Source organism: Mesoterricola sp. JemC181 (assembly GCF_055384585.1).
The window spans coordinates 166235-223240 of the sequence record NZ_AP045076.1 but is presented as its reverse complement, the minus strand read 5'-3'; the positions used below and the strand labels follow the sequence as shown (position 1 = coordinate 223240).

The following is a 57006-nucleotide window of genomic DNA, read 5'->3' as shown; positions in this document are numbered from 1 at the left end:
CAACCAGCTGACCCTCAGCTACTTCGGCAACCGCTCCACGGCCACCCAGGACCGCGGCGCCGGTTCCCCCAGCAACCTCTATGACGGCCGCGGCAACGCCGACACCAGTGGCGACACGGTCCACAACACCAGCAACTTCAACCTGATCTGGGATTCCACGCTGTCTCCCAACGTCACCATGTCCCTCAAGATGGGCCAGGCCAAGGCCGAGAACGACGTCACGCCCAACTCGACCCTGTCCCTCATCCGCGACCGGACCTACTACGCCTCTGGCGGCCCTGGCTACGGCTTGGCCGATCCCCTGACGTACTGGGCCACGGGCGGCGCCGGAAACATCGCCAAGGAGACCAACACCACCACCCAGTTCGCCGGCGACCTCACCTGGGTCATCGGTGCCGACCACTCCCTGAAGGTGGGCTACTCCTACCTGAAGTCCAACTACTCCGACATCACCCACCGCAATGGTGGCCAGACCTGGCAGTTGCAGAACTCCGGCGGGTTCCTCAGGGCCGTGCGGAACGTCTACGACAACGATTCCGAAGCCAACGCCTACTTCCAGGCGATCTACCTCCAGGACACCTGGCAGGTGAACAAGAAGCTGAACCTCTTCTATGGCATCCGCATGGAGGACCAGAAGCAGATCGGCGCCAATGGCTCCACGTTCATGCACTTCAAGTTCACGGATTACATCCAGCCCCGCATCGGCTTCACCTTCGATGCCACCGGCGATGGCAAGTCCAAGGTCTCCGGTAGCTTCGCTCAGTACTACATGCAGATCCCCCAGCGCATGGCCATCCGCACCTACGGCAAGGAGTACTACCACCTCCTCTACTACGGCGGGACCCATACTGGTACCGGCGTTGGTCAGAGCACCGCGACTTTCAACCGCGCTACGAACACCGTGACCGTAACCGGAACCAACTACGACGACATCGACTATTCCACCGGCTGGTCCAACGACCCTCTCGCCGATGGCCTCAAGCTGCCCAAGCGCACCGAGATCCTGCTCGGGTACGACTACCAGGCGACGGCCTCAAGCACCTTCGGCATCCACGCCCACTACCGCAAGCTGACGGATCCCATCGAGGATTCCGAGATCACCGATGTTGACGGCTACGCCATCGACCCGCACGATCCCGGTTCCCTTGCGATGGGCGCAACCAGTGGCGGCGGCGGACAGGCCATCATCTGGAACCCCGGGAAGTCGGTCTCCTGGACCTCCAATTTCAGCGGGCAGAAGGTCTCCACCACCAACAGCCTGTATCCCGAGGCCTACAACGAATACAAGGCCGTCGACGTCACTTATACCTACAAGACTTCAGACACCTTCCTTTTCGTGGGCTACACGTGGAGCAGGGACTACGGCAACTACGAGGGTCTCATCAGCGCCACCAACGGCCAACCGGACGGTGGCATCACCGCCTCCTATGACTTCTGGCCCTATGTCGGGACCGGCTACCTGCCCACCGACCACACCCACCAGTTCAAGGCGTACGGCTACAAGAAGATCAAGGTGGGCAAGGGCGACCTCGCCCTAGGCTTCAACTTCCTTGCCCAGAGCGGCCGCCCCTACAGCCAGCAGGATGATGGCAGCACCAGCAACCCCGTCCTGCCGGATCCCGGCGGTTATGCCAATGCCGACTTCCAGGACCTGAAGCTGGGCAACAAGGGTCGCCTTCCCTGGCTGACCCGCCTGGATCTGAACTTCCACTACGACATGCCCCTGGAAGGGAAGATGCGAATCGAGCCCTTCTTCGAGATCTACAACGTCATGAACCACCGTCCCGAGACGGCCGTGCTCGAGCAGTACACCGACCGCTACGGCAACCCCCAGCCTGTCGGGCGCTTCGGCTCCGCCACGGACTACCAGCCGGCCCGGTCCTTCCGCTTCGGCTGCAAGCTGAAGTTCTAGACCCGTTCCAGCCAAAAGGACCCCCGCTCCGGCGGGGGTCTTTTTTCATGGGTGGCTTTCCAGCGCCTTCGGCTGTATAAGAACCGCAGGTGAACCATGAACTCGCAGACTCGTGCTGAACTGCTCATGTCCTATGCCCAGGGTCCCCGGATGCTCCGGGAGGCGGTCGAGGCCCTTCCCCCGGAGGCCCTGGACTTCCGCCCGGCACCCGGGGCCTGGAGCCCGCGCGCCATTCTCTTCCACCTGGCGGAGAGCGAGCTGCACGGCTACCTGCGGGCCCGCACCATCATCGCCCAGCCGGGCACCACCATCGTCCCCTACGACCAGGACCGCTGGGCCGGCACCCTGGATGACGCCGCCCAGCCCCTGGGCGAGGCGCTGGACCTCTTCCGGCTCCTGCGGGAGATGCTGGCCCGGCAGCTGCGCGCCCTGCCGGAGGCGGCCTGGGAGCAGACCCTCGTGCATCCCGAGCGGGGCACCCTCACCCTGGAGCGGCTCCTGGAATTGTATGTGGGTCACCTGGACACCCACCTGAAGCAGATCGCCCGGACCCTGGCGGCCTGGCGGCAGCGCTGAGATGAGCTCTCAGCCAAATAGGCGTTGGCCGTGACTTGCGCGCAAAGTTACAATGAACGGTTTGCGTACGGGAGTTGAAATCATGATCGGCCTTTGCCTCATCCTGCTCGTGGGGGGAACCCCGGCGAGCGTCCCCCCCAGACCCGCGATGGAATCCGTGGAACTGCGCCGGGCCGTGGTGATCCCGGCGGAGGCCCTGGACCAGGACCTGCCCGAGGCCGAGGCCGACGAGGCCCCCGAACCCGCGACCCCCGGCGCCCTGGTGCCGCTGCGCAAGGCCGCGGTCGTGCGGGCCCCCGATCCCACCAAGGAGTACTGATGACCCTTCAGGACAAATTCGACACCCTCAGGTCCCGCTATTCGGAGGCCATGAAGGGCGGCGGCCCGGCCCGCGTGGACAAGCAGCACCAGGGCGGCAAGCTCACCGCCCGGGAGCGGGTGGCCGCGTTCCTGGACGAGGGCTCCTTCGAGGAAGTCGACGCCCTGGCCCTCAACCCCACCCCCGGCGAGGCCAAGATGCCCGGAGACGGCGTGGTCACCGGCTTCGGCCGCGTCGACGGGCGCCCCGTGGCGCTGTTCGCCCAGGACTTCACCGTCGTCGGCGGCAGCCTCTCCCTCACCCATGCCCGGAAGATCTGCAAGATCATGGATATGGCCATGAAGGTCGGGTGCCCGGTGATCGGATTCAACGACTCGGGCGGGGCCCGCATCCAGGAGGGCGTGAACTCCCTGGCCGGCTACGCGGAGATCTTCCTGCGCAACACCATGGCCTCGGGCGTGGTGCCCCAGATATCGCTCATCATGGGTCCCTGCGCGGGCGGCGCGGTGTACAGCCCGGCCATCACCGACTTCATCACCATGGTGCGCAACACCAGCTACATGTTCGTCACGGGCCCCGAGGTCATCAAGGCCGTCACGCACGAGGACGTGACCAAGGAGGAGCTGGGCGGGGCCTCGGCCCACGGCTACAAGTCCGGCGTGGCCCATTTCCTGGTGCCTTCGGACCTGGCCGCGCTCGCCCACACCCGGGAGCTGCTGAGCTTCCTGCCTTCCAACAACCTCCAGGAGACGCCCCGCAGGGCCCCGCTCATCGAGATGCCCCTGGAGAACCCGGCCCTGGACTCCATCATCCCCGAGGACCCCAGCAAGCCCTACGACGTGCGCCAGATCATCAAGGGCGTGGTGGACGACGAGCACTTCTTCGAGGTGATGGAGGCCTACGCCGGCAACATCGTCATCGGCTTCGGGCGGCTCGAGGGCCGCAGCGTGGGCATCGTGGCCAACCAGCCCGCGCACCTGGCCGGGGTCCTGGACATCGCCTCCAGCGAGAAGGGGGCGCGGTTCGTGCGTTTCTGCGACGCCTTCAACATCCCGCTCATCATCATCGAGGACGTCCCGGGCTTCCTGCCCGGCGTCAACCAGGAGCACGGCGGCCTCATCAAGAACGGCGCCAAGCTGCTCTACGCCTTCTGCGAAGCCACGGTGCCCAAGCTCACCATCATCACCCGCAAGGCCTACGGCGGCGCCTACATCGTCATGGCGTCCAAGCACATCCGGGCCGACTTCAACTTCGCCTACCCCACCGCCGAGATCGCCGTCATGGGCGCCGACGGGGCCGCGAACGTGCTCTACGCCAAGGAGATCGCCAAGGCCGACGACCCCGCCGCCAAGCGCGCCGAGATCGTGGCCGACTACAACGAGAAGTTCGCCAACCCCTACGTGGCCGCGGGCCTCGGCTACGTGGACGAGGTGATCATGCCCCGCGAGACCCGCAAGAAGCTGCTGCGGGCCCTCAACCTCCTGGAAGGCAAGCGCGAGTCCATGCCCCCCAAGAAGCACGGCAACATCCCGCTCTAGTGGGCGATCTGCTCCTGGGATCCGGCAACGCCCTCCGCCCCGGCTGGAGGGCGTTGCTCTTCTATGCGGCCGCGGCGCTCGGCTACCGCCTCCTCCTGGAGGCCGTCCCCGGCGTGCCCCGGGCCGCCGGCCTCTGCGCGGTGCTGCTCCTGGCCTCGACGCTCTTCCTGGCCCTGGAGGGCCGACCCCTGGCCACCCTGGGCCTGCGCCCCGGAACGGCGTGGGCCCGCGACTTCGCCCTGGGCGCCGCCCTGGGGTGCGGCATCATCCTCCTGTCGGCGCTGCTGGCCTACGGCGCGGGCGGATTCCACCTCGCGAAGGGCGCGGGGGCATCCGCCCTGGCCTCGGGCGCGGCCTTCTACCTGCTGCCGGCCTTCAGCGAGGAGCTCGCGTTCCGCGGCTACATCTTTCAGCGCGTGGAGTGGAGCCTGGGCTCCTGGGGCGGCCTCTTCCTCATGTCCGTCCTCTTCGCCGGCGCCCACGTCTCCAATCCCGGCATGACGGGCTCCACGCGGGTCCTGGCCTCCGTGAACATCTTCCTGGCCGGGGCCGCGCTGGGCCTGGCCTACCTGGGGACCCGGAGCCTGGCGCTGCCCCTGGGTCTCCACGTCGGCTGGAACTGGTGCCAGGGAGCGCTCCTGGGCTTCGGGGTCAGCGGCACCCAGGCGCTGGGCTGCTTTGTCCCCATTCCGCACGCCCGGCCCCTCTGGCTGACCGGGGGAGCCTTCGGGCTGGAAGGGAGCCTGCCATGCACGCTTGTTTGTTCATTGGCTTGCTATTTCCTGCTCCGTCGCTGGCCCGTCAGAGAGCTTAAGGGCCCCTTTTTCAAAAAATAAATAATAGGTAAAAAATTTTTTTTCCAGTGAAAATTTTTTATTGATCTGTGGGTCGTTTGTTCCCACAATGATCCTGTCAACGTGGTCCAAACTTGAAATCCCGAAATGCGGGAGCGGCTTCATGAAGCACATCCGGCTGTGATCCAGGCCCGGTGCAGCCGCCTCTATCCTTTCCCAACCAGGGTGGCCCGGCGCCGTCGCCGGCGCGCCGACCCCCTTCCCCACCCGGAGGACTCCATGTCCAGTTCAGGCGTCTTGACCAACCTCGATACCCGCATCTCCGAGCTCGCGGCCAAGTACCTGCCGCTCGCCTCGGAAATGCTGCGCGAAGCGATCCGCATCCCCGCGGATTACGTGGACAAGCCCCTGGACCAGGGCGGCGATCCCGCCTGCGGCACCTCCAACCACGAGTTCCCCCGCATCGACTACCTGCGCAGGAAGATCGTCGAGATCAAGGCCGTTCGCCGCGACGAGGACGCCTTCTTCGACGAGTTCGGCAACCTGGTCTGGTTCGTGGAGGACCCCAACGACGGCATCGACCCGGACAAGAAGAAGGTCATCTACATCGACGGCCACACCGACACCGTCAAGCCCCTGCGCGCGCAGTGGCTCGCCAACAGCGGCGTGGACTGCTTCGACGGGATCGTGGACCCCTCCAAGGTCAACAAGGCCTTCCTCAACAAGGAACTGGGCTACCTGCCTCCCGAAGGCGAGTGGAACCACCTCATCTTCGGCCGCGGCTCCGCGGACCAGCTGGGCGGCGTGATCAGCGCCGCCATCGCCACCAAGATCATGCTGGAACTCGAGGCCGAGGGCGCGCTCAAGGGCGTCATCGTGCGCTCCTACGCCACCGTCTGCGAGGAGGACAACGACGGCGCGGGCCCGATGTACCTGGTCCGCAAGGTCTTCCCCACCGCCAAGCCCCAGATCGTGCCCGACGTGGTGATCCTCACCGACAGCTCCGGCTGCTCGAAGAACGGCGCCCTGGGCATCTACCGCGGGCAGCGCGGCCGCATGCAGATCGAGGTCACCGTCACCGGCAAGTCCTGCCACGGCTCCATGCCCTGGGAAGGCAAGAACCCCCTGGAGTTCGGCGGAGCCATCCTGAAGGAGGCCGCCGACAAGTACGACCGCCGCGTCGGCTTCCTGGACCACCCGTTCCTGGGCCACGGCACCCGCACGGCCTCCTGGTCCAAACTTGACACCCCCAGCGACTGCGCCGTTCCGGAGAAGTTCACCTTCCGCTTCGACCGCCGCCTCACCATCGGCGAGACCCCCGACCAGTCCTGCGCGGACGTCGAGGCCCTGGACGCGGTGGCCGCCGCCCGCAAGGCCGGCCTCGGGGTGGACGTCTCCATCCCCACCTACACCGAAGCCAGCTGGAAGGGCTTCGTGCTGAACAACCCCCAGGTGTACGTGGGCTGGGTCACCCCCGAGGAGCATCCCGCGGTGCAGGCCGCCGTGGCGTCGTACAAGAAGGTCATCTCCCCCAACGTGGACGGCAAGGTCGGCACCGGCGGCGTGATCACCAAGGAGCCCCGTGTGGACCGCTGGGTGTTCTCCACCGACGGCGTGGGCTACCCGATGGCCATGGACTACAGCGTCCCCGGCAGCAAGGACAAGAAGTGGGTCGAGAACGGGATCTACAAGCACCCCGCCATGATCGGGTTCGGCACCGGCATCGAGCAGAACACCCACAAGATCGGCGAATGCCTGGACGAGCGCGAGCTGCAGCACGCCGCGGCCTTCCTGGCCCGGTTCCCCACCGTCTACGCGGCGATGTAGCCCTCAACCTCCCTGCCCCACAAGCCAGACAGGTACCCCGATGGAAAAAGCATTCCGCCCCGCCCCGCTCGAGCTGATGGCCAGCTGGATCTTCCGCGATCTCGACGCGCGGGAGACGGTCCTTGGCATCCCCAAGGCCAACATCCAGATCCCCCACGCCAAGCTGGCGACGGAAATGTTCGGACACACCGTGGCCGCCCCCCTCGGGGTGGCCGCGGGACCCCACACCCAGCTGAGCCAGAACATCGTGGCCAGCTGGCTGTGCGGGGCCCGGTTCATCGAGCTCAAGACCGTCCAGATCCTCGACGAGCTCGCCGTGAGCCGGCCCTGCATCGATTCCGCGGACGAGACCTACAACTGCGAGTGGAGCCAGGAGCTCAAGCTCGAGCAGTCCTTCGACGAGTACCTCAACGCCTGGGTGCTCATCCATGCCCTGGCCCACCGCCTGGGCCTCAAGGATCCCGGCACCCACTTCAACATGAGCGTGGGCTACAACCTCGAGGGCATCCGGACCGACCGCGTGCAGGGCTTCATCGCCCACATGCGCGACGCCTCCGACGCCCTGCCCGCGGCCATCGACAAGGTGGCCCGCGCCTACCCCGCCGTGCGGGACCTGGCCATCCCCTCCCGCCTCTCCAACCACATCACCCTCTCCACCATGCACGGGTGCCCCCCGGCCGAGATCGAGCGCATCGCCACCTACCTCATCCAGGACCTGGGCGTGGACACGTGGGTCAAGCTCAACCCGACCCTCCTGGGCCCCGAGCGCCTGCGCGGCATCCTCAACGACACCCTGGGCTTCGACATCGAGGTGCCCGACGAGGCCTTCGGCCACGATCCCAAGTTCGCCGACGCCATGGCGATGGTGAAGAACCTGGCCGCCGTGGCCAAGGGCCGCCCCAACCAGTTCGGCCTCAAGCTCTCCAACACCCTCGAGGTGGTGAACCACCGGCCCGTGTTCCCCGCCAGCGAGAAGATGATGTACATGTCGGGGCGCTCCCTGCACCCCCTGACCCTCACCCTGGCCGACCTCGTCACCGAGGAGCTGGACGGCGCCGTGCCCATCAGCTTCTGCGGCGGCGCCGACGCCAACAACTTCCCCGACCTCGTGGCCGACGGCATGTATCCCGTCACGGTGTGCACCGACCTGCTCAAGCCCGGCGGCTACGCCCGGCTCCAGCAGTACCTGGTGAACCTGGAGGACGCCATGACGTCCACGGGCGCCGCCGACCTGCCCGGCTTCGTCAAGGCCGTCTCGGGCGGACACGGAGCCCGGTTCAACCTCTCCCGCCACGCCATCCGCGCGGCGAGCGACGACACCTACACGCGCCGGGCCCGGCCCCTGGTCTTCAAGGGCGACCGCGCCCTGGGCTCCTTCGACTGCATCGCCGCGCCCTGCGCCGAGGCCTGCCCCACCCACCAGAACATCCCCGACTACATGTGGCTCGTGGCCCACGGCCGGCCCGGGGAGGCCATGGACGTCATCCTCCGCACCAACCCGCAGCCCGGCATCACCGGCAGCGTCTGCGACCACAAATGCACCGAGCGCTGCGTGCGCAACTTCTACGACTCCCCCCTGGCCATCCGCGAGATCAAGCGCTTCGCCTTCGAGAACGCCACGCCGGCCGCGCCCGTCGCGGGCCCCGCCAAGGGCGTGAAGGTGGCCATCGTCGGCGCCGGACCCGCGGGGCTGTCCGCGGGCTACTTCCTGGCCCGCATGGGGTTCGAGGCCGAGATCTTCGAGGCCCGCTCGGAAATGGGCGGCATGGTGAGCGGGGTCATCCCCGGCTACCGCCTCACGAAGGAGAGCCTGGATGCCGACCTCGACCGCCTGCGGGCGCTGGGCGTCAAGTTCCACTTCGGCAAGGCCCTGGGCCGCGACATCAGCCTCGAGGGACTGCGCAGGGACTTCCCCTTCGTCTTCCTGGGCGTGGGCGCCCAGAAGGGCAAGCGCCTGGGCATCCCGGGCGAGAACGCCCCGGGGGTCATGGACGCCCTGGAGTTCCTGGACAAGGTGCGCTCCGGCGCTCCCATGGACCTGGGCGGCCGGGTGCTGGTCATCGGCGGCGGCAACTCCGCCATGGACGCGGCGCGCAGCGCCAGGCGCCTGGTGAAGGACGGCGAAGTCACCCTCGTCTACCGGCGCACCCGGGCCCAGATGCCCGCGGATCCCGCCGAGGTGGAGGACTGCATCCTGGAGGGCATCGGCCTGCGTGACCTGGTGGCCCCGGATTCCGTGGAGATCACCGGCGGCAAGGTCACCGGGCTCGTGTGCGGCAAGATGAGGCTCGGGGAGCGCGACGCCTCGGGCCGGCCGCGTCCCGTGGCCATCGAGGGCGCCTTCGAGACCCTGCCCGCCACCACCATCATCCCCGCCATCAGCCAGGAGCCCGTGCTGGACTTCCTGGAGGGCCTGGCGGTCCGACGCAAGAAGGACGGCACCCTGGACGTGGACCCCATGACCCGCGAGACCAGCCTCGAAGGCCTGTTCGCCGGCGGCGACGCCGTGCACGGGCCCTCCTCGGTGATCCAGGCCATCGCCGACGGCCGGGCCGCGGCGGAAGCCATCGCCCGCAGGCACGGCGTCGCCATCCCCGCGGAGCCCCAGCTGGCCAAGGGCATTCCCGCGGCCGCCGCCATGGACAAGAAGGCCCGCACGCAACGGCCCCAGACCGTCCCGGTGCTGCCGCTGACCGAGCGCGAGGGCTTCGCCGAGGTCATCCACGCCTTCAGCGCCGAGGCCGCCGCGCTGGAAGCCAGCCGCTGCCTGGACTGCGACGACCTGTGCAGCCTGTGCGTCACCGTCTGCCCCAACCGTGCCAACCTGGCCTACGCCGTCGAGCCCTTCACGTTCCAGGTGCCCACCCTGGTCGTGCGCCAGGGCCGGCTCGTGGCGGAAGGCGCCCGGGACTTCCAGGTGGCCCAGAGCGTCCAGACCCTCAACGTCGGGGACTTCTGCAACGAGTGCGGCAACTGCGACACCTTCTGCCCCGCCAGCGGCGCGCCCTACAAGGACAAGCCCAAGTTCTGGATCGACGAGGACGGGTTCAACGAGGCCAAGGGCGACGCGTTCCGCTTCGAGGCGCTTGACGGCGGCGTGGGCCTCAAGGCCCGCCTGGGCGGCGAGGAGCACCGCCTGGACGTGCGCGACGGCATCGCCGTCTACCGGACCGGGCAGGTCCTGGCGAGGTTCCAGGCCCCGGGGTGGGATCTCCTGGGCTTCGAGGCCGTCGGCGTTCTGCCCGAGGGGTCCCAGGTCGACCTCGCACCGTGCGCCACCCTGCTTGGATTGCTGTTCGCCCAGGCGGAACTGCCGGCCTGATGAAATTTTTTCAAGGGACTGAAATTTTTTGTTGACGAGCGGGTCCTCTATTTTACACTTACAGGCAAATCAACAGATCTTGCCCCCGCGCCGCCGCCAGGAAGTCATGGAGTCCCTCCCTTTCCCATTCCGCCCGGAGGGGCGCATCCACGGAGTTTGAAATGAGCAACAAACCTGGGGTCCATCCCGTTGACGAGGTCCTGCCGCTGGGCAGGCTCTCGCTCCTGGGGATCCAGCACGTGCTCGTGATGTACGCGGGCGCCGTCGCTGTTCCCCTCATCGTCGGCGGCGCGCTCAAGCTCCCCAAGGAGCAGCTGGCGATGCTGATCAACGCCGACCTCTTCGCGTGCGGCGTCGCAACGCTCATCCAGGCGCTGGGATTCGGGCGCTTCGGCATCCGCATGCCCGTGATGATGGGCGTGACCTTCGCCGCGGTGAGCCCCATGGTCGTCATGGCCGCCAACCCCGCCATCGGCATCACGGGCATCTTCGGCGCGGTCATCGCCGCGGGCCTGTTCGGCGTCCTCATCGCGCCCGTGGTGAGCTGGCTTCTGCCGCTGTTCCCGCCCGTGGTGACGGGCAGCATCATCTCCGTCATCGGCATCTCCCTCATGAAGATCGGAATCAACTGGGCCGCCGGCGGTCCCCATCCCGGGATCCCGGGCTACGGCTCCCTGGGCAACCTGGCCATCGCCGCGACCGTCCTCGTCGCCATCCTCCTCATCATCCGGTTCGTGAAGGGATTTTTCGCCAACATCGCCGTCCTCACCGGGATCGTGCTGGGGATGGTCATCTGCATCGGGCTGGGCCGGGTGAGCTTCGCCAACATCGGCGCGCAGCCCTGGTTCGCGATCGTCAAGCCCTTCCAGTTCGGCTGGCCCACGTTCCAGTTCGGCGCGGTTCTCACCATGTGCCTGGTGATGATCGTGGTGATGATCGAGTCCCTGGGCATGTTCCTGGCGCTTTCCGAGATCACGGGCAAGCCCGTGGACCAGAAGCAGCTCTCCGACGGCCTTCGCGTGGACGGCCTGGGCACGCTCATCGGCGGAATCTTCAACACCTTCCCCTACACCTCCTTCTCGCAGAACGTGGGCCTGGTGGGCGTCACCGGCGTGCGAAGCCGCTACGTCTGCGTCATGGGCGGCGGGATCCTCCTGGCCCTGGGCCTCATTCCCAAGCTGGCCTTCGTGGTGGCCTCGGTGCCGGTGTACGTGCTGGGCGGCGCGGGCATCGTGATGTTCGGCATGGTCGCGGCCACGGGCATCCGCATCCTGGGCGGGGTCGACTTCCAGAAGAACCGCAACAACCTCTACATCGTGGCCATCAGCATCGGCTTCGGCATGATCCCCCTCGTGGCCGACAAGTTCTTCCGCGAAATGCCAAAACCCCTCGAACCCCTGCTCGGCAGCGGAATTCTCCTGGCGTCCCTCGTTGCTGTCGCACTCAACCTGTTCTTCAACCAGCTGAAGCGCCGCGAGGAAGCGAGCGAGGAATCCATCATGGCCACCAAGGCGAGCGAAGCCTGAGCACCCATAAGACGACATTTGAGTCATCATTTCTTCAAGTTTCCCCCCCCACCCATTTGGCCACGCTGTTTCAGCCCGGCCTAAACCAAGGAGAATACGCATGAAGAAGCTCACTCTCGCCGCCCTGGGCATCCTGGCCCTTGCCGCCGTCCCCGCCAGCGCCGCCAACTGGAGCGACACGTCCATCGCCGTCCGCAGGGGCAGCGAATACAAGGAGCCCGGCATCCCGGTCTCCATCGCGAAGACCTACGTCGCGCTGAACCACGTCTCCGGCTACGCCTACGGCGGAAACTTCTTCAACGTGGATCTCATCCAGTCCGACAGCAACGATCCCATCAATTCCGAGGGCCCCGGCACCTCCGGCGGCGCCCACGAGCTCTACGCCACCTACAAGCACACCCTGAACCTCAGCAAGGTCTTCAACACCAAGACCGGCTTCGGCCCCGTGCGCGACGTCGAGTTCACCTTCGGTTTCGACTACGCCTCCAAGAACACCCGCTTCGCCCCCGCCGTGTACAAGCTCATGGCCGGCCCCCAGCTGTCCTTCAACGTCCCCGGGTTCCTCAGCGTCGCCCTCCTGTACTACAAGGAGAAGAACCACAACTCCTTCGGCACCTTCAACCCCAAGGGCGCGATGGACGTGACCTTCGACCCCACCTACCAGATCGCCGCCGCCTGGGGCATCAACGTTCCCCTCGGCAAGGTGAACACCACGGTCAAGGGCTTCGCCACCTACACCGGCGCCAAGGGCCGTGACGGCTCCTACGTCGAGACCAAGCCCGAAACCCTCGCGAACATCCACTGGATGTTCGACGTGAGCCCCGTGTTCGGCGCCAAGAAGGGCACCTTCCAGATCGGCCCCGGCATGCAGTACTGGGACAACAAGTTCGGTGATCCCACCCATGCCACGCTCGCCGAGACCCCCGCCGGCCAGGTCGTGAATCCCCGCACCACCGCCTTCCAGTTCTCCGTGGAATACCACTTCTAGAACCCGATCCAACGCCGCGCGGGGGTTCGCCCCCGCGCGTTTTCCGCCAGGACTTCCGCCATGACTCCTTTCTGCTACCGGTGCACGGACTGCGGCCGCACGTATTCCCGCGACGAGGTCCGCTACCTGTGCCCTGAATGCGGGAAGTCCTACCGTCCCGGCATCCCCCTCGCGGGTGTGCTGGAGGCGGTCTTCGACTACGACGCCATCGCCGCGGCCTTCAGCCAGGACCGCCCCGACTGGAACCTCTTCTGCCCCGTGGAGACGGAGTTCCATCCGCCCCTGCCCGTGGGCAACACCCCCATGGCCCGCGTGGGGAGCCTCGGCGCCGAGCTGGGCCTGGGGGAACTCTGGGTCAAGAACGACGGCCTCAACCCCTCCGGCAGCCTCAAGGACCGCGCGTCCTTCCTGGTGGTCGCCGAGGCCCGGCGGCTGGGGATCGACCTCATCGTCGCCGCCTCGACCGGCAACGCCGCCTCGGCGCTGGCCGCGGTGTGCGCCTCCAGCGGCACCAGGGCCCTCATCTTCGTTCCCGAGAAGGCCCCCAAGGCCAAGCTGGTGCAGATGGTCCTCTACGGGGCGACCGTCATCCCCGTCAAGGGCACCTACGACGACGCCTTCCGCCTCTCCCTGGAATACACCGACAAGCGCGCCGGCCTGAACCGCAACACCGCCTACCACCCGCTGACCATCGAGGGCAAGAAGACCGCGGGCCTGGAGATCTGGGCCCAGGCCGGCTTCCTGGTCCCCGACGCGATCTTCGTGTCCGTGGGCGACGGGGTCATCATCGGCGGCGTGCACAAGGCCTTCGTGGACCTCAAGCGGGCCGGGCTCATCGACCGCCTCCCGCGCCTCATCGGCGTGCAGGCCGAGTCCTCCGACGCCATCCACCGGTACGTGGAGACCGGCGTCTATTCCGACGCCGCCAACCCCACCACCCGGGCCGATTCCATCTCGGTGACCTGCCCCAGCAACGCCCACGGGGCGCGCCGGGCCATCCTGGAGAGCGGCGGCCTCACCCTCACCGTCACCGACGACGAGATCCTCACCGCCCAGGCCGCCATGGCCGCCCGCACCGGGATCTTCACGGAGCCCGCCGGCGCCACGGCCTACGCCGGGCTGGTGAAGCTCCAGGCGAGCGCAAAGGCCCTGGCATCTGGCGCCCGGGCGGTTATCCTTGCCACGGGCAACGGCCTGAAGGACGTCGAGGCCCCCCTGTCCCGCATCTCCATCCCACCCGCCATCGAACCCCGGCTGGAGTCCGTACCCCGATGAAGCTCGCCATCCGCAACGGCCGCGTGGCCCAGGGCGACACCCTCGTGAAGGCCGACGTCCTCGTGGAGGACGGCCTTGTCAGGACCGTCGGCCAGGTGGGCCCCGCCGACCGGGACATCGACGCCTCGGGCTGCTACGTCCTGCCCGGCTTCATGGACTTCCACACCCACGTGGACGACCACATCGGCCGCTTCTACCTGGCCGACAGCTACGAGACCGCCACCCGGGAGGCGGTCCTGAACGGGATCACCACCCTCTGCACCTTCGTGACCCAGGCCGAGGGCCAGAGCCTGCGCCAGGCCATGGTGGCCGCCCGGGCCAAGGCCCTGGACCATTGCCACGGGGACGTGCTCTGGCACCTCACCCCCACCACCTTCGCGCACGGCGACATGCGTTTCCTGGCGGCCCTTCTGGAGGCCGGGTACCGCACCATCAAGCTCTACACCACGTACCGGCCCGCGGGGCTCTACGTGAGCTACCAGGGCCTCGGGGACCTCTTCGAGCGCCTGGCCCCGCTGGGCGCGACCTTCATGGTGCACTGCGAGGACGACGACATCATCGCCCACGTGGAACCCTCGGCCCTGGACCTCTCCAGGGCCCACAGCCACACGCGGCTGCGCTCCGAGGAGGCCGAGGTGGTGGCCATCCGCCGGGTGACGGAACTGGCCCTGGCCAAGGGCGCCTCCCTCCACGTCGTGCACGTCTCCACCCTGGAAGGCGCCCGGGAAATCGTCCGGGCCAAGGCCGAGGGCGACGTCTCCATGGAGACCTGCCCCCAGTACCTCTACCTGGACGACACCTTCCTGGACCGCCCCGACGGCCACCACTGGCTCTGCTCGCCGCCCCTGCGCGGCCACCGGGAGGAATTCCGCGCCCTGGCCCGGGAGGGCGCCTTCGACATGATCGCCACGGACCACTGCGCCTTCCGGCCCGAGGACAAGGACAGCTGGAACGGCAAGGACCTGCGGCAGGTCCCCAACGGCATGCCCGGCCTGGGCGCCCTGCCCCACGTCACCTGGAAGATCTGGGAGGATGATCCCGACCGCTCCGCCCTGGGCCTGGCCACGCACCTCGCCCTCAACCCCGCCCTCCGGGCGGGGGTCGCGGACCGCAAGGGGGCCATCCTGCCCGGCATGGACGCCGACATCGTGGTTCTCGATCCGGACGGTCCCGAGCGTCCCGTGCGCTCCACCGGCGTCCCCACCTTCGAACCGTTCCCCGGCTTCACCACGAAGCTCCATTTCCGCTCAGTGCTGCTCCGGGGCGTCCCCCGGGTCCAGGATGGGCGGCTCCTGGAACCGGACCGCCCCATGGGGGTCCCCCTCCAACCCGATCCCGAAACGCTTCCCTTCACCTGATCCCTCAAGGAGGATCCCCATGACCACGACCCCCACCATCACCGAGAACCTGCGCGCCTTCCAGGGCCTGAAGACGGATCTGTTCCACAAGGACTTCCTCCTCACCTGGGAGCATCCCGAGGAGGAGATCCGGGCCATCGTCACCCTGGCCGACACCCTCAAGCAGCTGCACAAGGCCGGCCACTCCTACAAGGCCTTCGACACGGGCCTGGCCATCTCCATCTTCCGCGACAACTCCACCCGCACCCGCTTCAGCTTCGCCAGCGCCGCCAACGCCATGGGCCTGGGCCTGTCGGACCTGGACGAGCAGAAGAGCCAGGTCGCCCACGGCGAGACCGTGCGCGAGACCGCCAACATGATCAGCTTCCTGACGGAAGTCATCGGCATCCGCGACGACATGTTCCTGGGCGAGGGCCACACCTACATGAAGGAGGTGGGCGACGCCCTCACGGACGGCACCGAGCGCGGCGTGCTCCACCGCCGCCCCAGCATCGTCAACCTCCAGTGCGACATCGACCACCCCACCCAGTCCCTGGCCGACCTGGCCTGGCTGCGCCAGCACTTCGGCAGCCTCGAAGCCCTCAAGGGCAAGAAGATCGCCATGACCTGGGCCTACTCCCCCAGCTACGGCAAGCCCCTGTCCGTGCCCCAGGGCATCATCGGCCTCATGTCCCGCTTCGGCATGGACGTGCGCCTGGCCCACCCCGAGGGCTACGGCCTCATTTCCGACGTGGTCGACCTCTCCGGCAGGCAGGCCGCGAAGTCCGGCGGCAAGTTCACCGTCACCAACAGCATGGAAGAGGCCTTCGACGGCGCCGACATCGTCTACCCCAAGAGCTGGGCCCCCTACCACGTCATGGAGCGCCGCACCGAGATGCTCAAGGTCTCCGACAAGGAAGGCCTGCGCGAGCTCGAGAAGGAGTGCCTGGCCAACAACGCCAAGTACACCAGCTGGGAGTGCACGCGCAAGATGATGGACCGCACCGCGGACAAGAAGGCCCTCTACATGCACTGCCTGCCTGCCGACATCACCGACGTGAGCTGCAAGGCCGGCGAAGTCTCCGCCGAGGTCTTCGAGCAGTACCGCATCCCCACCTACCAGGAAGCCGCCTACAAGCCCTTCATCATCAGCGCCCTCATGTTCCTCACGCGCCTGAAGGATCCCGGAGCCAAGCTCGAGCAGATCGTCAACCGGGCCCAGGCCCTCCACCTGTAGGCCCCAGAGGAAAATCCCATGTCAAGAATCGTCAAGACCTACAACGAAGAAGTCGTCAAGCGCACAGCCAAGCGCTGCAAGGACCGGGGCATCATCATCCCGACCTTCGCCCAGATGCGCCACCCCGAGACCGCCCCCGAGTCCGTCAAGGCCCGCCTCAAGAATGTGGGCCTGTGGGACGTGGATCCCGCCAACCTCTTCCGCATCACCTGGAAGAACGACCATGAGACCGGGCTCTTCGGCGGCCCCAACCACCTGGAGATCCCCCGGGAGATCACCGGCGTCAAGGCCCGCATCATCGGCCTGGTCGGCAAGTACTTCCCCACCGGCGCCCACAAGGTCGGCGCGGCCTTCGCCTGCCTCGTGCCCCGGCTCGTGAGCGGCGAGTTCGACCCCGACAAGCACAAGGCCGTGTGGCCCTCCACGGGCAACTACTGCCGCGGCGGCGCCTTCGACTCCGCCGTGCTGGGCTGCACCGCCATCGCCATCCTGCCCGAGAACATGAGCCAGGAGCGCTTCACCTGGCTGGCCGAGATCGGCTCCGAAGTCATCGCGACCCCCGGCTGCGAGAGCAACGTCAAGGAGATCTACGACAAGTGCTGGGAGCTGAAGAACGATCCCAAGCACGTGATCTTCAACCAGTTCGAGGAATTCGGCAATCCCGTGTGGCACTACAACGTCACGGGCCCGGCCATGGAAGACATCTTCAACGCCATCAAGACCCCCAGCACCCGCCTGGCCGGCTACGCCAGCGCCACCGGCAGCGCCGGCACCATCGCGGCGGGCGACTACCTCAAGTCCCTCCACCCCGGCGCCAAGGTCATCGCCACGGAAGCCTGGCAGTGCCCCACGCTGCTCATGAACGGCTTCGGCGACCACCGCATCGAGGGCATCGGCGACAAGCACGTGCCCTGGGTCCACAACGTCCGCAACACGGACGCCGTCGCGGCCATCGACGACGAGGACTGCATGCGCATCCTCCGGCTCTTCAACGAGCCCGAGGGCCAGAAGCACCTGGCCGGCCTGGGCATCAGCCAGGACGTCATCAAGAAGCTGGGTCTCCTGGGCATCAGCGGCGTCTGCAACATGCTGGCCGCGATCAAGGCCGCCAAGTACTGGGAGCTGGACGAGAACGACGTGATCTTCACGATCTTCACGGACAGCGTGGAGATGTACCGCTCCCGCCTGGAGGAGCAGACCACGGAGCACGGCGCCTTCACGGCCGTCGACGCCGCCACCACGATGATCGGCAGCCTCGAGCGCCAGGGCGTGGACCACTTCAAGGAGCTCACCTACCCCGAGAAGAAGGCCATCCACAACCTGAAGTACTACACCTGGGTCGAGCAGCAGGGCAAGACCTACGAGGAGATCTGCGCGCAGTGGGATCCCGAGTACTGGCGCCAGCTCTTCACGGAGGAGGCCGCGGCCTTCGACAAGCTCATCGAGAAGTTCAACCAGGAAGTGGCCCGGTCCTAGGCTTCTCCTGATATGGCCGGTGACGGGTGATATGATCACCACCCGTCACCGGCCTTTCCCTTGACCTGCGTACCTGGAAAGATCCCCATGCGAATCCTCATCCACGGCGGAACCGTCATCACCTTCGGGAGCCCCTGCCGGGTCCTGGAAGGCCAGGCGGTGCTCCTCGAAGACGGGCGCATCGCCCGCATCGCCCCCAAGGAAGACATCACCGGCCCCTTCGACCGCACCCTGGACGCCACCGGCAAGGTCGTCATGCCCGGCCTGGTGAACGCCCACATGCACTTCTACTCCACCCTCGTGCGCGGCCTGGGCAAGGCCGCCCCCAGCGCCAACTTCCAGGAGGTGCTGGACAACCTCTGGTGGCGCCTGGACCGAAAGCTCAGCCTCGACGACGTGGACGTCAGCGCCGAGGTGGTGCTCGCCGACGCCGTGCGCAAGGGCACCACCACCCTGGTGGACCACCACGCCAGCCCCTTCGCGGCGACCGGCTCCCTGGACCGCATCGCCGGGGCGGTGCGCCGAAGCGGCGTTCGCGCCTGCCTCTGCTACGAGGTTTCCGACCGGGACGGCCAGGCCGTCACCGACGCGGGCCTCGAGGAGAACGCGGCCTTCGCCAGGCGCTGCGCCGCCGAGAAGGATCCCCACCTGCGCGCCCTCTTCGGGCTCCACGCCGCCTTCACCCTCTCCGACGCCACCCTGGACCGCGCCGCCGCGCTGGGCCGCGAGGTGGGCGTGGGCTTCCACGTTCATGTGGCCGAGGCCGCCTCGGACGTGAAGTTCAACCTCGAGCACCACGGCCAGACCTCCGTGGCGCGCCTTGCCGCCCACGGCCTTCTCGGCAGGGGCAGCATCGCCGCCCACTGCGTCCACGCCAACGAGGCCGACCAGGAGCTCCTGGCCGCCACGGACACCTTCGTGGCCCACAACCCCCAGTCCAACCTCAACAACGCCGTCGGCATCGCCGACGTCCTGGGCCTGGTGCGCCGGGGCGTGCGCGTGGGCCTGGGCACGGACGCCATGACCGTCAACATGCTGGAGGAGATCCGCGTGGCCATGTGGGCCCAGCACCTGCGCCAGGACAACCCCACCTGCGCCTTCATGGAGGTCGCCGGCACGCTCTTCACCCGCAACCCCGAACTGGCGACGCAGCTGTGGGGCTTCCCCCTGGGCACCCTGGAGGAGGGGGCCGCCGCGGACGTCATCCTGGTGGACTACCACGCCCCCACGCCCCTGGACGGAAACACGGTCCTGGGCCACCTGATCTTCGGCATCTCCCAGGCGACGGTGGACACCACCATCTGCGCGGGCCGGATCCTCATGGAGGGCAAGGTCCTGACCAACGGCCTGGACGAGGCGGCCCTGGCCGCGCGCAGCCGGGAACTGGCCGTGAAGCTCTGGGAGCGGTTCTAGCCATGCGGGGGTTCGGGGAGATCGCCGCCGCGCTGCGAACCCTTCCGGAGCCCTCCGCCCTGGCCACCCTGGTGCGCACCAAGGGCAGCTCGTACCGAAAGCCCGGGGCCCGGATGGTCTTCCGCCCCGGGGGCCTCCAGGAAGGCGGCATCAGCGCCGGCTGCATGGAGACCGACGTGAAGGAGCGGGTGGCGGCGGTGCTGGAAGGCCGCCGCCCCCTGCTCGTCACTTTCGACCTGGGCAGCGAGATCGACCTGATCTGGGGCACCGGCATGGGCTGCGCGGGCCGGGCCGACGTGCTCCTGGAGCGGGTGGAGCCCGGGGCCGTGCCGCCCTGGCTGGAGCACTGCGAGCGGTTGTTCCGAAACCGGAAGTCCGGCCTTGTGGCCACGGTCTTCGGGGCCCGGGGCGAGGTCCCCGCCGCGCCCGGGGACCGGTTCGTCTTCGAGGACGGCCTTGCCCTCCAGCCGGTCCCCCCCGCCCTGGAGGCGGCCCTGCTCCGGCCCGCCGGCGCCGAGGCCCGCACCGTCCGGCTGGAAGGCGGCGAGGTGGACCTCCTCCTGGAACCCATCGCCCCCCCCGTGGCCCTGTGGGTCTTCGGCGCCGGGGAGCACGCCATGCCGCTGTTCCGCCTTGCGAAGGAACTGGGCTGGTTCCTGGGCCTGGCTGACCACCGCCCGGGCCTGGCCACCGCGGCCCGCTTCCCCGAAGCCGACCGCATCGCCGTGGGACACCCGCCGGAGTCCCTGGAAGGCATCCCCTTCGACGCCCGCACCGCGGCCCTCGTGGTGAGCCATGTGTACGAGGCCGACAAGGCCGCGCTGGCCGCGCTCCTGAAGGCCCCCCTGGGCTACCTGGGCCTCCAGGGCAACCGAAAGCGCAGCGAGAGGCTCATCCGGGAACTTCAGGAGGAGAACGGCCCCCTGCCTGCGCCGGCCCGGGCCCTCCTCCACTACCCCGCAGGCCTGGACATCGGTGCGGAATCCCCCGAACTCATCGCCCTGTCCATGCTCAGCGAAGTGCAGGCAGCCCTGTCAGGCAGGCCAGGCCTGTCCCTCCGCGACCGGCAGGGGCCGATCCACTAGCCTTTGCGCTCGACCCTGAGCCCGCCCGGCCGCATCGGCAGCCAGTGGTCCACGAACAGCGGCTGGGCCACCTTGTCCGCGGCCTTCAGGCGGTGCAGGGTGCCGGACTGGTCCTGGCTGGCGGCCACGATGGCGAAGGCGTGGGCAAGGGCCGAGAAGGTGGTGACGCTGCAGCTGAACAGGAGGTCCTCGCTGGGCACCGGGATCAGGATGTCGGCGTAGGGGGCCAGGGGGGAATCGGCGCGGTCGGAGAAGGCCAGGACGGGCACGCCCGAGGCCTTGGCGAAGATGGCGGAGTCCACGGTCTCCCGGCTGTAGGGCGCGAAGCTGAGGACCATCATGAGATCCCGTTCGTCCAGGTTGGCCACCTGGTTCGAGAAGTCCGAGGGAATGGCGGCGATGCAGGGCAGGCCGGCCTGGGTGAGGTAGAAGGCCATGATCAGGCTCATGACGTGGGAGACGCCCCGGCCCAGGATCACGCGGTGCCGGGCCTGGGTGATCATCGCCACGGCCGTCTCCAGCGTGGTGTGGTCGACCATCTGGATGAGACGGTTGAGGTTCTCACCATCCCGCCGGGCCACTTCGGCCAGGGCCCCGTAGATGTCGGTGGGGGCCTCCAGCAGCTCGATCTCCGCATCCCCGCTCCGCTCGTGGCAGGCCGCCCTGAGGGCGTCCCGGAATTCGCTGAAGCCCTTGTAGTCCAGGCGCTTGGCGAAGCGGACAACGGTGCCCACGCTCACGTTGGCGCGCTGGGCCATGGACTCGATGCCCCAGAGGGCCCCGAGGAGGTGGTCGGACATGAGGACGTCCGCGATCCGACGCATCGCCTCGGGGAGGTCCCGGTAGGCTTCTGCGAGGCGCGACTGGATTGGGGTATCGGGTGCGGGATTCGTCATTTGATGAAGAGAAGTGTAGCACCAAGGAGGGAAAACCCAGCAACCCCCGGCGCAGGTTATCCTGGGGCATGCGCTACGCCTCGCTCGCCTCGGGATCCAAGGGGAACTGCCACGCCTTTTCGCAGGGCCAGGCGACGCTCCTGGTGGACGCGGGGATCTCCCTCAAGCAGATCCGGCTGCGCCTGGCGGAGGTCGGCTTGGACCCGGCGCAGGTGCGCGGGGTCGCCATCAGCCACGAGCACTCGGACCACATCGCGGCCATCCCCGTCCTGCTGCGGAAAACGGACTGGGACATCCTCGCCACCCCCGACACCCTCGCGCGCGTCCAGGCCATCCAGGGCATCGAGATCCCCCGCTCCCGCTGGATCCCGCTCCGGGCGGGCGAGGCCTCGGACTGGAACGGCCTGACCATCCTGCCCTTCACCACCCCCCACGACGCCGCCGACTCCGTGGCCTACCGCATCGAGGCCGGGGGCCTCTGCGCCGCCGTGGTCACGGACCTGGGCCACCCCACGGCCCTGGTGGAGGACCACTGCAGGAGTCTCGACCTCCTGGTGCTGGAGGCCAACCACGACGTGCAGATGCTGCGGGAGGGCGGCTATCCCCCGGCCCTCAAGGCCCGGATCCTGAGCCGGGTCGGGCATCTCAGCAACGAGGCCATGGGCGAGCTCCTGGGCCGGGTGCTGTCCGGACGGCTGCGCACCGTGGTCCTGGCCCACCTCAGCGAGCAGAACAACGATCCCGAACTGGCCCGGTTCACCGCCGAGGGGATCCTGCGGGGCACCGCCACGGCCCTGCATGTCGCGAGCCAGGCGTCGCCTCTCCTTGTTGCGGACCCTGAAAATTGAGCGGAGGATGATTCCATGACAACCCCCCGAATTCTCGCCCGGACGGCGCTGGCCGTCACCGCCACCGTCCTGCCCCTCGCGGCCCAGACACCCCTCTTCAACGACGCGCCGGCCTTCGGCGGCTCCAAGGTCTTCTCCGAGGGCATCAACCCGCTGGGGAACCCGGCCCGCTTCGACCGCGCCCCCGCGGGCTGGTACCTCGCCTACGTGGACGGCGACCAGCGGGCCCAGGACAACCGGACCCTGTTCCAGGACACCACCTCCGGCGACGCCGCCGTCGTGACCGGCGCCCTGGGCAAGCTCAAGGACGCCCCCTGGGCCCAGCGCACCCGGGCCTACGGGCTCACGGGGACCCGGGACGCCACCAATTTCGGATTCACCCGCGAGGAGTTCCACACGGTCACGGCCCACCCCGACCTGGACCCCGCCCACCTGTCCAGCGGGTCCGCCCTGCAGAACAACGCCTCCTACGTGGACGGCCGCCGGGCCATCGTGAACCGGGTCCACTTCGGCGGCGGGGCCCTGGCCTCGGGCACCGCCGCCGGGTTCAACCTGCGCATCGAGCAGTGGTCCCTGGGCCTGACGCAGCCCTTCCTGAACCAGCTCCCCCCGGGCGTCTACACCTTCGCCCCGGGCGGCGCCTTCCCCTTCCGCTACGCCGCGGACGACCTCGCGCTGGGCTACGGCACCACCGACCGCAAGACCCTCATGGTCGCCATGGACGCGGGCTTCACCACCGAGCTGGCCCAGGGCCTGCGCGTGGGGGTCACCGCCGACCAGCTCAACGGCAAGCGTCTCTGGGACGTCACCATGAACCCCCAGTATCGCGGCGCCCTCCAGCTGGACCTCGGCACCAACACCCAGCTCACCCTCGAGAGCGACATCAACGGGGCCATGCGCATGCCCTTCCCCGTCAAGCAGCAGTCCAGCTCCGCCTCCCTGCGGTACCAGGTGAGCCAGTCCGTGATCTTCCTGGTGGGCGGCGAACGCCGGAAGATCGGCGACGCCAGCGTGACCCGCCTGGGCGCGACCCTGCAGCTGCGCACCGCCAGGATGTTCCTCGCGGTGGGCTTCCAGGCCGGCCAGGACAAGCCCCTCAAGGGCCTGAGCCTCATGGTGAACTGATGGGCGGGTTCCTCCGGAAGGCCGCCTTCGCAGCGCTGACCCTGATCCCCCTCGCGGCCCAGCCCACGGTCCAGGAGGTGGTGTCCCGGTTCGACGCCGCCCAGGCCAAGGTCGCCACGCTCCAGGCCCCCTTCAGCCTCACGATCCGCAGGGCCATGCTCAAGACCCCCACCGTCACCCGGGGCACCCTCTACCTCCAGGAATCGGACTTCGTCCACTTCAGCTTCTCCCCGCCCGAGGACCTGGTCCTGCACCTGACGCCCAAGGCCCTGATCTCGTACAGCCCGGCCGAAGGCGCCGCCGAACAGCTGAAGATCGGGATCATCAAGAACGCCAACCGCAAGTTCCTGGGACTGGGGCAGAGGCTCTCCTACCTTTCGGACTACTTCAAGATCTCCGTCGGGGACGGCAAGGGCGTGGCGGGCTCCATCCTGCTCACCCTCGAGCCCCGGAGCTACTCGGTCAAGAAGCGGATGCAGGTGCTGCTCATATGGGTCGACAAGGACACCTACCTGCCCCGCCAGCTGAACTGGGTGGAGCGGGGGGGGGATTCCTGGCTCCTGGAGCTGGGGCCCCTGACCACGAACCAGCCCCTTCCAGCCGGCGTCACGGGCTTCAAACTGCCCCCCGGGATCCCCATCAAGGATGAGTTCAGCTTTTTTGCCACAAGAAGGAAGTAGAATTGGCCTTGGCATACCTGGGGAATTCATGATCGTCATCTGTCCATCCTGTGCATCCCGGTTCCAGTACGGGGAAGAGCGCTTCCTGGGGGCGCCGTCCAAGCGCTTCCGGTGTCCGAAGTGCGGCGAGACGTTCGAGGTCATGAATCCGGCCCGGGTCCCCGAGCCCCCGCCGGCCCAGCCCACGCCCCGGCCCCTGCCGCCGGCCCAGCCCGAGCCCCCCCCGAAGGCCACCGAGACCAGCCGGCGCAGGGGCCGCGACGCCATGCTCGACCTCACGAGCCTCCGGAACGACGGCATGCCTTCCGGACTCCGGTTCACCCTGGCCTTCCTTACCGGCCCCTTCGCCTCCACCGTGCGGGTGCTGGAATCCCCCCTGACCATCATCGGCAGGGAGGAGGGGGACGTGGTGATCAACGATCCCGAGATCTCCAGGCGCCACGCGCGCATCGAGATCCACCCGGACGGCACCGTCTGGCTCAGCGACCTGGATTCCACCAACGGCACCTTCGTGGGCAGCGCGCCCATCGCAGGCCCCACCAAGCTTGCCGACCGCCAGGAGTTCTCCTGCGGAAGGAGCACCTTCATGCTGCTCATCCGGGACACCAACATCATCGGAATGGACTGACCGTGGCCACGCCCTTCGAACCTTACCTCCATCAGGCCAAGGCTCTGTTCGATGCCGGCGACATCGTGAAGGCCGGCCAGATCTGGCAGGCCATCCTGAAGCGGGACCCCGCCAGCGAGGAAGCCAGGGCCGGGCTCTACAAGGTCAAGGCCCACTTCGACGCGCGGGCCACCCAGGACGGCCTCCGGGCCGCCCCCGAGCCCGAGCCCAACCGCCAGACCCTCACGCCCCCCAGTCCCGAGGTGAACAGCCTGCTGGATGCCGGGTGCGCCCTCTACGACGCCGGGCTCGTCGCCAAGGCCGTCACCACCTGGGAACTGGCCCTCCGCCAGGACCCGGACAACGCCCTGGCCAAGGGCTACCTGGACGGGGCCCGGCGCAAGCTGGAGACCGAGGCCGCGCCCGCCGCCGCCCCGGAGGCCCCCCCTCCTCCCCCCCCTCCCGAGGACGAGACCGACAAGCTTCTTCGCGACGGATGCACCCTCTACGATATGGGCCAGGTTGAGGATGCCCTGAAGAAGTGGGAGCGCATCCTCGCCTCGGACCCCCACAACACCCTCGCCCTGGCCTATGCCAACGACGCCCGCAGGGACCTGGGCCTCGCGCCCGTGGCCGGGGGAGCCCGTCCCTCCCCGGCCCCCGCGGCCTCCCGGGAGGCCCGGGCCGAGGACGGGGAGACGTCCCGCGCGGACCAGCTGGTGCGCGATGGCGTCCAGATCTACGACATGGGAATGGCGGACGAGGCCATGGAGAAGTGGCGGCAGGCCCTGGCCCTCGAACCCGCGCACCGCGACGCCATCGGCTACCTGGAGATGGCCCGCCGCGACCTGGAGCAGGCCTCCCCGGCCAGCGCCCCGGCCAGGCCGGAGCCGCCTCCCAAGGCCGCCGCCGTCCCCGAGAACCTGGAACCCCGCATCCTCGCCGCGGAGAACCTGCTGCGCAACCAGAAGCACGAGGAGGCCGCCTTCGCCTTCCAGCGCCTCATGGAGGCCGGTTCGCGGGATGCGCGCGTCCTCCAGGGCTACCAGCAGGCCCGGGCCGTCCTCAGCGCCCGGGAGGAGACCCCCGCGGCTCCGGAGCCCGCCCCCCCGGCCTCCCCTGCCCCCGTGGACCCCCCCAGGTCCCTGACGGTCAAGGCTCCCCAGCGCAGCGGCCTGAAACTGCCCGCGTTCCTGGGCGACCACCCCCTGCCCAGGTGGCTGGACAGCCCCTCGCGGCTGGCCCTGGCCGGCGGCGGCGCCGTCCTGCTCGCCCTGGCCCTCCTGGGCTACCGCCATTTCCAGCGCAACGCCGCCCTCGCCCAGGCCGTCGCCGCCGCCAAGGCCAGCGCCATGGCGCCCATCGCCCGCCGCTCCCAGGTCGTCCACCTCGGGGAGACCCCGGATGAGATCCGGAGCGAGTGCATGCGCGCCCTCGGCGACGACCCCCTCACAGCCTTCTACCGGGCCCAGGAGCTGCTGCGGCTGGACCCGGGCGATCCGACCGCCGCGCAGCTCCTGGGGCGCGCCCGCGGGCGCCTGGCTTCGGTCCCGCCGGTGGGATCGGAGAAGGACCTGGAGCGCAGCATCAAGGACGGCGACCTGGAATCGGCCCGCAACGCCGTGGGCGACCAGCTCCGGAGGAACCCGGACGACCCCGACCTCAAGGCCCGGGCCCGCATGATCTACCTCGCCCTGGTCCAGGTGCAGGCAGCCGGGGAGCATTTCACGGAGGCCCGGGAGCTCCTCAAGCAGGGGCGGGCGATGTTCCCCCAGGACCGGACCTGGCCCGCCAGGCTCCGCCTCCTGGACGAGATCCAGTCCATGGGGAAGGCCACCCGGGCCGCGTGGATCCCCCTCCTGGGCTGACGCCGTGACCCGCCCCCAGTGCCCCAGCTGCCACACGCGAATCACGCCCTTGGCCCAGGAGTGCCCGGTGTGCGGGCTGGCCGTGCAGCGCCGGCCCCTGCCCCGCCCCCTCCTTTTCCAGGCCAGCGCCCTTTCCGGCGTGGCGTCCCAGCCCGGGGAGGAGCGCCAGAGCATTTCCGCGCCTGCCCTGGGCAGGGTGGAACCCCTCACCATCCTCGAGCCCATGGAGGCCCTCCCCGACGCGGCCCCGCCCATGCCGGAGCTCCCCGCCTCGCCCGCCCAGGACCTGGACCTCCTGGACTCCTTCTGGCCCGTGGTGAAGATGGAGGCCGGGGAGTTCGCGGCCCTGGCGGCTCTCAACGCCTTCCTGGCCCTGGTGGCGTGCCTGGCCTCGGGCGCCGGGCCCTCGCGCGTCTATGCGGAGTTCTGGGCCTACCTCCTGCCCCTGCACACCACCATCTCATGGGCCTTCCTCATGGTTCCCCTGGTCCTGGTGGGCCAGTCCCCCATGATGGGCGTCCTGCGCCTGGCGGTGGACACGGACCAGCCGGAACGCCGAATGGCCTTCTCCCTCCTGCACCTCGTCTCGGCCGGCGCCTTCCCGCTGTCCTTCCTGTGCATGGTGCTGACCCCTGACCACCGCACCCTGGCCGAGCTGCTCTCGGGCCGGGAGATCCTCCAGATGCCCTACGCGAGGATGCGGTAGCCGCTACTCAGGCAGGTGCATCCGAACCGACGTCACGATCACCCCGGGGATCAGCATCAGCGAGGCCTTGATCCGGAAGGCCATCTGGTTGTGAAGGAGCCGCTGCCACCACTTGGACGTGACGTACTCCGGCAGGATCATGGTCAGGCACACCTCGGGTTCGGCGAGCTTGAAGCGCTTGACCTCCTCCAGGATCGGCTCCACCACCTTGCGGTAGGGGCTGGGCACGCTGCGCAGAGGCACACCCATGCCGTAGTACGCCCAGTCCGCGCGCAGCTTCTGGATGGCGGGGCTCTCGTGGAACCCGTCGGAGCCCAGGTCCACGGTGAGGGCCTCCACGCGGTCGCCGGAGATGAGGCGGGCGTAGGAGAGCGCCTGCACCGTCCCCGCGTGCAGCCCGGACACCAGCACGATGGCGTGGTGCTTGGAGGGCAGGAAGGCGTCGGTGCGGCTCGCGGCCAGGGTCGACTTCACCCGGATGTAGTGGCGGTGGATGTTGAAGAAGGTCATGACCAGCAGCGGCACAAGGACGGTGACGATCCAGGCGCCGCCCGTGAACTTGGTGACCGCGATGTCGAGCATCACGATGCCCGCGGCGCAGGCGCCCACGCCGTTCACCGCGATCTTGGACTGCCAGTGGCGGCCGCGCTTGCGGTACCAGTGCACCACCATGCCGGTCTGGCTGATGGTGAAACCCAGGAAGACCCCCAGGGCGTACAGCGGCAGGAGCACGTCGGTGTTGGCGTGGAACAGCACCACCAGCCCCCCCGCCAGCACCGAGAGGATGAGGATGCCGTTGGAGAACACGAGCCTGTCGCCCATGCTGGTGAACTGGTTGGGCAGGAAGCCGTCCTTGGCCTGGAGCGCGGCCAGGCGCGGGAAGTCGGCGTAGGCGGTGTTGGCCGCCACCACGAGGATGGCGAAGGTGAAGCCCTGGACGACGTAGTAGTAGATCTTCGCAGGCAGCGACACCAGGACCCCGCCGGTGCCCAGCACCTGCCGCGAGAGGTTGGAGAGCAGCGTCTCCTGCACGAGCGTGGGGTCCGCGCTGTGGCGGTAGACCACGCCGTAGTGGTGGCTGAGGAGCGTGATGCCCATGAACATCGTTCCCAGCAGGAAGACCATCCAGATCATGGTCTTGGCGGCGTTCTGGCCGGGCGGGTCCCGGAACACCGGCACGCCGTTGGAGATGGCCTCGACGCCGGTGAGGGCGGTGCAGCCCGCGGAGTAGGCGCGCATGAAGACCCAAAGGAAGGCCAGCCCGGCCAGCCGCGGCGCCTGGTGTGCGGCGGCCTCCACATGCGCCGGAGCGAGTGCGGGGCCGAAGACCCAGCGCACGGTGCCGATGGCCAGCAGCCCCAGGATCGCGAGGAGGAACCCGTAGGTGGGGATGGAGAACAGCGTGCCGCTCTCCTTCACGCCCCGGAGGTTGGCCGTCGCGATGAACCCGATGGCCAGGAGTGTCAGGGAGACGTTGTACCCCTGGAGGGCCGGAATCGCGGCCGTGATGGCGGCGATGCCGGAGGAGACGGACACGGCCACCGTGAGGATGTAGTCCACCAGCAGGGATGCGCCCGCGGTCTGCGCGGCCATCTCGCCCAGGTTGTCCTTGGCTACGATGTACGCCCCGCCGCCGCCCGGATATTCGAGGATCGTCTGGCGGTAGCTGAAGGCCAGGATGATGAGCAGGGTCGTGATGCCCATGGCCACGGGCACCGACAGCCCGAACACGGCCGCCGCCGCGGCGCCGGCGATCACGGCGCCGCCGTGGCCCATGGCGGTGGAGAGGGAGGCCATGATCTCCTGCGTGGCGTACGCCACCGAGGACAGCGCGTCGGAGGAGAACACCGCGAGGGCGATCGGGTTGCTGATCCTGTTGTGGTGGGTCTCGTCGCTTGCCAGTCGGCGGCCGAGGAGGAGACGTCGAAAATCAGCCATAGTGCCCCGTGTGAGACTTCGCTTCCCTGGATTATGACTCAGGAACCCGCCCCGGAACCATCGGCGGATGGACGGAATCGCATGGCCTCCATCACGTGGACCTGGCCGTGCGCAACCGGCCAGAGCCAGCGCTGATGGAACTCCGCGGGCCTTCCGGGAAAGGCCCGGGCCACGTCCACCCCGCACAGGGGATCCTCCGCCTCCAGGGGGAGTTCCGACTCCAGCTGCGCGGTCCATGGCTCCGCGAGCGGGCCCAGCCGGAAGGGCGCCTCCCCGAAGAGCACGCCCCGGTCGTGCACCAGCCAGATATCCGCGCCGCTCCGCCCCAGGGCGGCCAGGAAGGAGCCCACGGCCCGGGCCGTCCAGGTCCGCAGCGCGGCCTCGAGGGGGTCCTCCTCCTCGTCCGTCCACGGGCTGGCGCCGCGGAAGGCCCGTTCCACGGTCCTCTGGGCCAGGACGCCGAACTGGCCCATCACGTTGGCGGCCAGGATCGTGCCGGGGCGGTGTTCCGCGATCCAGGCCCGCAGGGGCCCGGCGGCGGGGTCCAGGGTGCCCACCAGGCCCGCCAGGCGCCGCGAGGCGGCCCGGGTGGCCCGCACCCGCCCCGACCAGGGCTGGCGCGCGGTCCGCTGGGCGGTGGCCGCCAGTTCCTCCATTCCCCCCGTGAGGTCCTTGAACACCCACGGGGCCCAGCGCCTGTGCCGCACGAAGGTGAGCGCGCGGCTCCAGGGATCCGCGTCCCAGCCCACGGTCCCCGGCGGCGCCAGGAACCAGGGCACCTCCAGCCCCGAGCCCGCGCCCAGGATGAGCGCGGGCCCCCGCGCCTCCCGCAGGCCCTGGCCCAGGAAGGCCCGGGCGTGCTCCAGGTGCGGCGCCCACGCGCCCCGCTGCCGGGCCAGGAAGGCCCGCTGCTCCCGGGCCAGCGCCGACGCCAGCGTCCGGTCCATCACCGCTTCCATATGTCGAAGGGCTGGGTTCCGATGAGGGCGTTGAAGGAGCCCGAGGAGGCCCCCCACCCCGGCCCCGGCCGGTACTGGCGCATGAACCCGTAGCTCAGCTCGACGTAGAACCGCGCGAAGATGGTGCGCACCACCGCCCCGGTGCCCAGGAGGCGACGGTCCCGGAACAGGTCCTGCGCGCCGCCCGAGGCCACCGCGTAGTCCACCCTGGGCACCACCTGGAAGGAGAGCCCGAAGGGCCCCGCCATGCGAAGGGGCACTCCGAGCCGCGCCACGCCGAAGCCCGGCGCCTGGAGGCCGAGGGCCTGGGAGCCCACCAGGAAGGACGTCCCGCCCAGGTTCCAGAACCGGTCCAGGGGCAGGTTGCGGCCGTAGCCCCACTCCAGGTCCAGGTCCAGCCCCAGGTTGGCGCTGGCGCGGGCGGAGCCGAAGGTGGTGAGGCCGCGTGCGCGAATGTAGCCGAAGCGGAAGGTGCTCGCGGGCAGCTGGTCGGGGAGGCATTCCCCCAGGCCGTAGCGGCCCCGCAGCAGCAGTCCCTCCCGGGGGAAGGTGTGCCGGTCGAAATTGTCCCATTCCGTGGAGAGCTCCAGGGTGCGCTGGTGCCGCAGGACCCGGGACCCTGCCCAGTCGCGGGTCGCCTCCCGCCAGGTGGTGGCCAGTCCCACCTTGCCCGTGCCCATGTTGCCGTAGCGCACGGAGCCGCCCACGCCCAGGTCCTGGGTGGCGACCACGGCGCCCACGGCGCCCGGGGCCAGTTCGGCGGAAGGGTAGTCCGGGGCCCGCTCGAGGCGCTGGCGGAAGGTGGAGGCCCAGAACTCCATTGCGAACCCGGGGAACGACAGGAATACCGGGCCCTGCAGGGCGAGGGAGGCCATCTGCTGGAGCCGGTTGCGCGCGCCGGAAAGCTCCCCTTCCACGCCGAACCCCCCGAAGTTCTCCGTGCGGTAGGTGAGGCCCGCGGCCGCGCCCAGGCTGGTTTCGTAGCCCAGGCTCAGGTCCATCGCCATGGCCTTGTGGTGGACGGGGGTCAGCTCCAGGTCGGCGTCGGGCGTTCCCGCGGCGGGCCGGATCTGGGCGCGCAGCTCGGACAGGTGGAGCCTGCGCTCGGCCAGGTCGATGTCGTTGCGCAGCCGCGTGGTGTGGACGATGTCGCCCTTGGCGTGGGCCAGGAGGCGCTGGAGGTACCGGGACTCGAAGTCGGCCCGCGCCCCCCGGACCAGGACCTCCCGGATGGCGGGCTCGTGGACCACCACGAGCAGCTCCCCGCTCGTCTCGTCGAATCCGGAACCCCGCACGTCCACCAGCGGCGTGCCGGCGGTGACCAGGTGGTGCACGAAGCCGCTGAGGAAGGTGCCGAAGGCCTCGGGATTGAAGGGTTCGCCGACGGTGAACTGGGCCCGGGCCGGATGTTCCAGGACCCGCACGAGGCGGGGGCTGCCCTGGACCGAGATCGAGCGGATGCGGCTGAAGGGCGTCACGTCGATGCGCAGGACCTCGCCGTCCACCCGGGCCGTGGCGTCCCTGGCCCAGCCGTGGAGCAGCAGCTGCTGCAGGGCCACCAGCACATCCTGGCGGTGCACGGGCAGTCCGGGCGGCAGGACCCGGGCCAGCATGGCCGAGGCGGCGGGTTCCAGGGGGCGGATGGTGTTGACGGCCACCGCCGACACGGGCAACCGGTCCCGGTCCCCCTCGAGCCCCAGCATCGCCTGCTTCAGGGCCGGCAGGCCGGCGTCGAAGGCGGTCCGGCCGGCCTGGATCATGGCGGGCAGCTGGCTCCCGTACTCCAGGAAGTCCGTGGTCTTCAGCTCGGGCCGCACGAGCACCGTCGCGGCCGCGCGGCTCTCCCACTGCCGGCGTTCGACCACCAGGTCGAGGCTGCGCGCGGCCAGGGAGAAGAAGTTCGTCACCGAGGCCTTCTGGAAGGGCATGCTCACGTCCACCGCGAGCACGACGTCGGGGTGGAAGATCCCCCGGGCCGTGAAGACCGGCAGGTTCTCCACCAGGGCCCCGTCCACGTAAGGCTGCCCGTCGATCACCACGGGACGGAAGGCCCCGGGCACGGCCATGGAGGCCCGCAGGACCTCCACCAGGTCGCCCCGCTCGAACACCTTCCCCCGGCCCGTCTCCAGGTTCGTGGCCACGACGCGCAGGGGGTGCTTGAGGCGGTCGTAGTCCCCTCCGGAGAAGTAGTCCGCGCGGGTCATGAGCCCTTCCAGCGTCTTTCGGATCTCGACGCCCTCCCGCAGCGCCAGGGCGAAGGACGGCGCCCCCTCCTCCAGGCGGAACGACATGAGGGTGCCGTTCTCGGCCTCGTCCTCCTGGAGGGTCCGGCCCAGGGTCCGCCCCAGCGGGTCCAGGAAGGACCGGTTGAAGTCCACCCGGGTGAAGAGCTCCTCGATCTCCCGCCCCGAGAAGCCCCCCGCCATCAGCGCGCCCATGAGGGCCCCGGCGCTGGTGCCCGTGATGCTGTCCACGGGCATGCCCACTTCCTCCATGCGCTCGACCACGCCGATGTGGGCCACGCCCCGGGCGCCGCCCCCGCTCAGCACCAGGGCCACGCGCGGGCGCCCCGGGAGCTCCACCTTCGGCGAGAAGGTGAAGACCATGTCGGGCGGAACGACCTTGACCTCGAACGCCCCCTGGGCGAAGGCCAGGGCGGGCGCCAGGAACGCCGCTCCGAGCCTCATCCCAGGGCGACGGCCTTGCGTTGGGCCTCCATGAGCGCGGCGCATCCCGTCAGCCCCAGGTCCAGGAGGGACGTGGCCTCGAGCCTGCTGAAGCTGCGGCCCTCCCCGGTGGACTGGAACTCCACCACGGCGAGTTCGCTCCCGGCGCCCGTGGGGCGCGAGGCAACCAGGTTGCAATCCACCGCGGCACGGTGGTCCTCCTCGTATTCCAGGTCCAGGATGAGCCCCTGGCGCAGGCCGGGGCACCCTTCCAGGATACCAACGCTTACGGCCGCCACCTGATGGATCAGCGCCTTTTCCAGGCCCCGGGCCTTGAGGGCCAGGGCCAGGGCGACCCAGGCGCCGGTGATGGAGGCGCAGCGCGTCCCGCCGTCGGCGTTGACCACGTCGCAGTCCAGGGTCAGCTGCACCTCTCCCAGGGCCGTGAGATCCACCGCCTGGCGCAGGCTCCGGCCGATGAGGCGCTGGATCTCCACGGTCCGGCCCTGCTGCCTCCCCTTGGCCGCCTCCCGCGCCGAGCGCGTGTGGGTGGCCCGGGGCAGCATCCCGTACTCGGAGGTGATCCAGCCCTTGCCCCTGCCCCGCATCCAGTCCGGCACGCGGTCCTCGAGGCTGGCCGAGCAGAGCACGTGCGTGTTCCCCAGGCGGACCAGGCAGGAACCCTCCGCATGGAGCTGGACGCCCGTCTCGAGCGTCAAAGGCCTTGATTCTTCTGGCATTCTCATCGTTCTAGGCTCCCGGTTCGATCTTTTTCACCCTAAATTCGTGCCTGCCCCCTTCAAAGGGGGTTTCCAGGAAGGTTTTGAGGTAGTATTCAGCTTGAAGCGGATCCGTCAGCCGCTGGCCGAAAGCGATGGCGTTTGCGTCATTGTGCATCCTGGCCAGCCTGGCGTGCTCGGGTGAAGTCACCAGGGCGCAACGGAGGCCCCTGTGGCGATTGGCTGAAATGCTGATGCCGATGCCGGACCCGCAGACCAGCACAAGGCGTTCCCACGAGTCCATACCTTCCGCAGCCCGGTGCGCGAAATCCGGATAATCCACAGAGGCATGGCCATAGGTTCCAAAGTCCACCGCCTCGTGTCCCTGGGCCAAGGCCCACGCCTTCAGGCGCTCCTTGAGGTCATAACCTGCATGATCGCTAGCAAAGCCGATTTTCATGATGCTTCTCCCATTATTGAGGGTAACTGAATGACCCGGCCCATCCTCCAGTATCGTCCACTGGACCGGGGTTTTCTCCTCTGCATGCCCGGGGAGGGCAGCAGCCAGGACTGGCAGCGGACCCTGAGGACGCTGCCCGGCAACCTCCACGGCCGCGACCGGCTGACGCCCGCCCGGGCGCGCCTTTTCCTGCCGGATTCCAGCCTGGTGGAGACCCACACCGTGCCCCTGCGCTGGCAGCGGGCCCTGCCCTGGCTGGCCTCCATGGCCACCGATCCGGAGAAGGTGGGCGGCAGCCTCGCCTTCTGGGCCTCCGCCCTGCGCCTCCTGCAGTCCATGGTCATGCGCGGCGCCCTGCTCCCCCAGCTGGACACCCGGGGCAACCCCTGGCGGGCCACCTGGGGCATCAGCCTCACCAGTCCCGCCGACCGCCAAGCCCTCGATGAGCTCCTCAAATCCATGCCCCCGTCGGTGCTCGCCTTCCCCGAGGACGACGGGTGGATCTTCACCAAGGGCCTGGCCCTGGGCACCCTCGAGACCGAGGACGTGGACGACGACCTGGCCCAGCCCCCCGCGGCGGCCTTCATCCTGAAGGCCTTCCTGGAGGACGGCGCCGACTTCCTGGTGCGCTTCGTGGCCGGCTCCCTGCGCCAGGGGGAGGACCCGCGCCTCGGGCTCATCCACCGGCTCCGGGGGCACAAGCGCGATCGCCTGCCCTGGGACGAGCGCCTCATGGTGGCCCTCAGCCACCCCATGAACGAGTTCCCCACCATCGGCGTCACCGAGCGCACCCTGGGCGAGCAGCTCGAGCAGTGGAGCGAGGGCGCGCGGGTCCAGTGGATCCGTCCCAGCCTGAAGCTGGAGGCGCCCCCAGTGCCCGCCGAGGTGGATGCCATCCAGGAGGCCGACCGTCTCTCCGAGGGCGGCTGGATCCTCCGGGTGGGCCTGGAGACCCAGGAGGAGGACTTCATCCCCGTGGCCCGCCTCTGGGAGCCTTCCGTGGAGCCCGAGGTGCTGGAGGCCCGCAAGGTCCTGCTGCGCGGCCTGGCCCGCGCCATGCCCTTCTTCCCGCCCCTGCAGGGGGCCCTCTCGGGCAAGCAGCCCGAGGATCTTCCGCTGCTGCCCACCGAGGCCTGGCAGTTCCTCACCCGGGGCGCCGCGCAGCTCAAGGAAGCCGGCTTCCTCGTGCACATCCCCGAGCAGCTCGCGGAATTCGGCGGGGCGAGGCGCCTGCGCGCCAAGGTCAAGCTGGGCGCCCGGCGCATCGAGGCCGCGGGCGACGAAGGCGCGGTGCAGGAAGGGCTGGACGGTTCCGTGTCCGCGGACTGGTCCCTCATGCTGGGGGACGACACCCTCGACCTGCAGGACTTCGCCCAGATGGCCAGCCTCAAGCATCCGCTGGTGGCCTGGAAGGGCAAGTGGGTCGCGCTCGACCCCGAGACCCTCAAGCAGATCACCCAGGTCATCCAGGCCAGCCGCGGCGCCGGCTTCGAGAGCATGAGCCGGGGCGAGGCCCTGGCCGCCGCGCTCACCGGCAGCGCCCACATCCCGGGCGTGTCCGAGGCCATCGAGGTGGAGGTGGCCGGCGACTTCGGCGCGGCCCTGGAGGACCTGAAGGTCCTGCCCGACAAGCCCATCTCCCAGCCCGCGGGCTTCAAGGGCATGCTCCGCCCCTACCAGCTCCGGGGTCTGGCGTGGCTGGAAGGCCTGTCCCGGCTGGGCCTGGGCGGCATCCTCGCCGACGACATGGGCCTGGGCAAGACCATCGAGGTCCTCGCCCTGCTCCTGCACCGCCAGCAGCAGGACCCCCACGTGGGCAACCCCACCCTCCTCATCTGCCCCACCTCCCTGCTGGGCAACTGGGAGCGCGAGATCGCCAAGTTCGCGCCCACCATCCCCTTCTTTGTGCACCACGGCAACAACCGGGACCGGCTGCCCAAGGTCTTCAGGCCCCACACCATCGTCCTGACCACCTACGGGGTGATCCGGCGGGAGGAGGAGGTCTTCGGCGCCCGGGCCTGGTCCATGGTCGTCGTCGACGAGGCCCAGGCCATCAAGAACGCCGGCTCCTACCAGGCCAAGGCCGTGCGCAAGCTGCGCGCGCCCTTCAAGCTGGCCCTCACCGGCACGCCCATCGAGAACCGCCTCCTGGAGCTCTGGTCGATCCTCGCCTTCGCGCTTCCCGGCTACCTGGGCAGCGAGTCCCGGTTCAAGGACCAGTTCGCCTCGCCCATCGAGAAGTACCGCGACGCCGACGCCGCCACCGAGCTGCGCCAGCGCGTGGGTCCCTTCATCCTGCGCCGGCTCAAGACCGACCGCTCCATCATCCAGGACCTGCCCGACAAGAACGAGATGAAGGTCTACACCCAGCTCACCCGGGAACAGGCCGCCCTCTACCAGGCCCGCGTGGACCAGATGGAGAAGGACCTGGAGGCCGCCAACGGCATCGAGCGCCGGGGCCGGATCCTCGCCCTTCTCACCCACCTCAAGCAGATCTGCAACCACCCCTCCCAGTTCCTCAAGCAGACCGGCCCCTACAAGGGCCGCAGCGGCAAGCTCGAGCGGCTCACCGACATGCTCGAGGAGGTGCTGGAAAGCGGGGAGAAGGCCCTGGTCTTCACCCAGTTCAAGGAGATGGGGGACCGCCTGCAGATCCACCTCAACGACGTCCTGGGCTTCGAACCCCCCTTCCTCCACGGCGGCTCCAGCCGCGAGCAGCGCGACGAGATGGTGCGCAGCTTCCAGGAGGACGAGGACGGCGCCAAGGTGATGCTCCTGAGCCTCAAGGCCGGCGGCGTGGGCCTCAACCTCACCGCGGCCACCCACGTCTTCCACTTCGACCGCTGGTGGAACCCGGCCGTGGAGGACCAGGCCACGGACCGCACCTACCGCATCGGGCAGACGCGCAACGTTCAGGTGCACAAGTTCATCACCATGGGCACCCTGGAGGAGAAGATCGACGGCATGCTGGAATCCAAGCGCGACCTCGCGGACCGCGTGGTGGGCACGGGCGAGGGCTGGCTCACGGAGCTGGACGACGACGCCCTGAGGCGGCTGGTGCTCCTGGAGCCCGACGCCGACATCATGGGCGAGGAGGAGGCCAACGGCAACGGCCACGCCGCCGCCGTCCTGCCTGAAGAGGACCCGTCCGAGGATGACGTCAACGACGTCCTCCCCGCGAAGTCCCGCACCCCGGTGAAACGCAAGCCCAAGCCCGCCCTCCGGAAGGGGGTGCTCTCATGAGCCAGATGAGCGAACGTTTCGGCACCACCTGGTGGGGCCGCCTCTGGATCACGGCCCTGGAGCAATTGGGCGACGACTTCGAGAACCGCCTCCCCCGCGGCAAGAAGTACGCCGAGGAGGGCGCCGTCAGCCACTTCACCGTGACCCCGGGCGAGATCCAGGCCAAGGTGCACGGCCGCAAGACCTACAACGTGACGCTCGGGCTGCCCGCGCTCTCCTCCTCCCAGTGGGAGAAGGCCCTGGAGCGCATCTACGCCGAGAGCCGCTTCGTGGCCTCCCTCCTGGCCGGCGAGATGCCCCAGGGCCTGGACGAGACCTTCCGGGAATCCGGCGCAAGCCTCTACCCGCGGGTGCCCAAGGAGCTGCAGACCCACTGCGACTGCCCCGACTGGGCCAACCCCTGCAAGCACGTGGCGGCGGTGTGCTACATCATGGCCGAGGCCCTGGACCGCGATCCCTGGCTGCTCTTCGACCTGCGCGGGCGCACCCGCGAGGACGTGCTCGCGGCCCTCCAGGGGTACATGGACGCCGCCTCCGCCGAGCCCGCCCCCCGCAAGCGCGGCCGCCCCAAGAAGGTCGTCTCGGTGGTGGACCTGCTGCCCCGGCGCAACGAGATGGTCGAGCCCTGGCTGCGGATGTCCGACGAGGCCTTCGACACCCCGCCCGTGCCCATCCCCGAAGTGGCCCTGCCCCGGGCCATCCCCGCGGACCCCTCCGTGTTCATCCAGCTGGGCCCGCTGCCCCACGCCCGCATCGAGGCCAGCCTGTGCCTGGCGGCCCTCATGCACCGCACCGCCCAGGTGGTGCAGATCCAGATCGAGGAAGGGGTCGGGAACATGGAGGAGCCCGAGGCCCAGCCCGAGGCCGCCGCGGAACCCGCCGCATCCCCCTTCGAGTCCGCCATGCCCGCCCAGCCCAGTGCCAAACCTTGGCGCCACAGCAAGAAGCGTCGCTGGGGCAAGGGCTGAACCCCAAGGAGTCCGTCATGAAGACCGTCGCCACCCCCAACGCCCCCGGCGCCATCGGCCCCTACTCCCAGGCCTGCATCTCGGGAAACCTCCTGTTCACCGCCGGCCAGATCCCCCTGGTGCCCGGCAGCATGGAGCTGGTCACCGGCCCCATCGAGGCCCAGACCGAGCGCGTGGTGGCCAACCTCGCCGCCGTGCTCGAGGCCGCGGGCACCGACTGGTCCCATGTCCTCAAGACCACGGTCTTCCTCACGGACCTGGCCGAGTTCGGCGCCTTCAACGCCGTCTACGAGAAGCTTCTGGGCGGCGCCAAGCCCGCCCGCAGCACCGTGCAGGTCGCCGCCCTCCCCCGGGGCGCCAAGGTGGAGATCGAGCTGGTGGCGGAGATCCCCGCCGATGCGTGACAAGCGGGTCTACGACAGCCTCCTCGACGTCATCGGCAACACCCCCCTGGTGCGCCTGCGCCGCATCACGGCCGGGATGCCCTTCCCGGTGTGGGTCAAGCTCGAGTACCTGAACCCCATGGGCAGCAGCAAGGACCGCATCGCCAAGTACCTGGTGGAGCAGGCCGAGAAGGACGGGCGCCTCCAGCCGGGCGACGTGATCCTGGAGAACTCCTCGGGCAACACCGCCATGGGCCTGGCCCTGGCCGCCATCCAGAAGGGCTACACCCTCAAGGCCGTGGTGCGGGACCGCACCTCCAAGGAGAAGCTGGACCAGCTCACCGCCCTGGGCGTGGACGTGGTCCGGGTCGACACCAGCCTGCCCCCGGAGCATCCCGACAGCTACAACCTCATCACCCCCCGCCTGGCCCGGGAGACGCCGCACTGCTACTTCCCCGACCAGCACAACAACCGCGAGAACAACGAGGCCCACTACCTGGGCACCGGGCCCGAGGTGTGGGACCAGATGGACGGCAGGATCGACGTCTTCGTGGCCGGCATGGGCACCGGCGGCACCATCGGGGGCGTGGGCCGCTACCTGAAGGAGCGCAACCCCGCCGTCCGGATCGTGGCCGTGGACGTGGTGGGCTCGGTGTTCACGCCCTTCTTCAAGACAGGCGAACCCGGCAAGGCCGCCCCCTACCTCCTGGAAGGCCTGGGCGACGAGTTCCTCATCGGCTGCGCGGACTTCTCCGTGATCGACGAGATGGTCCAGGTGTCCGACCGGGATGCCTTCCTCGCCGCCCGGGAACTGGCCCGGACCGAGGGCCTCCTGGTGGGCGGCTCCAGCGGCGCCGTGATCCACGCCCTGCGCAGGATCGCGCCCACCCTGGCGCCCGATGCGCGGGTGGCCATCCTCTTCCCCGACAGCGCCTCGCGCTACCTGAGCACGATCTTCAACGACGACTGGATGCGCGAAAAGGGAATGCTGGACTGACGGAACCCGGGGAGGGAAGCCCCACCGGGGAACCTGCCCCGGCCTCCAGGACACTCCTTCCTGGACGGAATTCGGCCCGGCTTCAGCAAGCCGGCCGCTGATTCCGCCCTTCCCTGAAAGGAGACGCCATGAGAACCGTTTCACCCTCCTTGCCGCGCATTGACGATTCCGTGCTCGATGGGGTCACCGGAGGAATGATCTCCCGGTTTCCCTGGAATTCCCTTGTCCGGACCACGCATCTCAACAGGGATGATGACCCCTACCTTCGTCCCGGGGGCATCCGCGACCAGCAATTGGCCGCCGGGCAGGCCAGGTTCGATGCCCTGGTCAAGGCGAACCCCGGAATCCTGGGACCTCCCGACCCGAACCACAGCGTCCACATGCTCCAGCATCGGCTGGCCACCGGCTACGGGAAGCCGCACGTGGTCCGCAACTGATCACCGCTGCCGGCTGTCTGTGAACGCGAGGCGGCATCCCGGGCTGGCCCTGGCTGCGATCCTCTGCTGGCTTCTGGGCGGAAGCCTCTCCTGCCGCCCGGTGACGGGGGTGGTGGAGGGTCAGGTACTCGACCCTTCCGGCAAACCTGAACCGGGTGCCGCGGTCGCAGTCTTTCCGCTTGATCCGGTAGAGGGCTGGAGCGGCTTCGAAAGGGTGGCCTGGCAGCGGACGGATCGGCGGGGCCGCTTCCGCTTCTCGCTGCCGCCGGGTCCTCACGGCCTTTCGGTGAGCCATCCGGCCTTCATCGGTGCCAATGTGAGCCGGTTCTCCGTGGACCCGGGTTCCACCTACACCCTGCCTTTCCCGCTCCAGCTGCAGGGCGGCGGGTCCCCTTTGCGCGGCGAGATCCGGGACCTCGGGGGCCACCCCCTGGACGGTATCCTGGGGCTTGTGCCTCCCCTGGGGGGTCCCCTCCTGACGGCCGCTTCGGTCCGTCTGGTCCGGATCCGAGATGGCCGCTACGAGGTCGCGGTTGCCCCCGGGACGTATTTCTTCCTTCCGTGGGCGAAGGGGCTGATGCACCCGGGCGAGTGGCTTGAGGCTGGACGGGTGCCCCAGGACCGGAACGCAGTGCTCGTTCCGGAGCCGTCACCCGCCCCGCGGAAAACGGTGGGCTGGCTTCAGGCCCAGGCCGTCCCGCTGGAAACCGGGGACCCAGGCCGCCTGGACGGTTTGCTGAGGTCCGGCGCCGTGCTGGGCCTGGGGGAGGCCACGCACGGGTCCAGGGAATTCCGCCAGATCGTCCACGAGGTGATCCAGTGCCTTGGCGGTCGCGGAGAACCCCGGGCCATCGCGCTGGAGCTTTCCCCCAGCGATGGCTTCACGCTCGATGCCTTCATCCAGGGCGAAGAATCCGAATCCGTCCAGGCCCTTCCCCTTGCCTACCGTACCGGCGAGATCCGGGACCTGCTCCAGTGGCTGCGCCGTTTCAACGGCCCCAGGCCGCGGGATTCGAGATTCAGGATCTACGGGATCGATCCGGCCGATCCTGGACCCGCCTATCGCTGGGCCCTCACCTTCTTTCGCCGGCATGATCCCAGGACCGCGTCCCACTTCCAGAGGGTACTCGGGGACCTCGGTTCTGCCCAGGAGGCTGGCTTTCCGGGCGATCAGGCCCGGGCCGACCGGTGGCGGGCCGCCCTGGAGCTTCTTCAACGGCGGCTCGACGCGCTGACCACGGCCCTGGACTCCCGGTCCCTGGAAAGGCAGCGGCGGTCGCTGGTGGCGCTGGGCCAATTCATTCCACTGGCTGTGGATCTGACGGGCGGGTCCCGGGCCCGGGAGCTGGCCATGGCCGAAAATGTCCGGTGGGTCCTGCGGCAGGAAGGCGTTCGAGGCCGCGTGCTGGTTTTCGCCCACTGCGGCCACGTCGCCAGATCCCTCCGGAACTCGATGGGATGGCCCACCATGGGCTGGCATCTCGCGCAGGAACTCGGGGCCGACTACGTACCCGTCGCGATGACCTTCCGGCGCGGCGGGTTCATGGCCCTGGAGGCCGGCCGGGAAGATCCGGCCTGGGTCCCCTTCGAGGTGGGTCCGGACCCCCGGGCCACCCTGGACGAAGCCCTGGGATCCACCGGCCTGCCGCGGCTCCTCCTCGACCTGCGCCCTGGCCGGCCCCAGGGAGAGACTCGACGCTGGCTGGATTCGCCCCAAGGCGTCCGTTTCATACCCCTGTGCTTCGACCCTTCCCGCCCGCACGCCCTTGCCATCAACGCCCCCGAAGAACTGGACGCCCTGATCTTCCTGGAACGCATCCACCCCTCCCAGCCTTGGGCCGCTAGCTCTCCTCGCCCCGGTTCTCCCGGTGCTTTCCCCGTGCCGGGGGCCTGGTGATCAGCTTCTGGCTGTCCGGCGGCGACGGCAGGTCCGGCAGGGACAGCGGCGACAGCAGGTTGTCCCCCACAACCTTCCAGGCCCGGGCCTGCTTGGGGAGCCGCTCGGGCTGCATCACTTCCCAGCCCTGGGCGTAGGACACGAAGCTCGGCATCACCAGCGCGAAGCCGGTGTAGAGGAAGGCGGGGTAGCGCAGCCACTCCTCCTGCTGGTCGGGCCCGGCCATGGGCACGGCGAAAAGGGGGTGGAGGCCGCCGTTGATCCAGAAGCCCGTGGGGGGATCGTGGCGGGGATACACGAAGATGCGCCGGCGGTGCATGAGGGTGTTGATGCCCACCCGGTAGGTGTCCATGGGCTGGATCCCGGTGCCCTCCAGGGAGGGGCCCCAGCTGCGCTCGGGGTGGCCCACCACCTGGATGACCTCCCGCCCGTGGTTGCCCAGCTTGCGGAAGAGGAGGCGCAGCTCCTCGGCCTCGTCCTCCTCCAGATGGCCCTGGTTGGGCTTGATGTCGCCCAGGATGGCCACCCGCTTGGGCTTGAAGTCCTCCAGCAGGCCCAGGAGACGTTCCCAGATCTCGTGCTGCTGGCCGTTGGGCAGGGCATCCGGACGTTTCCTCCGCCCGGCGCCCAGGCCCAGGAACAGGTCGGCGATGACCAGGGTCTCCTGGCGGGGCATCAGGATGGCGCGGCGGCTGTCGAGGATCACATCTTCGGAGAACTTAATCTGCATGGGGCTGTCATTCCAATCCATTCCATTGGAACATGACCGGCCCCCATTTAGAGTGGTGAAGGAGGCATTCGCATGACGGCACCCCTGGTACTTGCCGCGGGATCCATGGCCGCGGGCCTCTGCGGCGGAATCCTCTCCGGCCTCTTCGGCATCGGCGGGGGCATCATCCTCATCCCCATGCTGGGGCTCCTGCTGGGCCTGTCCCAGCACCAGGCCCAGGGGGTGACCCTGGCGGCCATGCTCCTGCCCAACGGCCTGCCCGCGGTGCTCCACTTCCGCCAGCGGGGCATCCGCATCCACTGGCCCCTGGTGGGCTGCCTCACCGCAGCCTTCCTCCCCGGGGTCTGGAGCGGGGCCCGGCTCGCCTCCCATATCCCCGACGGCCCCCTGCGCACCGTGTTCGGCGTCTTCCTGGCCATCCTGGCCGTGCGCACCTGGCTCCAGAAGCCCCTGGCGCCCGGACGGGAGACGCGGGTCCCCACGGCGCGGGAGATGGTCCTGCCCGGCCTGGGCATCGGCCTCGCGGCGGGCCTGCTCTCGGGCCTCCTGGGCATCGGGGGCGGCATCGTCATCATCCCCTTCCTGGTGTGGAGCCTGGACCTCCCCCAGCACGAGGCCCAGGCGGCTTGCCTGGCCTTCATGCTCGCCCCCATCGGCCTGCCCGGGGTCATCGTCTACGCCCGGCACCAGGGCGGCCTGCCCTGGCTCATCATGGCCGGCGTGGCTGTCGGCTTCCTGTTCGGCGCCTACGGCGGCGCCCGCATTGCCACCCGCCTGAACGCCCCCAGGCTCCGCAAGGGCTTCGCCATCCTCATGGCCTGCGTGGCCCTGCTGATGCTATTTTAAGTCCGGAGGTCGCTACGTGTCCCTTGAGTCCCCTGCCCCCCTTTACACGGGCGACCGCCTGAGGGATCTCATCCTCTGCTACGCCGGACCCTGGGCCTTCCTGCCCTACCTTCGGCGCAGGGATGACGAGGAGCTCCTGTGGCACTCCCGCCAGGGCGTGCTGCTGGCCTTCACCGAGGTGAGCCTGGCCCTGGCCCTGGCGATCATGGGCCTGTTCCCCCTGCTGGGGTGGGTGTTCCTGCGGTTCTTCCTGCCCGTGTGGCTCATGTGGTGCCTGGCCATGTCCGTCATCTCCGTGCTGCAGGCCTGCAAGGGCAAGCGCCACAAGATCCCCGTCCTCCACCAGTTCATGGACTACCTTTGATGGCACCGCGGGTCGTCGGCATCGGCGAGCTGCTGTGGGACATCTACCCTGGCGGGCGGCGCCTGGGCGGCGCCCCCGCCAACTTCGCCTGCCACGCCTCCCGCCTGGGCTGCGCCGGGTCGGTGGTGAGCCGCGTGGGGGACGACGCCCTGGGCCGCGAAGCCCTGGAGCGCCTCCGGTCCCTGGGCGTGGACGGCGGCCCCGTGCAGGTGGACCCCGCGCTCCCCACCGGCACCGTGGCGGTCGCCCTGGATCCCCATGGCCATCCCACCTACGCCATCCACCCGGACGTGGCCTGGGACGCCCTGGCCTGGACGCCGGACCTGGGCCAGGTGGCCGCCGGGGCCGCCGCCATCTGCTTCGGGACCCTGGCCTCCCGGGGCCCCCGCACCCTGGACACCGTGCGCCGCTTCCTGGCCGCCGCGTCCCCGGGCTGCCTGCGCATCTTCGACGTGAACCTCCGCCAGGACTACCACAGCCCCGAGCGGGTGCGCGCCTTCCTGGGCCTCTGCGACGTCCTGAAACTCAACGAGGACGAACTGCCCCTGGTGGCCGACATGTGCGGCGCCGGCGGAGCCGAGGGCCTGCGCAGGCGGTACGGCCTCAAACTCGTGGCCCTCACCCTCGGTTCCAGGGGCAGCGAGCTCCATGCCGGGGGCGCCCCCCTGGTGGAACCCGGCGTGAAGGTGGAGGTGGTGGACACCGTGGGCGCCGGCGACGCCTTCACCGCCGCCCTGGCGGCGGGCCTGGTCCAGGGACTTCCGCTTCCCGCCGTCCACCGGCGCGCCGCGCAGCTGTCCGCCTACGTGTGCACCCAGCCGGGGGCCACGCCGGACACCCGCGCCTTCCTGGCATCCTTACCCGATTAAGGTTTTCAGCAGATCTTCGCGTCCCGCAGCAGGTCGGAGGGCCGGAGCGCCTCCTCCAGCCGGGGCCAGTGGATCATCTGCCCGCCACCCAGGAGCCGCACCTTCTTCAGATCCTCTTCCTTGCCCCAGGCCAGCTGGGGGTAGAACGAAATGGGCACCGACGCGGTACGGCCATCCTCGGTCTCGAGCTGGATGCGGCCGGCCTCCACCCATACGCGGCGAGCCTTGGTATCCAGGGCTTTTACGGTGTTCATGATGTCCATGAATTTCACCTCTTCCACATCCATCGTAGCTTGCCCGGCACGCCCGATTGCCACGTCCGTGTGTAAATCAAACCTAAATGCAATAATAAAGATACTTATTTAATGTTTTTTCGGCGGACCTCGGCCCCTCGGCGGCCTCGGCGATGCGCTTCGTTCCCTGGACCTCCGGCGCTGCAGTCGGATGCGCCAAAAGGGCTTGAAACAGAACGCATCGCCGAGGTCCCCCGAGGAATTAGCGTTCGGGTCTCGCGTTCAAGATGAGCATCGCATCGCCGTAGCTGAAGAACCGGTACCGCTCCCGGATGGCCTCCCGGTAGGCCTCCTGCGCGAAATCCACGCCCAGAAGCGCCGAGACCAGCACGAACAAGGTGCTCTCAGGCAGGTGGAAGTTCGTGAGCAGCAGGTCCGCGGTCCGCAGGCGGCAGCCGGGCTGGATGAAGATGCGGGTCGAGCCGGAACGCCGCAGGGACGAACCGTCCCAGGCGGCCTCCAGGGTCCGCAGGCTGGTGGTGCCCACCGCCAGCAGGGACCGGGCCCGCTCCCGCAGCACCGGTTCCAGCAGGGCCGCGGTGGCCTCGGGAACCTCGTAGCGCTCCTCGTGCATGACGTGGTCGCCCAGATCCTCGGCCGTCATGGGGCGGAAGGTGCCCAGGCCCACGTGGAGGCGCACCGGGCTCCAGAGGCAGCCCCGGGCCTCCAGGGCGCCGATGAGCTCCTCCGTGAAGTGCAGGCCGGCGGTGGGCGCGGCCACGGCCTCGCCGTCCCGGGCGTGGAAGACCGTCTGGTAGCGGCCCTCGTCCTCGGCGTCCGCGGGGTGGGTGATGTAGGGCGGCAGGGGCAGGCGGCCGATGGCGTCCACCGCGTCCCAGTCCAGCTCTCCGCCGCCGGGACCCAGGACCCGCACCCGGCGCAGCCCCTCCTCCAGGGCCTCCTCCACGCGCACTTCCGCCAGCACCTGGCCCGCGGCGTCCACCACGTGGGCGGCCTTGCCGGGCTTGAGGCGCGCCCCGGGCCGCACCAGGGCCTCGAAGCAGCCGCCCGGCAGAGCGCGCAGCAGCAGGGCCTCCCCCTCGCCGCCCCCGGCCCGCCGAAGCGGCAGCCGGGCATGGCGCACCTTCACGTCGTTGGGCACGCAGAGGGTCCCCTCCGGCACCAGGCCGGGCAGGTCGCGGATGGACCGGTGCTGGAGCGTCCGGGTGACCGGGTCCGCCACCAGGAGCCGCGCGCCGTCCCTCGCGGGCGCGGGATGCTGGGCGATGAGCTCCGGGGGGAGGTCGAAGTGGAAGTCCGTGCGCTTCATGGGTGGAACTGGAGCGTGTAGAGTCGCTCGTACTCCCCGTGCAGGGCCAGCAGCTCCTCGTGGGTGCCCATCTCGGCGATCTCCCCCTGGCGCAGGACGCAGATGCGCGTGGCCCGCTGGATGGTGGAGAGGCGGTGGGCGATGACGAGGGTGGTGCGGTCGCGCATGAGCACCTCCAGGGCGTCCTGCACGGCGCGCTCGCTTTCGGTGTCCAGGGCGCTGGTGGCCTCGTCCAGGATGAGGATGGGGGGATCCTGGAGCAGGGCCCGGGCGATGGCCAGGCGCTGGCGCTGGCCGCCCGAGAGGGTCGAGCCCGTCTCCGCCAGGGGGGTGTCGTAGCCCCTGGGCAGGGCCGTGACGAAGTCGTGGGCGTGGGCCTTCTTCGCCGCCTCCACCACCGCTTCGCGCGTGGCGTCCTTGCCGTAGGCGATGTTGTCGTGCACCGAGTCCATGAAGAGCAGGGTCTCCTGGGTGACGATGCCGATGCGCTGGCGCAGCTCCCGGGGGTCGAAGTCCCGCAGGTCCGTGCCGTCCAGGGTCACCCGGCCCCCGGTGGGATCGAAGAAGCGCGGCACGAGGTTGACCACGGTGGTCTTGCCGCCGCCGGAGCCGCCCACCAGGGCCACGGTCTCGCCCTTGGCCACCTGGAGGTTGATGCCCTTGAGCACCTCGTTGCGCCCGTTCTTCCCCTCGTAGGTGAAGCGCACGTCCTCGAAGGCCAGGCGTTCGGGCACGACCGGCACCGGCCGGGGGTTGGCCGGGGCGGCCATTTCCGTTTCCCGGTCCAGCACGCTGTAGACCCGGTCCAGGCTGGCCTGGGCCACCTGGATGTCGCTGTTGAGCTTGGTGAGCCGCCGGATGGGGTCGTAGAAGCTGTAGAGGGCCAGGACGTAGGTGAGGAAATCGGGGCCGCTCATGCGCCCGGAGCGCACCTGTCCGGTGGCGTACATGAATAGAAGGGCCAGGAGCACCCCCCCCACCAGTTCCATGATGGGGTGGGAGATGGCCGAGACCCGGGCGGATTTCATGCCCAGGCGGAACAGTTCGTTGTTCAGGTCGTGGAACCGGGCCTCCTCGAAGGGCTCCCGCGCGAAACCCAGCACCACCCGGATGTTGCTGAAGACCTCCTTGAGCCGCTGGAGGACGTGGCTGGAGGCCTCCATGTTCCGGTGGTTGATCCTGCGGATCTTCTGGCTGAGTTTCTTGATGGGCAGGACCACCAGGGGCCCGGCGATGAAGATGGTGAGGCTCAGCTGCCAGTTCAGGTACATCACGTAGCCCAGCATGACCAGGGCCTGGGTGATCTCCCGGGTGGCGTCCGCCAGCTGGTTGGAGGCGATGCCCTGGACGGCCCCCACGTCGCTGATGCAGCGCTGGAGGAGCTCCCCCACCGGGTGGCGCTGGAAATAGGCAGGCTCCTGTTTCAGCAGCTTGGCGAAGAGCCGCTCCCGCAGCGAGATGGTGGCCCGGATGCCGGAGCGGACCATCAGGAGGGTGCCGCTGTACGTGAAAAAGCCCTTGAGGATGAAGACGAGTACCAGGAGGGCGGGCAGGAGCCAGATCTTCTCCTGGAAAAGCGCCTCGGAAGGCAGGTGCGCCAGGGCCCAGGCCTTGAGTTCAGCCAGCAGCCTGAACCTGGACACGCTGGAGGAGGGGTCCTCCTTGACGCCCATGAGGAAGCGGAAGATGAGGTTGGTGATCCCGATCATGGCCCCCTGGCAGGACCCCGCCAGGGTCAGCAGCAGGGATCCCCCCACCATCAGGGGCAGGAAGCGCTTCAGGTGTTCGCGGTAGAACCGGGCAAAGTTCGACATCCAACTACTCTACCAGCCCTACTCCACCGTCACCTGCACGCTGCTCTTGGCGTCGTCAACCGACAGGAGCACGCTCCCCTTGGGCATGGAGGCGGCCTGGTCCGTGATCCCCTCCAGTTCGAAACCCTTCGCGCGGGCCTGGCGGATCTGGGCGTCGGTGAGGTAGTTCCCCACGGCCCGGGCCAGGGTGAGGGCCAGGCGGATGGTGACCGTGTCGGGCTTGCCGGCCTCCTTGATGCGGATGACCAGGAAGCGGGCCTGGCGGTCCGGGGGCGCCACGGCCTTCAGGCCCATGACGGTGAGGGCGGAGGCGCAGGCGTCGGCGTAGCCCGGAATCTGGAGCCCCTTGCGCAGGCCCTCGGCCGCCCGGGGATCGCAGACCTTGGCCAGCTGGAGGGCGGCAGCCACCTGCACATCCACGGAAGGGTCCTTCAGGGCCTCCAGGAGCCCGGGCGTGGCCCGGGGCTGCTGCCCCTGGCGGATGCCCCAGCAGCGCACGCGGTTCATGCGGGCCTCCTTGCCCAGGAGCCGCTGGTCGGGGTGGGCCTCCAGGAAGGCGGTGTAGGCGTCGGCGGCCTCGTCCCAGCGCTGGTCGGATTCCAGCGAAGCGGCCAGCCAGAACCGCGCCTCGGGCCCCCGGGGGGAGTCCGCATGGGCCGCCAGGAACTTCCGGTACACCGCCGCGGCCTCGAACCAGCGCTGCGCATACCTGAGGTTCTTGGCCTCGCGCAGGAGCGCGTCGGCCGGACCCTCCCGCGGGCCCGTCCAGGCCGCGGAGGGTTCGGGGGCGGGATCCGGCGCGGGGCCGGCCAGCAGAGCCAAGGCCAGGACCAGCGGGATCAAATCGACCCTCCCTTGAGCAGCCGGCTGAGCCGCTGGGCTTCGTCCTCAAGGCCGTGCGTGTCCGCCCACTGCCTGAGTTCCTGGGCCCGCTGGGGGTCCATGCAGGGATCCTCCAGGGAGAGCTCCCGCAGCCAGGCGTGCAGGTCCTCCCGCACCGCCTCGGCCTCGGGGGCCGGCGCGAGCTGGGAGGAGAGGCCGTGGCTGGACTGGAGCAGGGCCAGGGCGATCTCGCGCTCGGCGGCGCGGTCCTCGGTGTTCTTCCTCTCGCAGGCCTTGGGGTTCTTGGTGAAATCCTGGATGAGGGTGGAGGACTGCTGGAAGAAGGCTGCCCAGAGCCGGTCCTGGGCCCGCTTCTGGGCCAGGTCCTGGATGCGGGCCTGGTCCTTGGCCACCACGGCCATCTCCCGGGCGTTCACGGCGTGGTACGCCAGGGGCAGGGCCACCAGCACGGCCGCCGCGGCGGACATGAGCCAGGGGAAGCGGCGGATCAGGGGCACGGGGGCGGGAGCGCCCTCCGCGGCCTGGGCGGCGACACCCGCCCCCAGGAGGGCGAGGTGGATTTCCAGGAGGCTGGCCAGGCGGGCCTGGGTCTCCGGGTCGTCGGGCCAGAGCTCGGGCTGTTCGAGGATCTCGAAGGCCCTTTCGTCGCTCAGGATCTCAGGTTCGGGTTTCATGGGTCACTTCCAGGTTCTTTCTCAATTTGGCGAGGCTTTGGAACAGGGTGGCCTTCACGGTGCCCTCGGCGCAGCCCAGGTCGTCCGCGATTCGCTTCACGGGGTGCTCGTGGACGTAGTAGGCCAGGACCATGGTCCGCTGCCGAGGGGTCAGGCCCTCCAGGGCCTGTCGCAGGCTCCGGATCCGCCGGCTCTGGTCGACCGTGTCCCAAGGTGCGGGCTGGTGGGGGTCGGGTGCGTCAAAGGTCTCGGGCGGGGGCAGCTCCCGACCTCGTTTACGGAGATGGTCCGTCGCCGCATTAGCCGCCAGGGTGAAAATCCACGCGGCGACCGGCCGGCCCTCCTCGAAACGTTGGCAATGCTGGAGACACTTGAGGAAGACATCCTGGGTGAGCTCCTGCACGACCCCCGTCTCCCCCCCCAGGCGGCGGTACAGGAAGGCGAAGACCGGCTTCTCGAAGCGGGTCATGAGGTGGGCCAGGGCCTCCTCCTGTCCGGCCTTGAGGCGCATCATCCAGAATTCCGGAGGGCGCTCTTCCAGGACCGCTCCGGTCATGGCCGGTGCACCAGGCTGGAGAGCCCGGGCTGGGAGAGCTTGGCCAGGGCCTGGTTGATCTGCTCGCCCGTGAGCTGGCAGCGCAGGCCGATGCGTTTTCGTTCCTGAAGGATCTCGGGGGCCTGCCCGGCCTGGCCCCCCTGGAGGCTGGAGGCGGCGGCCATGAAGCGCTGGACCCAGGGCGCCACCTGCACGATGCCCTCGGGGGAGCCCGTGATGGCCAGCTCGAAGCGGTGGAGGCCATTCTTGCCGCCCTCGCCGGGCGTCACGCTCCAGGCGAGCGCCTCGATCCCCTGGGGCAGGTTCCGGGCCAGTTCGGGAGGCACGTTGCCGGAGAGACCGTCCAGGAGGGCCTGGGTGCGGATGAACCCCTGGAAGGGGGCCCCGGCGTTGACCCATTCCGCGGCGTTCGAGACCGGATGGCGGGGCGGGAACGTGCCCGCGTCCAGCTTGGCCAGCGAGCGCAGTTCCCCGAGCCAGATGCGGCCGGCCGGATCGGCCACGGCCCGGATGTGGTACTGGTTGATGTCCAGGATGACGTAGATGGGCAGTTCCTTCTTCCTCACCGGGAGGGACCCCTCGGCGGGGAAGGCCTCGGCGATGGCCATCTGCACGGCCCGCTGGTCCTTGAAGCCGCCCAGCTGGATGAGGAAGTCCGGCGGCGTCTTGCCGTCGGGGAAGCCCATCACATAGAAGTTGATGCGGCCGGATTCCTGGTGGGGGTTGATGCGGGCCTTCTTGAGGAAGAGGTCGAGGGTCTGGTCGGCGTAGGGGAACTTCGCCAGGTAGGTCTGGAAGCTCCGCTGTTCCAGAAGCCAGCCCGCCTGGCCGGACAGGGCCATCACCGAACCGGCCGGGGCGGAGGCGACCCAATCGGGCCCCGCGGAGCGCTGCCGGCCGCAGGCGAGCGCCACGACCAGGACCATGGCTCCGCCCAGGGTGGCACCGGGGATGCGGCGGGGCAGGTTCATGGATTCTCCGTTCGTCTTGGCTACGCCTGCCGGGGGGAATCGCTTAGTCCGCCAAGGCCCGGAGGGCCGTGGGCAGGTGCGGGCTCCGGAGCAGGTGCTTCTGCTCGCTGTCCGAGAGGAGGGCCCAGATGCGGGTGGAAGCCTCCCTCGGCGTCTTGGGGTTCAACAGCAGTTCGGTCATCACCGCGGGGTGGGCCATGAGGGCCGCGTGGCCTGCGATGAGCTCAAGGATGGGGCGCGGCGTCTGCTTGTTCCGGGCCAGGCGCAGGAGGATCGTGGGGTCCAGCTGGCGATCGGCCACCAGCAGGCGCAGGGTGTCCTCGTCCTTGAGGACCTCCGCGGGCAGGTGGCGCATGAGCTCCCCGCCCGAGCTGCGCAGGGCGACGATCCGCTGGGGGACCGTCATCTGCTCGTACGAGGCGCGGAGCAGGTCCAGGGCCGCCTTCTTCACGGACAGGTGGGGCACCCGCTGGTCCCGCAGCAGCTCCAGCAGCACCCGGGGCGGGCCTTCCAGGCTCCGGAGCAGGCCGAGCGCGGTGTCCTCGCCCAGATGGACGTTGTGGAGCAGGGCCTCCCGCACGGCGGGGTAGGCGCTCCAGGTGCGGCTGAAGGCCAGGCGCTCGGCGCGGATGCTGTCCAGGTGCGGGATGACCGAGATGAGCTCCCGGGCCGTGAGGCCGGGGTTCTCCAGCGCCACGGTGAACACCTGGGGGTCCGGGTCGCGCAGGGCCGCCACGATCTGGTCCGGCTGGGTGGCCTGGTTGGCCATGAAGACCCGCTCCTCCAGCGAGACCCACCGTCCCTCGGACTGCACCGGGGAAAGACCGCTGGCCTGGTTCGTCCGGCGCCGCTGGAGGCGGTCGAAAAAGATCTTGATGACCCGCAGCATGTTGGGTGCCCTGCGTTTGGCCCAGAAGGTCAGGTACTGGTACTCCGACTCCTCCAACTGGGTGAACAGGCTCACGATGCGGTGCAGATGGCGCCGGTTCTGGCCGCCCCGCTCCAGGAGGGCCACCAGATCCCGGGTGCTGTCCATCTTCCGGCCCATGGCCGCCGGGCAGCGGGGGGCCTCGGCCAGGGCTTCCCGCACGGGGTCCTTGAAGTACCAGCGCGCCTCCTGGTAGATCTCCTCGAACAGCTCCCGTCCGGCCCCGGGCAGGCAGGCCAGGAGGATCTCCTCGGAAAGTGCCGGGTTGCGCAAGGCCGCAGTGCGAACCTCGGGCTCCTCGTCCGCGAGGTACTTCTGGAGGTCCTCCTGGATCAGGGTGGCCTCCGCGGCCGTGGCCCGGTCCTGCTTGGGGATCCGGTAGGGCAGCGGCGAGGGCCCCCGGCCCTGGGGGGGCAGGGTCAGGGCCTCCCAGTCGGCCTCGGCCGGCGGCAGGGGCGGCATCTCCATCGTCGTGCCCGAGGCGTTCACGGGTCTGGCGAGCTGCTTGGCGAGCTGCTTGACGATGGGCTTCAGGTCCGGGGGCAGGTCCTGGTAGATGGCCTTGATGGATTCGGAACGCTCGGCCTTCTCGCCCTCCGGGGCGCGCTCCATCTCCCGCATGAGGTCGAACAGCGAAACCGCCATCTCCAGGTCCCGCCGGATGGGCTCGGGCGTGCTCTCGTTGCCGGCCAGGGCGTGGAGCACCGGAGCGTGGACGAGCCAGTGGGGGGTCCGGGCGATGAGGGTGAGCAGCCTCGGGGAGGAGAGGTTGCGCCCGAGGCTCTCGATGAGCTCGATCTGGCGCTCCGAGGGCATCTGGGGGCGTATGAGGGCCAGGTTCCTGAAGTGGAGCCGGTCCGGCTCCGGAAGGCTCAGGACGAAGGGCGCCTCGGGCTCAGCCACACCCCCTCCTCAGCAGCCGGGAAGGGTCAGGGATGCCGTGAGGGCCGCGTCGCCGCGGAGGAGGAGCCCATCGACCGCCAGGCCCTGGATGCCGGAGACTTCGCGGGCCTGGGCCAGGTGGGAGGCAGTCTGGATGCTGCCGCCCATCCAGATGGAGAGGCGCGAGCTCAGGGACAGGGTGCGGGCGGTGGCGAAGTCCGGAACGGCGGGCCGGGTGGCGGGAAGGTCCAGGAAGAGGAGCCGCTTGAAGCCGAAGTCCCCGATGCGGCGGCCCGCGGCCTCGGCGGTCTCGCCGCTGATCCCGCCCCAGCCCGACGGGAGGATCTCGCCGCCGCGGGCGTCCACCGCGGCGGTGAGGTGCTCGCGGAACCGCGCCAGGAGCTGCTCCACCATCACGGGAGAGCGCTGGAGGATGGTCCCCACGGCGAGCCAGGTGGCCCCCTGGTCCAGGAAGTACTGGGCCTGGTCGGAGCTGCGGATGCCCCCGCCCACCTGGATGCAGACCTTCGGGCGGCCCGCGTGGAACTTCTGGATGGCCCGGGAGATGAGCTCGCGGTTGTTGCCCTGGCCCCGCGCCGCGTCCACGTCCACCAGCGCCAGGCGGTGGCAGCCCTGGTCCAGGAGGAAGGCCACCAGGGGCAGGAGGTCGACGCCCTCGCCCTCCCCCACGATGGGGACCGCGCGTCCATTCTGGATGTTCACTGTCGGCAGGATCTTCAAGGGGTCTTCAATCCTCAGTCCATGGTGGTGATGGTAACCGATGCGGACCACTTCAAGAAGGAGGCTTGGGCAGGGCCGCCAGCAGGAGGCGCGCCGCCTCCATCTGCGCCCCCTTCAGGTTCCCCGCCCGGCCCACGGCCTCGAAGCCGCCCACCACGGTCCGCACCGTGAAGGAGGGGGCGTGGTCGGGGCCCTGCCGGTCCAGCAGCTCGTAGACGGGCGGGGGCAGTCCGAGCGCCGCCCCCCGCTCCTGCAGCGTCGTCTTGTGGTCCTTGGCCTCCCAGATCCCCACGTAGGCCGCCCGGATCTGCTCCAGGAAGCGGCCCTCGACGATGGCGAGGACGCCGTCCAGGGGGTTCCCCCCCGCGGCCTGGAGGTCCAGGAACACGGCCGCCAGGAGGGCCTCCATGGCGTCGGCCAGGGCGTTGCGCAGGCTGGCTCCGCCCTTCTTCGGCGACCGGGGACCGGCGACCAGCGTCACGCCGAGATCCAGCGCCCAGGCATGGAGGGCGTCGGTGCAGACCATGAGCCCGCGCAGCTTGGAGAGGGAGCCCTCGGGCCAGGAGGGGTGCTCGCGGTACGCCAGGAGGGACACGCACAGGTCCAGGATGGAGTCCCCCATGAACTCCAGCCGCTGGTTGTCCGGGGACAGCCCGGAGGAGGGCGGGGTCAGGGCCGTGCGCAGCAGCGCCTCGTCCCGGAAGGTGTAGGCGAGCCCCGCCTCCAGCGGGGATGGGGACCTGCCCGTGCGTTTCAATGGCCACCTTCCAAGGGATCTTCCCAACCTTTTCCTGGATGGCCCACCGGGAGGCTGCCACCATCGTCATCAATAATAACTGTTGTGCTCGATTCTGGACGCGCCCGGCGGCGGACCTTGCCTATAATGACGTAATTTCACCACCGGAGAACCCGTGACCGAGGCCATCAAGAACCTGCCCGTCCTCATGGGCGCCATGCGCCAGGAGGCCGTGAGCGGCGAACTCATCCTCGAACACAACGACGGGGTGCGCACCCTCTTCATCAGCCGGGGCGAGCTGATCCACCTCAAGAGCGACGTGGCCGGAGAGCAGTTCGGGAACTACCTGCTCCGCCAGGGGATCCTCGACCTCGCCTCCCTCAACGAGCTGCTGGCCAACGACGAGCGCTACCGCATCGGGGAGAAGGTCATCCAGTGGGGCATGATGAACCTCGAGGAGCGGGACCTCCACCTGCAGGCCCTGCAGGAACAGATCATGATCCACGCCCTCGAGCACCCGGTGCTTGCATGGACGTGGCACGCCGGTCCCATGGAGAAGCGGCTGGAGCAGGACCTGCACTTCAAGCTCCAGCACCGCCACTTCATCTGGAACACCTTCCAGGAGTCCCACTACCTCATGGACCTCCTGACGGTCCTGGACCGGGAGACGGAGTGGCGCTGGGAGGGCCGCCGGGACCTGGTGGAGAGCCTCAGCGACCTGCCCCTCACCCCCGGAACCGCCTATGCGCTCTCCTTCCTGGGCGCCGACCCCATCAGCTTCGAGACCTTCCGTTCCCTCAGCAACCTGGAGGAGGAGGCCGCGGGCCGCTTCATCATCACCCTGTGGGCCCTGGGGGCCCTGGTGTTGTGTGGCGGGACGCTGCCCAGCGTCAGCGGCGAGCCGCCCGAACCCCCGGCGCAGACGCCGGTCACGCCCCACCTTGCCATGCCGCCCCTGCCCCTGAAGGGACCCAAGGAGTTCCCCCTGATCTTCCCGCCGGGCGGAGGCCGCGCCCGGATCCACGTTCCGCCCCCCCTCGAGCCCCCGATCCAGCTGGACCAGGCCGCCCTGCACCCCGAGTTCCTGGACCTTGAACCTGAGCCCAGCCACCCGCTGCCCAGGGCCGAGGATCCCTACGGCCTCTCCGAGCCTTACTCCGACGAGGCCGCGCCGCGCACGCCGCCCCAGCCCCCTGCGCCCATGCCCCGGCTCGACCCCTTCCAGGCGCCGCCTTCCGGCCCCCGGCCGGATCCCTTCGCGCGCCCGGATCCCTTCGCGGCGCAGGCGCCGCCCCCCCAGCCCCACGGGTTCCAGCCCTCCTCCCCCTTCCAGCAGCCGCTCCCGTTGCAGCCGCCCGAGTCCCCGTTCCAGCAGGAGGTCCCCGCCTACGTGCCGCCCCCCCCGCCGCCCCAGCCCCTGGAGGGCTCGGCCCGGGCCAAGAGCCTCGTGCGCAAGGCGCGCCAGCAGGTCCTCATGGACCGCACCGTGGAGGCCATCCGCACGCTGGAGCAGGCCGTGCAGCTGGAGCCCGACCTGGACGTGGCCTACGACGCCTGGCTCATGCTCGGCCAGCTGAGGCTGGCCAACCCCGCCTGGTCGACCCGGTCCATCGACGCGCTCCAGACCGCTTCCAAGCTCCGCCCCCGGGCCGCCGCGCCCTGGGCTTCCATGGGCGAGCTCTACCACCGCAAGGGCTTCGAGGCCAACGCCGCGGCCTGCTACCGGAAGGCCCTGGAACTGGACCCCTCCACCCAGGTGCCGCCCGACGTGGACCTGGACGCCCGGGAATCCGACCCCGTCGCCCCGCCCCAGCCCAAGGGGCTCCTCGGCCGTTTCCGCTCCATCCTCGGGCGGCCGGAAAAATCCTGACCGCCATCATATATCTATGGCCGAAGGGAAATTCGTCCCGGGAGATGGAATAAATTACTAAAGGCCGGAGGTTTTCAGGCCGAATAGAACCTTGCGGGGATACCCCCGAGCCCTAAAACCCGGCGGCACGGATGCCGCCATTAGCATCACGGAGGATGCCATGACTTCCATTCTGAATAACGTTGCAGCCCTGAACGCCAGCCGTCAGCTGGGCATCACCGGTGGCAACCTGCAGCAGACCATCGAGCGTCTCACCACCGGCAAGCGCATCAACAAGGCTTCCGACGACGCCGCCGGCCTGGCCATCGGCAACAAGCTGAACGCCGACATCAAGATCGCCACCCAGGCCCAGCGCAACGCCAACGACGGCGTCTCCTACCTGCAGGTCGCTGACGGCGCCCTGGACTCGGTCACGCAGCTCCTGACCCGCGCCTCCCAGCTGGCCCAGCAGGCCCAGACCGGCACGATCAGCGACTCCAACCGGGCCAACCTGGACGCCGAGTTCCAGAACATCATCAAGACGATGGGCAACATCGGCGTCTCCACCAAGTTCAACGGCGCGGCCATCTTCAGCAGCACCGCCGGCTCCACCACCTC

General features: G+C 69.3%; 49 protein-coding genes (2 of these 49 only partly in view). 32 read left to right on the top strand and 17 right to left on the bottom strand.

Annotated elements, in window-relative coordinates; translation table 11 throughout:
- The 15 genes from ACZ5MC_RS01000 to ACZ5MC_RS00930 form a co-directional block, all read left to right on the top strand.
- Nucleotides 1-1912, top strand: partial view of a TonB-dependent receptor gene (locus tag ACZ5MC_RS01000; protein WP_306598395.1) — the 3' portion only. It extends 1010 nt beyond the left edge of the window; only the last 1912 of its 2922 coding nucleotides appear in the window; the start codon falls outside the window, past its left edge; its stop codon occupies nt 1910-1912.
- Between the two features lie 96 nt (nt 1913-2008).
- Nucleotides 2009-2488 (top strand): DinB family protein, encoded by a 480-nt coding sequence (locus ACZ5MC_RS00995; RefSeq protein WP_306598394.1) that lies wholly within the window; start codon nt 2009-2011, stop codon nt 2486-2488.
- Nucleotides 2489-2570: 82 nt separating this feature from the next.
- Nucleotides 2571-2807: a hypothetical protein gene (locus tag ACZ5MC_RS00990; protein ID WP_306598393.1), complete on the top strand. Its 237-nt coding sequence runs from the start codon at nt 2571-2573 to the stop codon at nt 2805-2807.
- Nucleotides 2807-4345: an acyl-CoA carboxylase subunit beta gene (locus ACZ5MC_RS00985; protein WP_306598392.1), complete on the top strand. Its 1539-nt coding sequence runs from the start codon at nt 2807-2809 to the stop codon at nt 4343-4345. The genes ACZ5MC_RS00990 and ACZ5MC_RS00985 overlap by 1 nt, the downstream gene beginning before the upstream one ends.
- A gap of 53 nt (nt 4346-4398) precedes the next feature.
- Nucleotides 4399-5181: a lysostaphin resistance A-like protein gene (locus ACZ5MC_RS00980; RefSeq protein ID WP_464516852.1), complete on the top strand. Its 783-nt coding sequence runs from the start codon at nt 4399-4401 to the stop codon at nt 5179-5181.
- Nucleotides 5182-5418: 237 nt separating this feature from the next.
- Nucleotides 5419-6966 (top strand): M20/M25/M40 family metallo-hydrolase, encoded by a 1548-nt coding sequence (locus tag ACZ5MC_RS00975; RefSeq protein ID WP_306598390.1) that lies wholly within the window; start codon nt 5419-5421, stop codon nt 6964-6966.
- A gap of 40 nt (nt 6967-7006) precedes the next feature.
- A complete protein-coding gene (gene ygfK / locus ACZ5MC_RS00970; protein WP_306598389.1) occupies nt 7007-10288 on the top strand; it encodes a putative selenate reductase subunit YgfK in 3282 nt (1093 codons plus the stop codon).
- A 161-nt stretch (nt 10289-10449) separates the two neighbouring features.
- A complete protein-coding gene (locus ACZ5MC_RS00965; RefSeq protein WP_306598388.1) occupies nt 10450-11814 on the top strand; it encodes a nucleobase:cation symporter-2 family protein in 1365 nt (454 codons plus the stop codon).
- 100 nt (nt 11815-11914) lie between these two features.
- A complete protein-coding gene (locus tag ACZ5MC_RS00960; protein WP_306598387.1) occupies nt 11915-12802 on the top strand; it encodes a hypothetical protein in 888 nt (295 codons plus the stop codon).
- 60 nt (nt 12803-12862) lie between these two features.
- Nucleotides 12863-14077 carry a threonine synthase gene (gene thrC / locus ACZ5MC_RS00955; RefSeq protein ID WP_306598386.1) on the top strand — a complete coding sequence of 405 codons (1215 nt, stop codon included), beginning with the start codon at nt 12863-12865 and terminating at the stop codon, nt 14075-14077.
- Complete coding sequence (locus ACZ5MC_RS00950; RefSeq protein ID WP_306598385.1) at nt 14074-15435, top strand: amidohydrolase family protein; 1362 nt, start codon at nt 14074-14076, stop codon at nt 15433-15435. The genes thrC and ACZ5MC_RS00950 overlap by 4 nt, the downstream gene beginning before the upstream one ends.
- 19 nt (nt 15436-15454) lie before the next feature.
- Nucleotides 15455-16651 carry a knotted carbamoyltransferase YgeW gene (ygeW, locus tag ACZ5MC_RS00945; protein WP_464516851.1) on the top strand — a complete coding sequence of 399 codons (1197 nt, stop codon included), beginning with the start codon at nt 15455-15457 and terminating at the stop codon, nt 16649-16651.
- An 18-nt stretch (nt 16652-16669) separates the two neighbouring features.
- Entirely contained in the window at nt 16670-18127 is a 1458-nt protein-coding gene (locus ACZ5MC_RS00940; RefSeq protein WP_306598383.1) for a pyridoxal-phosphate dependent enzyme, read from the top strand.
- 87 nt (nt 18128-18214) lie between these two features.
- Nucleotides 18215-19540 carry a putative aminohydrolase SsnA gene (gene ssnA, locus ACZ5MC_RS00935; protein ID WP_464516850.1) on the top strand — a complete coding sequence of 442 codons (1326 nt, stop codon included), beginning with the start codon at nt 18215-18217 and terminating at the stop codon, nt 19538-19540.
- A 2-nt stretch (nt 19541-19542) separates the two neighbouring features.
- A complete protein-coding gene (locus ACZ5MC_RS00930) occupies nt 19543-20625 on the top strand; it encodes an XdhC family protein (protein ID WP_464516849.1) in 1083 nt (360 codons plus the stop codon).
- Here the strand turns inward: ACZ5MC_RS00930 and ACZ5MC_RS00925 are convergent.
- Nucleotides 20622-21521 carry a MurR/RpiR family transcriptional regulator gene (locus ACZ5MC_RS00925; RefSeq protein WP_306598380.1) on the bottom strand — a complete coding sequence of 300 codons (900 nt, stop codon included), beginning with the start codon at nt 21519-21521 and terminating at the stop codon, nt 20622-20624. The two genes, ACZ5MC_RS00930 and ACZ5MC_RS00925, sit on opposite strands and share 4 nt — an antisense overlap.
- 68 nt (nt 21522-21589) lie before the next feature.
- On the opposite strand from ACZ5MC_RS00925, the gene ACZ5MC_RS00920 reads away from it, so the two are divergent.
- Genes ACZ5MC_RS00920 through ACZ5MC_RS00895 form a run of 6 tightly spaced genes read left to right on the top strand, consistent with a single transcriptional unit; the run spans nt 21590 to nt 27355 of the window.
- Nucleotides 21590-22369 (top strand): MBL fold metallo-hydrolase, encoded by a 780-nt coding sequence (locus tag ACZ5MC_RS00920; protein WP_464516848.1) that lies wholly within the window; start codon nt 21590-21592, stop codon nt 22367-22369.
- 15 nt (nt 22370-22384) lie between these two features.
- Nucleotides 22385-23494, top strand: a complete 1110-nt coding sequence (locus ACZ5MC_RS00915) for a hypothetical protein (protein WP_306598378.1) — start codon at nt 22385-22387, stop codon at nt 23492-23494.
- On the top strand, nt 23494-24174 hold the full coding sequence (locus ACZ5MC_RS00910) for a LolA family protein (RefSeq protein WP_306598377.1): 681 nt from the start codon (nt 23494-23496) through the stop codon (nt 24172-24174). Before ACZ5MC_RS00915 ends, ACZ5MC_RS00910 begins: the two co-directional genes overlap by 1 nt.
- A 28-nt stretch (nt 24175-24202) precedes the next feature.
- Entirely contained in the window at nt 24203-24802 is a 600-nt protein-coding gene (locus ACZ5MC_RS00905; RefSeq protein WP_306598376.1) for an FHA domain-containing protein, read from the top strand.
- 2 nt (nt 24803-24804) lie between these two features.
- Nucleotides 24805-26649, top strand: coding sequence for a tetratricopeptide repeat protein (locus tag ACZ5MC_RS00900; RefSeq protein ID WP_306598375.1), 1845 nt, complete (start codon nt 24805-24807; stop codon nt 26647-26649).
- Nucleotides 26650-26653: 4 nt separating this feature from the next.
- Entirely contained in the window at nt 26654-27355 is a 702-nt protein-coding gene (locus tag ACZ5MC_RS00895; RefSeq protein WP_464516847.1) for a hypothetical protein, read from the top strand.
- A gap of 3 nt (nt 27356-27358) precedes the next feature.
- On the opposite strand, the gene ACZ5MC_RS00890 is transcribed toward ACZ5MC_RS00895, so the two are convergent.
- From ACZ5MC_RS00890 to ACZ5MC_RS00870, 5 genes are read right to left on the bottom strand one after another with little or no spacing between them, the layout of a single operon-like run.
- Entirely contained in the window at nt 27359-29293 is a 1935-nt protein-coding gene (locus ACZ5MC_RS00890; RefSeq protein ID WP_306598373.1) for an APC family permease, read from the bottom strand.
- A gap of 38 nt (nt 29294-29331) precedes the next feature.
- Complete coding sequence (locus ACZ5MC_RS00885; protein WP_464516846.1) at nt 29332-30240, bottom strand: hypothetical protein; 909 nt, start codon at nt 30238-30240, stop codon at nt 29332-29334.
- The gene (locus ACZ5MC_RS00880; protein ID WP_306598371.1) at nt 30240-32939 is read right to left on the bottom strand and encodes a patatin-like phospholipase family protein; all 2700 of its coding nucleotides are present in this window, start codon (nt 32937-32939) and stop codon (nt 30240-30242) included. The genes ACZ5MC_RS00885 and ACZ5MC_RS00880 overlap by 1 nt, the downstream gene beginning before the upstream one ends.
- On the bottom strand, nt 32936-33664 hold the full coding sequence (gene rph / locus ACZ5MC_RS00875) for a ribonuclease PH (RefSeq protein WP_373432530.1): 729 nt from the start codon (nt 33662-33664) through the stop codon (nt 32936-32938). The genes ACZ5MC_RS00880 and rph overlap by 4 nt, the downstream gene beginning before the upstream one ends.
- Before the next feature lie 4 nt (nt 33665-33668).
- Nucleotides 33669-34097 (bottom strand): RpiB/LacA/LacB family sugar-phosphate isomerase, encoded by a 429-nt coding sequence (locus tag ACZ5MC_RS00870; protein ID WP_306598370.1) that lies wholly within the window; start codon nt 34095-34097, stop codon nt 33669-33671.
- 30 nt (nt 34098-34127) lie between these two features.
- Here ACZ5MC_RS00870 and ACZ5MC_RS00865 point away from each other — a divergent pair, with 30 nt between their 5' ends.
- From ACZ5MC_RS00865 to ACZ5MC_RS00840, 6 genes are all read left to right on the top strand, one after another.
- A complete protein-coding gene (locus tag ACZ5MC_RS00865) occupies nt 34128-37340 on the top strand; it encodes a DEAD/DEAH box helicase (RefSeq protein ID WP_306598369.1) in 3213 nt (1070 codons plus the stop codon).
- On the top strand, nt 37337-38308 hold the full coding sequence (locus ACZ5MC_RS00860) for an SWIM zinc finger family protein (RefSeq protein ID WP_306598368.1): 972 nt from the start codon (nt 37337-37339) through the stop codon (nt 38306-38308). The genes ACZ5MC_RS00865 and ACZ5MC_RS00860 overlap by 4 nt, the downstream gene beginning before the upstream one ends.
- A 17-nt stretch (nt 38309-38325) precedes the next feature.
- Nucleotides 38326-38712, top strand: a complete 387-nt coding sequence (locus ACZ5MC_RS00855; protein ID WP_464516845.1) for a RidA family protein — start codon at nt 38326-38328, stop codon at nt 38710-38712.
- The gene (locus ACZ5MC_RS00850; protein WP_306598366.1) at nt 38705-39688 is read left to right on the top strand and encodes a PLP-dependent cysteine synthase family protein; all 984 of its coding nucleotides are present in this window, start codon (nt 38705-38707) and stop codon (nt 39686-39688) included. Before ACZ5MC_RS00855 ends, ACZ5MC_RS00850 begins: the two co-directional genes overlap by 8 nt.
- Before the next feature lie 194 nt (nt 39689-39882).
- Entirely contained in the window at nt 39883-40125 is a 243-nt protein-coding gene (locus ACZ5MC_RS00845; RefSeq protein ID WP_306602324.1) for a hypothetical protein, read from the top strand.
- On the top strand, nt 40007-42022 hold the full coding sequence (locus ACZ5MC_RS00840; protein WP_464516844.1) for an erythromycin esterase family protein: 2016 nt from the start codon (nt 40007-40009) through the stop codon (nt 42020-42022). Before ACZ5MC_RS00845 ends, ACZ5MC_RS00840 begins: the two co-directional genes overlap by 119 nt.
- Here the strand turns inward: ACZ5MC_RS00840 and ACZ5MC_RS00835 are convergent.
- Nucleotides 41967-42752 carry a metallophosphoesterase family protein gene (locus ACZ5MC_RS00835; protein ID WP_306598364.1) on the bottom strand — a complete coding sequence of 262 codons (786 nt, stop codon included), beginning with the start codon at nt 42750-42752 and terminating at the stop codon, nt 41967-41969. The genes ACZ5MC_RS00840 and ACZ5MC_RS00835 overlap by 56 nt on opposite strands.
- Before the next feature lie 72 nt (nt 42753-42824).
- Between ACZ5MC_RS00835 and ACZ5MC_RS00830 the strand changes: the two genes are divergently transcribed.
- From ACZ5MC_RS00830 to ACZ5MC_RS00820, 3 genes are read left to right on the top strand one after another with little or no spacing between them, the layout of a single operon-like run.
- The gene (locus ACZ5MC_RS00830) at nt 42825-43598 is read left to right on the top strand and encodes a sulfite exporter TauE/SafE family protein (RefSeq protein ID WP_306598363.1); all 774 of its coding nucleotides are present in this window, start codon (nt 42825-42827) and stop codon (nt 43596-43598) included.
- Between the two features lie 16 nt (nt 43599-43614).
- Nucleotides 43615-43962 carry a hypothetical protein gene (locus tag ACZ5MC_RS00825; RefSeq protein ID WP_306598362.1) on the top strand — a complete coding sequence of 116 codons (348 nt, stop codon included), beginning with the start codon at nt 43615-43617 and terminating at the stop codon, nt 43960-43962.
- The gene (locus tag ACZ5MC_RS00820) at nt 43962-44831 is read left to right on the top strand and encodes a carbohydrate kinase family protein (RefSeq protein WP_306598361.1); all 870 of its coding nucleotides are present in this window, start codon (nt 43962-43964) and stop codon (nt 44829-44831) included. The genes ACZ5MC_RS00825 and ACZ5MC_RS00820 overlap by 1 nt, the downstream gene beginning before the upstream one ends.
- 5 nt (nt 44832-44836) lie before the next feature.
- On the opposite strand, the gene ACZ5MC_RS00815 is transcribed toward ACZ5MC_RS00820, so the two are convergent.
- The 10 genes from ACZ5MC_RS00815 to ACZ5MC_RS00770 form a co-directional block, all read right to left on the bottom strand.
- On the bottom strand, nt 44837-45094 hold the full coding sequence (locus tag ACZ5MC_RS00815; RefSeq protein WP_306598360.1) for a DUF2442 domain-containing protein: 258 nt from the start codon (nt 45092-45094) through the stop codon (nt 44837-44839).
- A gap of 232 nt (nt 45095-45326) precedes the next feature.
- Nucleotides 45327-46394, bottom strand: a complete 1068-nt coding sequence (queA, locus tag ACZ5MC_RS00810) for a tRNA preQ1(34) S-adenosylmethionine ribosyltransferase-isomerase QueA (RefSeq protein ID WP_464516843.1) — start codon at nt 46392-46394, stop codon at nt 45327-45329.
- Entirely contained in the window at nt 46391-48208 is a 1818-nt protein-coding gene (locus tag ACZ5MC_RS00805; RefSeq protein WP_306598358.1) for an ABC transporter ATP-binding protein, read from the bottom strand. Before ACZ5MC_RS00805 ends, queA begins: the two co-directional genes overlap by 4 nt.
- 18 nt (nt 48209-48226) lie before the next feature.
- Nucleotides 48227-49051 carry a tetratricopeptide repeat protein gene (locus ACZ5MC_RS00800; RefSeq protein ID WP_306598357.1) on the bottom strand — a complete coding sequence of 275 codons (825 nt, stop codon included), beginning with the start codon at nt 49049-49051 and terminating at the stop codon, nt 48227-48229.
- On the bottom strand, nt 49048-49725 hold the full coding sequence (locus ACZ5MC_RS00795) for a hypothetical protein (protein WP_306598356.1): 678 nt from the start codon (nt 49723-49725) through the stop codon (nt 49048-49050). Before ACZ5MC_RS00795 ends, ACZ5MC_RS00800 begins: the two co-directional genes overlap by 4 nt.
- Nucleotides 49709-50281, bottom strand: a complete 573-nt coding sequence (locus ACZ5MC_RS00790; protein WP_306598355.1) for an RNA polymerase sigma factor — start codon at nt 50279-50281, stop codon at nt 49709-49711. Before ACZ5MC_RS00790 ends, ACZ5MC_RS00795 begins: the two co-directional genes overlap by 17 nt.
- Entirely contained in the window at nt 50278-51252 is a 975-nt protein-coding gene (locus tag ACZ5MC_RS00785; protein WP_464516842.1) for a hypothetical protein, read from the bottom strand. Before ACZ5MC_RS00785 ends, ACZ5MC_RS00790 begins: the two co-directional genes overlap by 4 nt.
- A 43-nt stretch (nt 51253-51295) precedes the next feature.
- Entirely contained in the window at nt 51296-53083 is a 1788-nt protein-coding gene (locus ACZ5MC_RS00780; protein ID WP_306598353.1) for a hypothetical protein, read from the bottom strand.
- Nucleotides 53084-53092: 9 nt separating this feature from the next.
- Nucleotides 53093-53803, bottom strand: a complete 711-nt coding sequence (locus ACZ5MC_RS00775; protein ID WP_306598352.1) for a HisA/HisF-related TIM barrel protein — start codon at nt 53801-53803, stop codon at nt 53093-53095.
- A gap of 52 nt (nt 53804-53855) precedes the next feature.
- A complete protein-coding gene (locus ACZ5MC_RS00770; RefSeq protein WP_306598351.1) occupies nt 53856-54560 on the bottom strand; it encodes a ribonuclease III family protein in 705 nt (234 codons plus the stop codon).
- Nucleotides 54561-54714: 154 nt separating this feature from the next.
- Here ACZ5MC_RS00770 and ACZ5MC_RS00765 point away from each other — a divergent pair, with 154 nt between their 5' ends.
- Together ACZ5MC_RS00765 and ACZ5MC_RS00760 are read left to right on the top strand one after the other, a co-directional pair.
- Entirely contained in the window at nt 54715-56409 is a 1695-nt protein-coding gene (locus ACZ5MC_RS00765; protein ID WP_306598350.1) for a tetratricopeptide repeat protein, read from the top strand.
- A gap of 160 nt (nt 56410-56569) precedes the next feature.
- Nucleotides 56570-57006 carry the 5' portion of a flagellin gene (locus ACZ5MC_RS00760; RefSeq protein ID WP_306598349.1) on the top strand. 406 nt of this gene lie beyond the right edge of the window, so 437 of the gene's 843 nt are visible here — the first part of the coding sequence; the start codon lies at nt 56570-56572; the stop codon falls past the right edge of the window.

Excerpts from the sequence above, each read along its gene's own strand:
- ACZ5MC_RS00785 (WP_464516842.1), bottom strand. The coding sequence starts at position 51,252 with ATGAACCTGCCCCGCCGCATCCCCGGTGCCACCCTGGGCGGAGCCATG.
- ACZ5MC_RS00835 (WP_306598364.1), bottom strand. The coding sequence starts at position 42,752 with ATGCAGATTAAGTTCTCCGAAGATGTGATCCTCGACAGCCGCCGCGCC.
- ACZ5MC_RS00920 (WP_464516848.1), top strand. The coding sequence starts at position 21,590 with ATGCGCTACGCCTCGCTCGCCTCGGGATCCAAGGGGAACTGCCACGCC.
- ACZ5MC_RS00840 (WP_464516844.1), top strand. The coding sequence starts at position 40,007 with ATGCCCTGGTCAAGGCGAACCCCGGAATCCTGGGACCTCCCGACCCGA.
- ssnA (WP_464516850.1), top strand. The coding sequence starts at position 18,215 with ATGCGAATCCTCATCCACGGCGGAACCGTCATCACCTTCGGGAGCCCC.
- ACZ5MC_RS00975 (WP_306598390.1), top strand. The coding sequence starts at position 5,419 with ATGTCCAGTTCAGGCGTCTTGACCAACCTCGATACCCGCATCTCCGAG.
- ACZ5MC_RS00845 (WP_306602324.1), top strand. The coding sequence starts at position 39,883 with ATGATCTCCCGGTTTCCCTGGAATTCCCTTGTCCGGACCACGCATCTC.
- ACZ5MC_RS00805 (WP_306598358.1), bottom strand. The coding sequence starts at position 48,208 with ATGTCGAACTTTGCCCGGTTCTACCGCGAACACCTGAAGCGCTTCCTG.
- ACZ5MC_RS00995 (WP_306598394.1), top strand. The coding sequence starts at position 2,009 with ATGAACTCGCAGACTCGTGCTGAACTGCTCATGTCCTATGCCCAGGGT.
- ACZ5MC_RS00885 (WP_464516846.1), bottom strand. The coding sequence starts at position 30,240 with ATGGACCGGACGCTGGCGTCGGCGCTGGCCCGGGAGCAGCGGGCCTTC.
- ACZ5MC_RS00850 (WP_306598366.1), top strand. The coding sequence starts at position 38,705 with ATGCGTGACAAGCGGGTCTACGACAGCCTCCTCGACGTCATCGGCAAC.
- ACZ5MC_RS00795 (WP_306598356.1), bottom strand. The coding sequence starts at position 49,725 with ATGAAACCCGAACCTGAGATCCTGAGCGACGAAAGGGCCTTCGAGATC.
- ACZ5MC_RS00860 (WP_306598368.1), top strand. The coding sequence starts at position 37,337 with ATGAGCCAGATGAGCGAACGTTTCGGCACCACCTGGTGGGGCCGCCTC.
- ACZ5MC_RS00880 (WP_306598371.1), bottom strand. The coding sequence starts at position 32,939 with ATGAGGCTCGGAGCGGCGTTCCTGGCGCCCGCCCTGGCCTTCGCCCAG.
- ACZ5MC_RS00910 (WP_306598377.1), top strand. The coding sequence starts at position 23,494 with ATGGGCGGGTTCCTCCGGAAGGCCGCCTTCGCAGCGCTGACCCTGATC.
- queA (WP_464516843.1), bottom strand. The coding sequence starts at position 46,394 with ATGAAGCGCACGGACTTCCACTTCGACCTCCCCCCGGAGCTCATCGCC.
- ACZ5MC_RS00790 (WP_306598355.1), bottom strand. The coding sequence starts at position 50,281 with ATGACCGGAGCGGTCCTGGAAGAGCGCCCTCCGGAATTCTGGATGATG.
- ACZ5MC_RS00855 (WP_464516845.1), top strand. The coding sequence starts at position 38,326 with ATGAAGACCGTCGCCACCCCCAACGCCCCCGGCGCCATCGGCCCCTAC.
- thrC (WP_306598386.1), top strand. The coding sequence starts at position 12,863 with ATGACTCCTTTCTGCTACCGGTGCACGGACTGCGGCCGCACGTATTCC.
- ygfK (WP_306598389.1), top strand. The coding sequence starts at position 7,007 with ATGGAAAAAGCATTCCGCCCCGCCCCGCTCGAGCTGATGGCCAGCTGG.
- ACZ5MC_RS00905 (WP_306598376.1), top strand. The coding sequence starts at position 24,203 with ATGATCGTCATCTGTCCATCCTGTGCATCCCGGTTCCAGTACGGGGAA.
- ACZ5MC_RS00815 (WP_306598360.1), bottom strand. The coding sequence starts at position 45,094 with ATGGACATCATGAACACCGTAAAAGCCCTGGATACCAAGGCTCGCCGC.
- ACZ5MC_RS00960 (WP_306598387.1), top strand. The coding sequence starts at position 11,915 with ATGAAGAAGCTCACTCTCGCCGCCCTGGGCATCCTGGCCCTTGCCGCC.
- ACZ5MC_RS00925 (WP_306598380.1), bottom strand. The coding sequence starts at position 21,521 with ATGACGAATCCCGCACCCGATACCCCAATCCAGTCGCGCCTCGCAGAA.
- ACZ5MC_RS00985 (WP_306598392.1), top strand. The coding sequence starts at position 2,807 with ATGACCCTTCAGGACAAATTCGACACCCTCAGGTCCCGCTATTCGGAG.
- ACZ5MC_RS00930 (WP_464516849.1), top strand. The coding sequence starts at position 19,543 with ATGCGGGGGTTCGGGGAGATCGCCGCCGCGCTGCGAACCCTTCCGGAG.
- ygeW (WP_464516851.1), top strand. The coding sequence starts at position 15,455 with ATGACCACGACCCCCACCATCACCGAGAACCTGCGCGCCTTCCAGGGC.
- ACZ5MC_RS00940 (WP_306598383.1), top strand. The coding sequence starts at position 16,670 with ATGTCAAGAATCGTCAAGACCTACAACGAAGAAGTCGTCAAGCGCACA.
- ACZ5MC_RS00830 (WP_306598363.1), top strand. The coding sequence starts at position 42,825 with ATGACGGCACCCCTGGTACTTGCCGCGGGATCCATGGCCGCGGGCCTC.
- ACZ5MC_RS00950 (WP_306598385.1), top strand. The coding sequence starts at position 14,074 with ATGAAGCTCGCCATCCGCAACGGCCGCGTGGCCCAGGGCGACACCCTC.
- ACZ5MC_RS00865 (WP_306598369.1), top strand. The coding sequence starts at position 34,128 with ATGACCCGGCCCATCCTCCAGTATCGTCCACTGGACCGGGGTTTTCTC.
- ACZ5MC_RS00965 (WP_306598388.1), top strand. The coding sequence starts at position 10,450 with ATGAGCAACAAACCTGGGGTCCATCCCGTTGACGAGGTCCTGCCGCTG.
- ACZ5MC_RS00890 (WP_306598373.1), bottom strand. The coding sequence starts at position 29,293 with ATGGCTGATTTTCGACGTCTCCTCCTCGGCCGCCGACTGGCAAGCGAC.
- ACZ5MC_RS00870 (WP_306598370.1), bottom strand. The coding sequence starts at position 34,097 with ATGAAAATCGGCTTTGCTAGCGATCATGCAGGTTATGACCTCAAGGAG.
- ACZ5MC_RS00915 (WP_306598378.1), top strand. The coding sequence starts at position 22,385 with ATGACAACCCCCCGAATTCTCGCCCGGACGGCGCTGGCCGTCACCGCC.
- rph (WP_373432530.1), bottom strand. The coding sequence starts at position 33,664 with ATGAGAATGCCAGAAGAATCAAGGCCTTTGACGCTCGAGACGGGCGTC.
- ACZ5MC_RS00990 (WP_306598393.1), top strand. The coding sequence starts at position 2,571 with ATGATCGGCCTTTGCCTCATCCTGCTCGTGGGGGGAACCCCGGCGAGC.
- ACZ5MC_RS00820 (WP_306598361.1), top strand. The coding sequence starts at position 43,962 with ATGGCACCGCGGGTCGTCGGCATCGGCGAGCTGCTGTGGGACATCTAC.